This window comes from Paenibacillus sp. VCA1, assembly GCF_031583795.1.
Lineage (GTDB): Bacteria > Bacillota > Bacilli > Paenibacillales > Paenibacillaceae > Paenibacillus_AQ > Paenibacillus_AQ albilobatus.
Genome location: NZ_JAVLSX010000015.1, coordinates 57,672 through 115,342 on the forward strand (window position 1 = coordinate 57,672; position 57,671 = coordinate 115,342).

The 57,671-nt window shown below is 48.8% G+C and carries 46 protein-coding genes (2 of these 46 cut by a window edge); 42 read left to right on the forward strand and 4 right to left on the reverse strand.

The genetic code is table 11. The features are described from left to right. The 8 genes from RJP21_RS26570 to RJP21_RS26605 all read left to right on the forward strand — a co-directional run. A protein-coding gene (locus tag RJP21_RS26570; RefSeq protein WP_310861962.1) for a cache domain-containing sensor histidine kinase crosses the window boundary here: on the forward strand, positions 1 to 66 show its 3' portion. Its footprint begins 1,686 nt before the window's first position; only the last 66 of its 1,752 coding nucleotides appear in the window; the start codon falls outside the window, past its left edge; it ends in the stop codon at positions 64 to 66. A gap of 15 nt (positions 67 to 81) precedes the next feature. Beyond that, positions 82 to 1,689, forward strand: coding sequence for a response regulator transcription factor (locus RJP21_RS26575; RefSeq protein ID WP_310861963.1), 1,608 nt, complete (start codon positions 82 to 84; stop codon positions 1,687 to 1,689). A 31-nt stretch (positions 1,690 to 1,720) separates the two neighbouring features. Then, a complete protein-coding gene (locus RJP21_RS26580) occupies positions 1,721 to 3,019 on the forward strand; it encodes an ABC transporter substrate-binding protein (RefSeq protein ID WP_310861964.1) in 1,299 nt (432 codons plus the stop codon). Between the two features lie 226 nt (positions 3,020 to 3,245). After that, the gene (locus tag RJP21_RS26585) at positions 3,246 to 5,045 is read left to right on the forward strand and encodes a cache domain-containing sensor histidine kinase (protein WP_236575779.1); all 1,800 of its coding nucleotides are present in this window, start codon (positions 3,246 to 3,248) and stop codon (positions 5,043 to 5,045) included. A gap of 16 nt (positions 5,046 to 5,061) precedes the next feature. Continuing rightward, entirely contained in the window at positions 5,062 to 6,390 is a 1,329-nt protein-coding gene (locus RJP21_RS26590; protein ID WP_310861965.1) for a response regulator, read from the forward strand. A 169-nt stretch (positions 6,391 to 6,559) separates the two neighbouring features. Continuing rightward, complete coding sequence (locus tag RJP21_RS26595) at positions 6,560 to 7,420, forward strand: carbohydrate ABC transporter permease (RefSeq protein ID WP_397386290.1); 861 nt, start codon at positions 6,560 to 6,562, stop codon at positions 7,418 to 7,420. Next, positions 7,417 to 8,292, forward strand: coding sequence for a carbohydrate ABC transporter permease (locus RJP21_RS26600; protein ID WP_310861967.1), 876 nt, complete (start codon positions 7,417 to 7,419; stop codon positions 8,290 to 8,292). Before RJP21_RS26595 ends, RJP21_RS26600 begins: the two co-directional genes overlap by 4 nt. Before the next feature lie 123 nt (positions 8,293 to 8,415). After that, entirely contained in the window at positions 8,416 to 9,867 is a 1,452-nt protein-coding gene (locus RJP21_RS26605; RefSeq protein WP_310861968.1) for an ABC transporter substrate-binding protein, read from the forward strand. Between the two features lie 115 nt (positions 9,868 to 9,982). On the opposite strand, the gene RJP21_RS26610 is transcribed toward RJP21_RS26605, so the two are convergent. Continuing rightward, positions 9,983 to 12,880, reverse strand: a complete 2,898-nt coding sequence (locus RJP21_RS26610) for a carbohydrate-binding protein (RefSeq protein ID WP_310861969.1) — start codon at positions 12,878 to 12,880, stop codon at positions 9,983 to 9,985. Between the two features lie 316 nt (positions 12,881 to 13,196). Continuing rightward, positions 13,197 to 14,045: an AhlS family quorum-quenching N-acyl homoserine lactonase gene (ahlS, locus tag RJP21_RS26615; RefSeq protein WP_310861970.1), complete on the reverse strand. Its 849-nt coding sequence runs from the start codon at positions 14,043 to 14,045 to the stop codon at positions 13,197 to 13,199. 230 nt (positions 14,046 to 14,275) lie between these two features. Between ahlS and RJP21_RS26620 the strand changes: the two genes are divergently transcribed. The 12 genes from RJP21_RS26620 (at position 14,276) to RJP21_RS26675 (ending at position 26,459) form a co-directional block, all read left to right on the forward strand. Beyond that, the gene (locus RJP21_RS26620) at positions 14,276 to 14,665 is read left to right on the forward strand and encodes a winged helix-turn-helix transcriptional regulator (protein WP_310861971.1); all 390 of its coding nucleotides are present in this window, start codon (positions 14,276 to 14,278) and stop codon (positions 14,663 to 14,665) included. Between the two features lie 54 nt (positions 14,666 to 14,719). Next, positions 14,720 to 16,246, forward strand: a complete 1,527-nt coding sequence (locus RJP21_RS26625) for a cardiolipin synthase (RefSeq protein WP_310861972.1) — start codon at positions 14,720 to 14,722, stop codon at positions 16,244 to 16,246. A 223-nt stretch (positions 16,247 to 16,469) separates the two neighbouring features. Next, the gene (locus RJP21_RS26630) at positions 16,470 to 17,435 is read left to right on the forward strand and encodes an iron-hydroxamate ABC transporter substrate-binding protein (RefSeq protein WP_310861973.1); all 966 of its coding nucleotides are present in this window, start codon (positions 16,470 to 16,472) and stop codon (positions 17,433 to 17,435) included. 202 nt (positions 17,436 to 17,637) lie between these two features. Further along, complete coding sequence (locus tag RJP21_RS26635; RefSeq protein ID WP_310861974.1) at positions 17,638 to 18,126, forward strand: hypothetical protein; 489 nt, start codon at positions 17,638 to 17,640, stop codon at positions 18,124 to 18,126. Between the two features lie 274 nt (positions 18,127 to 18,400). Beyond that, positions 18,401 to 20,434 (forward strand): methyl-accepting chemotaxis protein, encoded by a 2,034-nt coding sequence (locus RJP21_RS26640; RefSeq protein ID WP_310861975.1) that lies wholly within the window; start codon positions 18,401 to 18,403, stop codon positions 20,432 to 20,434. Between the two features lie 38 nt (positions 20,435 to 20,472). Beyond that, positions 20,473 to 21,333, forward strand: a complete 861-nt coding sequence (budA, locus tag RJP21_RS26645; protein WP_310861976.1) for an acetolactate decarboxylase — start codon at positions 20,473 to 20,475, stop codon at positions 21,331 to 21,333. Between the two features lie 235 nt (positions 21,334 to 21,568). Then, positions 21,569 to 22,123: a GNAT family N-acetyltransferase gene (locus RJP21_RS26650; protein WP_310861977.1), complete on the forward strand. Its 555-nt coding sequence runs from the start codon at positions 21,569 to 21,571 to the stop codon at positions 22,121 to 22,123. Positions 22,124 to 22,358: 235 nt separating this feature from the next. Continuing rightward, complete coding sequence (locus tag RJP21_RS26655; protein ID WP_310861978.1) at positions 22,359 to 23,618, forward strand: cytochrome P450; 1,260 nt, start codon at positions 22,359 to 22,361, stop codon at positions 23,616 to 23,618. Positions 23,619 to 23,711: 93 nt separating this feature from the next. Beyond that, on the forward strand, positions 23,712 to 23,813 hold the full coding sequence (locus RJP21_RS26660; protein WP_160043972.1) for a sporulation protein YjcZ: 102 nt from the start codon (positions 23,712 to 23,714) through the stop codon (positions 23,811 to 23,813). Positions 23,814 to 23,971: 158 nt separating this feature from the next. Continuing rightward, positions 23,972 to 24,409, forward strand: coding sequence for a hypothetical protein (locus RJP21_RS26665; protein ID WP_310861979.1), 438 nt, complete (start codon positions 23,972 to 23,974; stop codon positions 24,407 to 24,409). Positions 24,410 to 24,511: 102 nt separating this feature from the next. Next, complete coding sequence (locus RJP21_RS26670) at positions 24,512 to 25,978, forward strand: S8 family serine peptidase (RefSeq protein ID WP_310861980.1); 1,467 nt, start codon at positions 24,512 to 24,514, stop codon at positions 25,976 to 25,978. Positions 25,979 to 26,099: 121 nt separating this feature from the next. Beyond that, a complete protein-coding gene (locus tag RJP21_RS26675; RefSeq protein ID WP_160043971.1) occupies positions 26,100 to 26,459 on the forward strand; it encodes an MmcQ/YjbR family DNA-binding protein in 360 nt (119 codons plus the stop codon). A gap of 138 nt (positions 26,460 to 26,597) precedes the next feature. Here RJP21_RS26675 and RJP21_RS26680 read toward each other — a convergent pair whose 3' ends face one another. Further along, positions 26,598 to 27,062: a DinB family protein gene (locus RJP21_RS26680; RefSeq protein WP_310861981.1), complete on the reverse strand. Its 465-nt coding sequence runs from the start codon at positions 27,060 to 27,062 to the stop codon at positions 26,598 to 26,600. Between the two features lie 137 nt (positions 27,063 to 27,199). On the opposite strand from RJP21_RS26680, the gene RJP21_RS26685 reads away from it, so the two are divergent. The 3 genes from RJP21_RS26685 (at position 27,200) to RJP21_RS26695 (ending at position 28,955) form a co-directional block, all read left to right on the forward strand. Further along, positions 27,200 to 28,111 carry a LysR family transcriptional regulator gene (locus RJP21_RS26685; RefSeq protein WP_310861982.1) on the forward strand — a complete coding sequence of 304 codons (912 nt, stop codon included), beginning with the start codon at positions 27,200 to 27,202 and terminating at the stop codon, positions 28,109 to 28,111. A 100-nt stretch (positions 28,112 to 28,211) separates the two neighbouring features. After that, on the forward strand, positions 28,212 to 28,316 hold the full coding sequence (locus tag RJP21_RS26690) for a DUF6254 family protein (protein ID WP_015735743.1): 105 nt from the start codon (positions 28,212 to 28,214) through the stop codon (positions 28,314 to 28,316). Positions 28,317 to 28,511: 195 nt separating this feature from the next. Further along, a complete protein-coding gene (locus RJP21_RS26695) occupies positions 28,512 to 28,955 on the forward strand; it encodes an AAA family ATPase (protein ID WP_310862007.1) in 444 nt (147 codons plus the stop codon). 139 nt (positions 28,956 to 29,094) lie between these two features. Here the strand turns inward: RJP21_RS26695 and RJP21_RS26700 are convergent, their stop codons facing one another. After that, complete coding sequence (locus RJP21_RS26700) at positions 29,095 to 29,463, reverse strand: hypothetical protein (RefSeq protein ID WP_310861983.1); 369 nt, start codon at positions 29,461 to 29,463, stop codon at positions 29,095 to 29,097. Positions 29,464 to 30,073: 610 nt separating this feature from the next. On the opposite strand from RJP21_RS26700, the gene RJP21_RS26705 reads away from it, so the two are divergent. The 19 genes from RJP21_RS26705 to RJP21_RS26795 form a co-directional block, all read left to right on the forward strand. After that, positions 30,074 to 30,613: a hypothetical protein gene (locus RJP21_RS26705; RefSeq protein WP_310861984.1), complete on the forward strand. Its 540-nt coding sequence runs from the start codon at positions 30,074 to 30,076 to the stop codon at positions 30,611 to 30,613. Positions 30,614 to 30,632: 19 nt separating this feature from the next. Beyond that, the gene (locus tag RJP21_RS26710; RefSeq protein ID WP_310861985.1) at positions 30,633 to 33,413 is read left to right on the forward strand and encodes a DUF6603 domain-containing protein; all 2,781 of its coding nucleotides are present in this window, start codon (positions 30,633 to 30,635) and stop codon (positions 33,411 to 33,413) included. Positions 33,414 to 33,438: 25 nt separating this feature from the next. Continuing rightward, positions 33,439 to 34,797 (forward strand): hypothetical protein, encoded by a 1,359-nt coding sequence (locus RJP21_RS26715; RefSeq protein WP_310861986.1) that lies wholly within the window; start codon positions 33,439 to 33,441, stop codon positions 34,795 to 34,797. Continuing rightward, on the forward strand, positions 34,781 to 35,647 hold the full coding sequence (locus RJP21_RS26720; RefSeq protein ID WP_310861987.1) for a hypothetical protein: 867 nt from the start codon (positions 34,781 to 34,783) through the stop codon (positions 35,645 to 35,647). Before RJP21_RS26715 ends, RJP21_RS26720 begins: the two co-directional genes overlap by 17 nt. A 35-nt stretch (positions 35,648 to 35,682) precedes the next feature. Then, positions 35,683 to 37,305, forward strand: coding sequence for a Hint domain-containing protein (locus tag RJP21_RS26725; protein WP_310861988.1), 1,623 nt, complete (start codon positions 35,683 to 35,685; stop codon positions 37,303 to 37,305). Further along, on the forward strand, positions 37,295 to 39,211 hold the full coding sequence (locus tag RJP21_RS26730) for a DUF6765 family protein (protein WP_310861989.1): 1,917 nt from the start codon (positions 37,295 to 37,297) through the stop codon (positions 39,209 to 39,211). Before RJP21_RS26725 ends, RJP21_RS26730 begins: the two co-directional genes overlap by 11 nt. Positions 39,212 to 39,225: 14 nt before the next feature. Beyond that, complete coding sequence (locus RJP21_RS26735) at positions 39,226 to 42,780, forward strand: hypothetical protein (protein WP_310861990.1); 3,555 nt, start codon at positions 39,226 to 39,228, stop codon at positions 42,778 to 42,780. Continuing rightward, entirely contained in the window at positions 42,758 to 44,047 is a 1,290-nt protein-coding gene (locus RJP21_RS26740) for a hypothetical protein (RefSeq protein ID WP_310861991.1), read from the forward strand. Before RJP21_RS26735 ends, RJP21_RS26740 begins: the two co-directional genes overlap by 23 nt. After that, entirely contained in the window at positions 44,047 to 45,336 is a 1,290-nt protein-coding gene (locus RJP21_RS26745) for a hypothetical protein (protein WP_310861992.1), read from the forward strand. The genes RJP21_RS26740 and RJP21_RS26745 overlap by 1 nt, the downstream gene beginning before the upstream one ends. Positions 45,337 to 45,948: 612 nt before the next feature. After that, the gene (locus RJP21_RS26750) at positions 45,949 to 46,899 is read left to right on the forward strand and encodes an ABC transporter permease (protein WP_310861993.1); all 951 of its coding nucleotides are present in this window, start codon (positions 45,949 to 45,951) and stop codon (positions 46,897 to 46,899) included. An 18-nt stretch (positions 46,900 to 46,917) separates the two neighbouring features. Beyond that, positions 46,918 to 47,793, forward strand: coding sequence for a carbohydrate ABC transporter permease (locus tag RJP21_RS26755; RefSeq protein ID WP_310861994.1), 876 nt, complete (start codon positions 46,918 to 46,920; stop codon positions 47,791 to 47,793). A gap of 38 nt (positions 47,794 to 47,831) precedes the next feature. Further along, positions 47,832 to 49,472, forward strand: a complete 1,641-nt coding sequence (locus RJP21_RS26760) for an extracellular solute-binding protein (RefSeq protein ID WP_310861995.1) — start codon at positions 47,832 to 47,834, stop codon at positions 49,470 to 49,472. Between the two features lie 260 nt (positions 49,473 to 49,732). Then, positions 49,733 to 51,586 carry a cache domain-containing sensor histidine kinase gene (locus tag RJP21_RS26765; RefSeq protein WP_310861996.1) on the forward strand — a complete coding sequence of 618 codons (1,854 nt, stop codon included), beginning with the start codon at positions 49,733 to 49,735 and terminating at the stop codon, positions 51,584 to 51,586. Beyond that, on the forward strand, positions 51,579 to 52,385 hold the full coding sequence (locus RJP21_RS26770; protein ID WP_310861997.1) for a response regulator transcription factor: 807 nt from the start codon (positions 51,579 to 51,581) through the stop codon (positions 52,383 to 52,385). The genes RJP21_RS26765 and RJP21_RS26770 overlap by 8 nt, the downstream gene beginning before the upstream one ends. A 15-nt stretch (positions 52,386 to 52,400) precedes the next feature. Continuing rightward, on the forward strand, positions 52,401 to 53,489 hold the full coding sequence (locus RJP21_RS26775) for a glycoside hydrolase family 88/105 protein (RefSeq protein ID WP_310861998.1): 1,089 nt from the start codon (positions 52,401 to 52,403) through the stop codon (positions 53,487 to 53,489). 257 nt (positions 53,490 to 53,746) lie between these two features. Continuing rightward, a complete protein-coding gene (locus RJP21_RS26780) occupies positions 53,747 to 54,955 on the forward strand; it encodes a macrolide family glycosyltransferase (protein WP_310861999.1) in 1,209 nt (402 codons plus the stop codon). Between the two features lie 276 nt (positions 54,956 to 55,231). After that, positions 55,232 to 56,131, forward strand: coding sequence for a 23S ribosomal RNA methyltransferase Erm (erm, locus tag RJP21_RS26785; RefSeq protein ID WP_310862000.1), 900 nt, complete (start codon positions 55,232 to 55,234; stop codon positions 56,129 to 56,131). Between the two features lie 18 nt (positions 56,132 to 56,149). Beyond that, positions 56,150 to 56,914, forward strand: a complete 765-nt coding sequence (locus tag RJP21_RS26790) for a class I SAM-dependent methyltransferase (protein WP_310862001.1) — start codon at positions 56,150 to 56,152, stop codon at positions 56,912 to 56,914. A 504-nt stretch (positions 56,915 to 57,418) separates the two neighbouring features. Then, positions 57,419 to 57,671 carry the 5' portion of an ATP-binding cassette domain-containing protein gene (locus RJP21_RS26795; RefSeq protein WP_310862002.1) on the forward strand. The gene runs 2,021 nt beyond the window's last position, so only the first 253 of its 2,274 coding nucleotides appear in the window; its start codon is at positions 57,419 to 57,421; its stop codon lies beyond the right edge, outside the window.

A 57,671-nucleotide genomic window follows, 5' to 3' on the forward strand; every position in this document is an offset into this window, starting at 1 on the left:
ATCGAAATCCGGAGCGAGCCCGGAATCGGAACCGTCATCCGGATCCGGCTTCCGCTGATGACATAGAGGGAGGGATGCTGCGTGTATCGCGTCATGATTGTCGAAGATGAATTTATCGTCAGATATGGGATTCGTTCCATGATCGATTGGGAGAAAATCGGACTGCAGCTGGCGGGCGAAGCCGCCAACGGCAAGGAAGCCCTGGAGCTGATGGAAGCGGGGATGCCCGACATCCTGATCACGGACATTAAAATGCCTGTCATGGATGGGATCGAGTTGATCGCCAAGGTGCGCACCGCATCTCCGGATATCAAGATCATCATTTTAAGCAACCTTGAAGATTTTCAATATGCCAAAGAAGCGATCAAGCATGGGGTGTCCGAATATTTGATCAAATCGGATATGATGCCCCGGGATTTTGAGCAGTCGCTGCTCGCATTAAAAGAAAACCTGGATGCGGCTCAAAAGGGGCGGGTTGCAGAAGGAGCATCGGCTTCGCCTGAGCCGGTATACAAGGAAAAATTCCTGCTCGACATGATCGAGGGGCATATGTGCCAAGAAAATGGAGAAGAACAAGCCGAAACTTTGGGCATGGCACGGCTTCATTCCGCATATTTGATGCACGTCAGCCTGAATGCTGCGGAGCATGGATACACGGAAAGGCAATCCTCGATCCGGCGCGCGGCGGAGCAATTACGGCGTGAAGATCATTGGAAGTACGAGCTTTTCCCGGATAAACAGGGCGACATGAATATGTTATGGACACTCGCTTCAAAAGAAGGGGAACCAAGCGCTTGCGGCATGGCACCGCTGTTGGACCTGGCAAACGACTTGATTCTCCGGCTATCGGAGGCGTACGGGCTTCGGGCAACCATCGGGATCAGCGGCCGGTTCTCGGATTGGGCCGGCATGAAGGAAGCCTACGCGCAAGCCGTTCATGCCGCCAAACAAAAGATGTTTCTCGGGAGCGGACGCGTGATCGTGCACGGAAGCGACGACATGCGGGAGCCTGATCTGCAGGCGGAGCATTTCAAAATCAGCACGCATCAGCTCCAATCCATGGTATATGCGTTTCAAACCAAAGAATTAATGGATGATTTGGAGAATGTGTTCGAACAGCTCGCGGCCCGCCGGGACGTGGAGCTGGTGCAGATCGTCTCGCTTGAGCTGCTTATGGTTCTGACGACGTTGTGGCAGGAGGTGTCCAATGATCCCCAGCAGGTGCTGCAGCTGAAAAAGCAATATTTCGACGAACTGTCGAAGCTGGAAACGTTGGAACAGAGCAGAACCTGGTTCATCCAGTCGTTTGAGGCGCTGATGCGGCACATGAACGGGATGTATCACAACGACCGCAACAGCATTATCAAGGCGACCCAGTACATCCAGCAGTTTTACCATCAGGAGATTTCGCTTCAATCGATCAGCAGCATGGTCCATTTAAGCAAAAATTATTTTGCCAATTTGTTCAGGAAGGAGGTCGGCGAAAGCTTTCTGGAATACCTGACGCGAATCCGGATCGAAAAAGCCAAGTCGCTGCTGACGGGTGAACTGAAAGCCGGAGACGTTGGCAGCCTGGTGGGGATCCATGACCCGAAATATTTTTCGAAGGTATTCAAAAAAATCACCGGAGTGTCGCCGTCGGAATATCGCCAATGGATACGTGAGCACGGAGGAAATCTGTCGGTGTGAGTCCTGCAAACGCTTACGGAGTATATTGAAAATGGTGTGGAAAAGGGGGAAAGCGGCTTTGGGAATCAGGGGCTCGATTGTGCCGATGGTCATGCTGTGTGCGCTTCTGCTGTCAGGCTGCGCATCTGCTTCCGATGGCCAGGCTGATATAAATCGGAATGCGGCGCCGGTGGAAGTGTCATTTTGGAATCCCTTCGGCGGCGGGGAAGGCGAATACGTGGAGCGGATCATCAAGGATTATAACGCTTCGCAAAGCAAGGTGTTCGTGAAGCAGCTGCGGCTCGAATCCAACGAATATTACGTCAGGCTCAGCACCGCGCTTTCGTTAGGCAAGGGACCGGACGTGGCCGTAGCCCATGCGGATCGCTTGTCCCCGTTCATTAAGGCCAAACAGATCATGCCGCTTGACGATTTGGCGGACCGGGCCGGATTCGATTTTAACGGGATCGAGGAAACGAACCGCCAGAGCGTAAGCTATGATGGGAAACGCTTTGCCGTGCCGCTGGATACTCATTTTCATATGCTTTATTACAATAAAGATATTTTAGCCGAAGCCGGATTGTTGGATCAGGACGGCACGCCTTTGCTGGGCGAAGCCACGCCGGAGGGCTTTATGAGATTTTTGGAACAGATTAAGGAGCGGGTTCCCGGCGTGCAGCCGATGGCGGTCAATACGCCCTATTTCCAGGAGTCGTTTCTGGATATGTATTATGAAGCGGGCGGGGAACTGCTGCGCCCCGATTTGAGCAAAGCAGCTATACATAACGAAAAAGCGGTACGTGTCCTGACTTTTTACCGGCAATTATTCGACAGGCAGCTAAGCGATTTGAATGATCAGACGCCCTGGGATTCTTTTGATCTTGGACGGGCGGGTTTGTGGTTTGGAGGCATATGGGAAGCGGGACACCATCTGGGCAACCCTTCATTGCATGTCGGAATCATGCCGCTGCCCCCGATCTTTGGCAGCAGCGTCCATTGGGGAAGCTCGCATACCTTGATCATACCGGCGTACGTCACGGAGCAGAAGCAACGTGCAGCTATGGACTTCATCAAGTATTTTTCGGAGGTTGGCGGAGCGATCTGGGGCCAGGCGGGACATGTACCCGCAAACCAAGCCATCGTGCAAAGCGCGGCCTATCAGGCGCTTCCTTACCGCAAGCTGTTCGTCGTATCGCGGGATCACGTGAAATTTGCGCCCAAAACGGATAAATACGCGGCGCTGTACACCACTCTTTCCGAGGATCTGCAGAACATCGTGCAAAACGGCATCGACCCCGGAAAAGGGCTGGCCGAACTCGAGAAAAAGCTGAATCTCATTTTGGCGAATTAATCATCAAGCTCTACCTGTTCGTAAAAGTGGCCGCACGGCCGCTTTTATTCTTTGGGGATGAACGCTGTTGGTTGCTGCCAAGCAAAATCGTCAATCATGGCCTGCGCCGGAGCCGCATTTTCCGTCCCGTGCCGTGAATGTTGAAATGCTCATGATATTCGTAGAAATGCACATGCTGGCCCCATTTTGGAACTGCTATATTGAAAGAAGCCGGAGGTGTTGGCCGATGAAGCTGCAGAACCCGTTAACGAAAATGAACGTCAAGCAGCAGATGATTTTGCTGTTTCTAGTGCTTGTGATTCCGCTTTTCATCCTGAACAGCTACGGCAACGGCAAGGCAGGACAAGTTTTGAAGCGGCATGTCACCAACGCGTACATAGAACTGAACAAACAAAACTTCAAGCTGATCAGCAGGGATATCGAAACGATCAACAAAGTGACGTCCACCGTTTTGCAAAATTCCATGATCCAGCAGCTCAGCATGGCAGGCGACGAGGCGATCCTTGCCAGGGTGAAAAATTACGAAAAAATCGGAACGATGCTCAACACCTATTCACAGGAGACCGACGAGCGGGAGCCGTTGTATTATTCGCTTTACGTGTACGATCCGGACAACGCTTATTTTTTTGCCCCGTATTACCCGGAGTCGAAAAAGTCGGGCGTATATTTTTTCTCGAACGAGAAGGAAAAGCCGGAATGGTTCGATGAAGCCGTCTCCCGCAAGGGGAACGGTTATTTGAGGCTGACGGACCATCTCTCGCCGCCCGCCAAGGGGCAGAAAGATCAGGAAACGCTAATGTATGTGCGGGCGATCAACAACATCTACAAAGGCGGAACGATTGGCGTGCTCGCGGTAACGAACGTGGATGCCCGCATCGGCGAATCCTTGAAAACGGTGTCGCTCCCGGAGGGCGAGATCTATTTTACGGATTGGAAAAACCATATTTTGACGTCGACGGAAAACGGGAAAACGGGCGTGCTTGATCTTCCGCCGGAGCTCGATCCCGGCAATTCCGCCATCGGCGTCAAAGACGTGATTACAAAGGATTTTATTTATGTGGCGGATTACAATTACGTGCTGCAGCAGAAGCTGATCTACAAAGTGCCCGTCAAAGCGCTGCTTCAGCAGCAAAACGAGATCAAGCGCGTCATTTTGCTGATTTCGATCGCGTATTTTATCGTCGGTCTGATCATTATTTTGTATTTCTGGCGATCGCTGATGACGCCGCTGCAAAAACTGGTGTTTTTCGTCCGCAGGTACGAACCCGGCCATATCGTGCCGCAAACCCCGCTGCGGAAACGAAACGACGAGGTCAGCGTGCTGATCTCGACGATCTACGACATGGCACGAAGACTGAACGATCTCATTCATTATCAATACACGATGGACCTGAAGCAGAAGGAAGCGCAGCTTTCGCTTCTATATCAGCAGATCAATCCGCATTTGCTGTACAATACGCTGGAAAGCATTTATTGGAAAAGCACGATGGAAGGGAATACGACTTCCGCCGAAATGATCAAGGACCTGTCCAAGCTGATGAAAATCAGCCTGAGCCGCGGACGCGAGCTGATTACGCTGGAGGAGGAGCTGGAGCATGCCACGGCTTACATCAAGCTGCAGCAGAACCGTTACGATTACGTCTTCCGCGTGAAAATAGACGTGCCGGAGCATTTGTATTCGGTCAACATTCCGAAAATCACGCTCCAGCCCTTGATCGAAAACGCAATCATTCATGGCATTAAAAATATGGGCGAGGATGGAGAAATCCGCATTGTGGCCGAAGAGAATCAAGGCGTATTGCACATCCGCATCTCGGATAACGGCTTCAAGCCCGTGGATTACGAAGCAATCCGCAAGGTGCTTAGCGACGAATCGCCGAATCCGGCGAAAGGATACGGCATCCGCAATATCCATCAGCGCCTGCAGCTGCATTTCGGACCCGCCTACGGACTGGCTTACGAGGCACGGGATGGCGGAGGCACGACGGTAACGGTATCGCTGCTGATTACGCGCCGGGACGATTAAAGGAGGAACAAAAGGAATGTACAACATTTTAGTCGTTGATGACGAACCCCTTATTTGCAAAGGGCTCGCCGGGCTTTTAAACGCATCGGGCCTCGGCATCGGCAAAATCATGACGGCGGAGAGCGGAGAAGAAGCGCTGGACTACATCCGCATGGAGGAAATCGACCTGCTCATCACGGATATCCAAATGGGGGAGATGAGCGGCATCGAGCTGATGCATCAGGCCAAAATCGTCAAGCCATGGGTGCAGACGATCATCATATCGGCGCACGAGACGTTTCAATACGCGCAGATGGCCATCCGCCTGGGCGCCCGCGATTATTTGATCAAACCGCTGAACAGCGATCAGTTTCTCGACTCGGTGCGCAGCGTGCTGCTCAAGATGGATAAGCCGCTGCCGCGCACGGAAGAGGCGCTTGCGGGCGGTCACGGGGATTTTCGCATGGAGGAGCCGCTGCCGGAATCCGTCGATTCGCTGAACCGTTTGCTGGAGGAACCGGTCGACCATCCCGATGAACCGCATCGGGAGCAGTCTTTTTACGAAAGCATCGGCATTGCGGGACCTTATTTCGCCGTTATCAAGGTAAGGCTTGCTCTAGCGAGGGCTGCCGGAGAAATGGCCTTCCCCGAAAAGGATATTCCGCTCATGCAATATGCTTCGCTTAACATCATCAAGGAGCTCCTGGATCACGAGCTGAACGCCCAGGTGTTTTATGCGACCGATCGCAGCATCAACATCCTGGCGCAGTGGAGCGAGGAGGCGTATGCAGAGCAAACGAACCGGATCAATCAGCTGGAGATGATCGGCCGAAGCATGCATCACCATATCGGCAAGTATTTGAAAATCGGCTGCACGGTCGGCATCAGCCAGATCCTGAAAGGGCTGCAGTTCGTTAACGTGCTCAGCCGTCAGGCCGACAAGGCGATGTTGTGGGCGCGCGAGCACGGCGATTACCATGTTTTTTATTACGGCGATTTCAGCTGGCATAACTACGCCCGCGACCCGAACGCCGATGAGCTGTCCAGCCAGAGCAACCGCATCGTGGAGCAGGCCAAGGCCTACATCGAGGAAAACTACAGCCAAAAAGGGCTCACGATTCAAGAGGTTGCGAGGCGCAACCATGTCAGTCCGAATTATTTGAGCTACCTGTTCAAGAAAATAACCGGCTTCAACCTGTGGGAATATGTAGTCAAGCTGCGGATGGAAGAAAGCCGGAATCTGCTGCTGCATACCGATCTGCGCCGCTACGAAATCGCCGACCGGGTCGGCTACGAATCTCCGGAGCACTTCAGCAAAATTTTCAAAAAATACTATGGCGTCAGCCCGAGCGACCTGAAAAAATAGAGGCCGTAAGATCGGCCATAATTCACATAGAACTAGACATGTTACCGGGCTTCCCCCTTTCCTACAATGAAATAAGTTAGAAATCAACAAGGAATGAGGGAGAACAATGGGGGAGCCAGGAGCAGTGCTGCAGCCGGCGCTCAAGAACAAATCGCCCAAAAGAAGAGGGATGTTTAAAAAGCACTTTTGGGGATACATGTTTCTGCTGCCGGCTGTCGTGATTTTCATTTTGTTTTTATGGGTGCCGATTGCCAAGGGCGCCTTATACAGCTTTTTCGAGATCGATTTCGTGAAGGGGAACACCTTTGTCGGCTTGGACAACTATATCCGGGTGTTTCATGATCCCGACGTGTGGACGGCGGTCAAAAATACGCTGTATTACATGCTGCTGACGGTCATCATCGGCTTTTGGGTGCCGATCGTCGCTTCCATCGCGATTTCGGAGCTGCGCAGATTCCAAGGGTTCGCGCGCATCGCCGCGTATTTGCCGTTCGTCGTCCCCGGTGTAGTACTGTACGGCATGTGGAGATGGATGTACGATCCGGTCGGTCCGATCAACGGGCTTTTGAGCTCGTTTGGCGTCGATCCGGTGTCGTTCATTTCGGACAGCCGCTGGTCGATGATCGCAATCGTTTTTATGGAAACCTGGCAGCAGTTCGGTTCGGCGATGCTGATTTACCTGGCCGGCGTGCTCAGCATTCCGCGGGATTGGTATGAGGCGGCCGAGATCGACGGGGCGGGGGTGTGGAACCGCATCCGTTATATTACGCTTCCATCTTTGCGCAGCCTGATCATCCTGATGTTTATTTTGCAGGTCATCGGCACGTCGCAGGCATACCAGTCACAGCTCGCCCTGCTGGACGGCGGACCGAACAACGCGACCTTGACGTACGCGCTTCTCATCGTCAAATACGCCTTCACGCGGCTGGATTACGGTACGGCCACGGCGCTCGGCATGCTGATGTTCATCGTGCTCAGCTTTGTAGGACTGCTTCAATATAAGCTGAACAAGGAGGAGTATGAAAGATGAGCAAGCATCTAGAACGCGGTATCCTGTCGGACTCCGATTTGAAAAAGCCATGGAACCGGGTCGTGTACGGCATCATGATTTTATGCATCCTCGTCATGATCGTCACCATGTTGTACCCGATTTTGATGACGATGTTTAACGGTCTGAAAACGAATCAGGAAGTCAACACGTTTCCGCCGCATTTTTTTCCGGAGACGTGGAACTGGAGCAACTTTAAAGAGGGCTGGGAATACATCGACCTGCCGATGTTCCTGAAGAACACGCTGCTGGTATTCGTCGGCAACCTGTTCATGACGATTTTTGTGCTTGGCCTCGCATCCTTCAGCATTTCGCGTTTGAAGGTGCCGTATCACCGGGCGATCTACTTCTTTATTTTGATGACTTTGTTTATCCCGGCTTCGAGCTACATGATTCCGAACTTCGTCAACCTGAAGGACCTCGGGCTGCTCAACACCTTCTGGGCGTTCTGGCTTCCGGCGGGAGCGAGCGCGTATTACTTTTTGCTGATGAAAAATTTTTTCGACGGCATCCATCCGGAAATCTTCGAAGCGGCACGCATCGACGGAGCCTCCGAGATCAACAGCTACATCCGCATCGCGGTGCCGCTGTCGGTGCCGATTTTCGCGACGCTGGCCATCTTTATCTTTTCGGGCGCCTGGAACGACTGGTTCTGGCCATCCCTGGTTCTGCACAGCGAAGAGAAATACACCTTGGCGACAGCGATCTACAAATATGTCATCAGCGCGCGCAGCATGGACAACAACATCAAATTCACGATTCTGTTCATGGTCATGGTGCCCCCGATCCTCGTCTTCCTGGTGTTCCAGCGTTTCATTATGCGGAGCGTCAGCCTTTCTGCGGTGAAAGGATAGTCGATTCATGGCAACATCGTAGGCTTGCACACGAAGGGCATATGATTGCACATCGTTCCATGGGATCATCTCTTTTATGATGAAAGAGCAAGAATAAATTTTGAAACGAAAAGGGGAGTTTCGATGCGTAAGTTCTCAATGCTGCTGCTCAGCCTGATGCTGTCGGCGGCCATGCTCGCTGCGTGCAGCGGCAATAAAACGGCGGAGGAAAACAAAACCGGAACCGATTCCCAAGGCACCACGGGCGGAACGGGAAGCAAAACCGAAGAACCGGCCAAAACGGACGACATCTCACAGAAAAAGATCACGATCAAAATCCATTATCCGCTGCCGGACCAAAAGGAAGCCAGAGCACAGGAAGACGATAAGATCAAACGTTTTACGGAAAAATATCCGAACGTGACGATCGTCAAGGACGACTGGCAGTACAGCGTCAACGAAATCGGCATCAAAATGGCTTCGAACGAAGCGCCGACGTTCTACAACACCTTCGCGACGGAAGCCCAAATGCTCATCGAGCACGGTTGGGTTGCCGACATCAGCGACCTCTACAACAGCTGGGAATACAAGGACGAGATGAACCCGCTCTTGCAAAACCAGTTTATCGTCGACGGCAAAGTGTACGGCATCACGCAAAACGGTTACGTCACGTCCACAGTGATCAACAAAGCGCTGCTGGATGCCAAGCAGGTTCCGCTGCCGGACATGGATTGGTCGTGGGATGACATGTACAACGTCGCCAAAGGCGCCGCGGATGCGAAAAAGGGCATATCCGGCATCGCTCCGATGGGCAAAGGAAACGAATCCGGCTGGAACTGGACGAACTTCCTGTTTGAAGCAGGCGGCGAAATCCAGAAAAACGAAGACGGAAAATATACGGCGACCTTCAACTCCGATGCCGGCGTCAAAGCGCTCGACTTTTATAAAAAGCTGAGATGGGAAGCGAACGCGATCCCTCAGGATTGGGCGCTCGGATGGAGCGACGCGATTAACGCGTTCCAACAGGGACGGACGGCCATGGTCATTGCCGGCGCATCCGATATTATCGATTCCGCTTTGAACCAAGGCGGCCTGAAGCCGGAAAACGTGATCGCCTACCCGATGCCGGCAGCGGAAAAAGGCGGCAAACATATCGGTATTCTCGGCGGCAACTATTTGGTCATCAATCCGAACGCAACGAAAGAAGAGCAGGAAATGGCTTTCCGTTACATCACGTTCGATTACTTCACGGATAAGGGCTTGGAAGCTCTCGATGCCAACATTCAGGAGCGCAAGGGCAAAAACAAATATTACGTGCCTGCTCCGCTGAACTACTTCAGCGATAATTCGGAATACGCGAAAAAAATCAATGCCATCTATGATAAATACGACAATGTATACCGTTACGACGAGAAAATGCTGAGCCTGATCGACGGCAAGCCGGAAGCACAGTACGGAACGCAGGATTTTTACGGTGCCATGTCCAATGTCGTACAGGAGTCCTTCTCGAAAAAAGGGACGGATTCCAAAACGCAGCTGGACGCAACGGCCAAACTGGTGCAAACGAAGTTTTTTGACAAAATCAAAGCGCAATAACGATAGGGTGAATGAAGAAAAGAGGTTCCACGGGTCGCGTTTGACCCGGCGGAACCTCTTTTGCTTAAAAAATATCAGGGGTTAAAACTGAATTGTCCATCATCCGTTCGTTTGATCACCAGTTGTTTCCGGACACTCTGATCACCTTAAAATTCGGGCTTTTGTCTTCGCCGTATATGGCCTTGATTCCGGGGTTGTTCACTTTAACATTGGTAAAGCTCGCAGAACCGATCACGGGTCCTTGCCCATCCTCAGCCTTGGCTACAAGCTTGATGCCGTAGCGGGTCGGATCATTGATATTGATGTTCTCTAGACGAACATTCGTCATCGGAAGATTTTCAGGAGATTTGGATTGGAACATGAGCCCAAAGTACACCGGATTGTTGATATCGACGTTTTTCACCAGTACATTTTTGAAGCTGCGGTCACCGCCGAAAAACCAAATGGCTCCGAAGTTCTGATAATCGTTGATTTTATCGTCGGCTCCGACGCTGGTCCAGAAATCCCCGCCGGTGCGGTCTAACGTGACGCCGTCAAAAACGGTGTCCTTATCGCCAAAACCTAACGTGTTATATCCGAAGCTTAAGCTGCTGATCGTTACGCCAGGGTAGGTTAATGTATCCGCACCGTATAAATTCTGGAACACGTTGTCCTGACCGCCATAGACGGCAAAAGCGGCTGCGCGTCTGACGTTGGTCGCGGTAAGGTTGGTGTATTTGTTGCCCACATTGTAAGATCCGCCCGCATCGATGGCGCTGAATAACGCAAACGAATCGTCGCCAGTTCCGCGGGCATAGTTGTTGTCGATCACGTTGTAGGACGAACCGTTGGTCATGTTGATCCCGTCCGCAAACATGTTCTTGATCCGGTTGTTTTTGAATGTATTATAGGAAGAGTTTACTCCCCAATAAAGGCAGACAAAGTGTTCGGCCCAGACGTTATCGATAGTTACGTTCCGCATGCCGTTCCCGTCAATGAATTTTCCGGGGCCGTCCTGCCTGTATACATAATTGCCCCAAGCGGATAGGTTCTTGATGGTCGAACCGTTTGCTTCAGATCCGATATTAAATCCGACATCGGTGTTCGTTTGGTTTTGGGGAGCCATCAGTTTTGTGTGCCATGGTCCGGCGCCGATAATTTCGGTAGCCCGGCCGTACAAATAGATTTTGGAGGGAATCGTCCATTCGCCGGCAGGAATAAAGATGCCTTTCTTCGTTGGATCCTGCCTGAACTCGGCCAGGGCTTGCTCGATCGATTTGGTGCCAGACACTTGTACGTATTTGTTTGGATCCGGGTTTGAAGCCGCCGGCGCGACATTTTCCGTTTCGATCATGTCCACATAAATCCAAGGAACGTCGCCCGCGTCTTTTTGGATTTTAATCTTGGTTCCTTTCGGATAAACTTGATCGAGCATTAACTGGGAATCCTCGTACAGCCAATAAGCTTTGGAACCCGAGTTGTCGTATCCCAGCCGTCCGAGAGTGGAAGGCGTGGCGTACACGTACGAGTACTTGGATGTAACGGTAAAGTTGCCTTTATCCACGCCGTCTACATAAACGCTGATCGTTCCGGTGGTGTTCTCCGCCACCGCGTTGCGAAGCACAAAGGCGTTGGCCGGCGAGGTAAGGGTAAACTCTACATATTCTCCGTTGGCGTCCAGATAAACGGCTGACCGTCCGGAAGCTTCGCCCGCAAAATCGCCCGGCGTAAAGTTGGGAGCCAATTTCGTCCCGTTCGTCTTGTTGGAGGAAGACTCGGCTTCAAGGATGGTGAAAGGCATGTTGGCGCCTCGGCCGGTGTGGTTGTCTCCCGAACCGAACCTGGTTACGGTATTGCTTGGCGCGGAGGAATTGCCTGCGGCGTCTTTGGCGATGACGTAATAGGACACGGTTGCGTTCGAAGGCTGATTGTCCGTAAACGTTAGCGTCGATCCGTTTACGCTGCCGCGGAGCTGGCCGTTTGCGTAGATATCGTATCCTGCGACGCCTGCATTATCGGTTGCCGCATTCCAGGTGAGCTTGATCGTATCCGGAGTCGGCTGCGTGAAGGCTAAATTTGTCGGTGCGGTAGGAGGTTCATGGTCTCCGTTGTCCTGCACGAACCGGATCCAATTGATATTAAAGTCATAGCCGCTGGCATAGATGCGAAGCGTTTGCGGCCCTGCGTTTAACGTTACGTATGCGATGACGGTTTGCCAATTTTGCCATCCGCCGGTGTTTGGCACCTTCGTGGTGGCAAGCGTTGCCGGGCCGGATTGAAGCTGAAGTTCGCCGGTGGAGGCATTGCTGGCCACACGGTACTCGACGGCGTACGTGCCGGCGTTCTGCACGTTGACGTCGTAATCCAGCCAGTCGCCAACATGAATCCACCCTACGTTAAGGCCGCCGCCGGTATCCGTCGTCGGTTCGGTTTGGATGCCGTTCATGGCGCTATAGTTTTCGGCCTCAATTTTGCCCGGGATCGATACGGGTCCGGTTCCGCCGTCGGAAGTGCCGTAAATCTCGATTTCCGAAAACTGCGCGGCCGGCCAGCCCGTATTGGCCGTGACGTTGATCCGGACGTAACGCGCGTTTACGGTGGGGAAGTCAATCGCCACCGTGTTCGAGGTATTCGGATCGAACGTGTAACCGGCGGCTCCTTTGATGCTTGAGAAATTGGTGCCGTCCATGCTTCCTTGAATGGACAGGGTTTGAGACCGGCTCTCCCATCCGGGCGGAAGCTTCAGCACAGCCTGGTTGATCGCGGATTCTTTGCCGAGGTCGACCTGAATCCATTGCGGGAAGGCATTGTTGATGCTTTCCCAATAGGTGCCCTGATTACCGTCCGTTACGTTGGACGCAACATAAACGTCGGCGTGGCCGGATGCCGTCGCAGGTTTGCCTGCCGCCAAATTTTGGACAGCGGCTGCCTGAACAGGGCCGGGGAATCCCGCCGAACTAAGGAACATGACCAATATCATGGTTAGGATACAAACGGAGGCCAAGATTCGTTTTTTGCTTCTCACGTTTTTCATTCTCCCTTTTAGATACTGTTTTTTGACTTACACTTCGTCCTTGTCATGCAAATTTGATGCGGCGTCCCTCTTAGACTGTATTTCTTTCTCCTTCAAATGTAAGCGCTAACCAAATATGAGAAACACCTCCTTAATTGTTATTGAATTTCATGTGTTGCCTTTTGATCATAAGGCAAGTATTATGCCCGTATGAAGTCGCAATTCTATCGATATTGTGTGCAGTATTATGAAATGAACCCGAAGTTTGGACAAAATGAAGAAAACCGCCAAATTGGCGGTTTCCTGCTTTCATGAACATTAACTTGAATGGCTTCCGTTACTCATAGTATCCTTCAGTGGATTTTCTTAATCGGCCGAATTGGTCCGCATCATGCCCGAACCACACTTGGGAATTCGTGCGGGCAGCCAAAGCCCGGATTTTCTCCACCGTGTTCCGGTAGCCGATTGTATCATAAATAATACCAGGAGGCTTAACTGGAGGACCGTAACTCTCCGCAGTATATATGGCATCGGAAGCGAGAATGATCCCGCCCGTTTCCGGCATTTCAATATGGAGGCCTAACATGCCCCAAGCATGGCCGCTTCCAAAATTCAATATTTTGATGCCATCCGCCAGATCCAGATGATCTTCGCCCGGTTTGACCGTTTTCCACTGCAGACCGCTCTTGATCCATGCATCGATGTCTGCCCAAACATAGCCGCCTTCTTTTTCATGACGGGCGTAGGATTGCAGTGTTCCGTTAAATTCATCCTCATGGACGATAATGGTGGCGTTCGTGAACATTTCAAGGCATCCTGCATGGTCCAGATGCAAGTGGGAGGCAACGACGTATTTAATATCCTCCGGTCTTACATGCAGCTGTTCAAGCCGGTTATGCAGGTAGCATTCTTCACTTGCCACCCATGGAGACGAAAGTTGAGTCGATTGGGCCCAGCGTCCTTGAGCGCCCATGGAATTCGGATTGCAGGCTGTATCGAACAATATTTTCCCTTCGGGATGATCGATCAATACTGTATAGATCGGAAATTCGACGAATTGCGCCGGGACGTTCGGATTGTTGATCGTTGCCGGATTATGCATGGAGATTATAGCGTTTTTATCCATGCTCATGCGGCCGTTATCCAACACAAACAGCTTGGGACGCTTTTTAATGATATTCGACATGTTCAATACCTTCCCATTAAAGTATTCCAGTACACGATGACCCCTTTCGGGCTCGCGTCTTCCCGCTTAAAGACGTCCGGATTCGCCGTTCGGCGGTGCCTTTGCCATGGCAGATCTTGCGCAAGCTGCTGCATTGCTGGTATAGACATACCATAATACAAAAATTAGAATGATATAAGTAGGCACTTTAGGGTGTCCTGGATACTTCGGGGTGTATAGGAGGGAAGCCATTGCCATCTTCATCGAAAACAAGAAAATCCGATATTTCGTTATCCAATTGCGGTTATAGCAAAGTTCTGGACATCATCTCCAACAAGTGGACGGCGCTTGTGATTTATGCGATGGAAGACGGAGTGATCCGATATGGAGAAATGCTTCGGAGGGTTGAGGGAATCTCCAAAAAAATGCTGACGCAGACGGTACGCAAACTGGAGCGCGATGGATTGGTCGCGCGGAATATTATACCCACGGTGCCGCCCAGCGTCGAATATTCGCTAACCCCCTTAGGGGAAACGCTTCTTCAGCCGATGAAAGAGCTAAGACAGTGGGGGAGGGGGCATTACCAGGAAGTTGAAGAGGCGAGGGCCAGCTATGACATGGCAAATGCCTCCGATCCCTGAAGGGCGGTCAGCATGCATGAGACAAATCATGGAGAATAGGTGAATGGATTACATATGAAAAATCGCGTCGTACAAATCGTGGCCGTCATCGTCATCGTACTGCTCGGTCTTTTTGTCATGGATCGATCCGTAATACGCTTGTCCACGCTTATCGGCATATTATGGCCGCTGTCCATTATTGGCATCGGCTTCATCATTTTTATGGAGAATCGGTCGCCGCAAAGCACATTGGCATGGTTTCTGATCTTGGCGTTTCTGCCCGCGATCGGGGTTTTGTTATACCTGATTTTTGGACGGAGCCGCTGGAGACGGAAAAAGCATCTTCAACGGGCGGAGGAACAAAGGAAGCTGTTCCGGGAAATTTTGGCGGAAAGGCGTTTGAATGTGACCCTTTCTTCCCTATTAAGCGAGAGATCGGACCGTTTAACGAAGGTGATCCAACGATTCGGCGGCGGTCCTGTGGCGACGGATACGAAAACCAGGCTTTTGACCAACGGCGACGAGACGTTTTCGGAAATCTTGCAAGCCATCCAGCTTGCAAAGCATCATATCCATATACAGTATTATATTTATCGTCCGGACCAGGTCGGGACGGCCGTCCGTGACGCGTTGATCGAAAAAGCGAAAGCCGGCGTCACGGTGCGGTTTCTTTTTGATGGGCTTGGAAGCCACTCGCTTCGGAAACGGTTTTTGCAGCCGATGAAAGATGCCGGCATCGAAGTCGCCGAATTTGATCCCATTTTTTCGCCTTGGCTGCTTGAAACGGTCAATTACCGTAACCACCGCAAAATCGTCGTCGTCGATGGGGTGGTTGGTTTTACGGGCGGGCTAAACGTTGGGGACGAATATCTCGGCCGTTCCAAAAAATTTCCCGTATGGCGCGACAGCCACCTGAAAATCGAAGGAAAGGCGCTATACAAACTGCAGGCCGTTTTCCTCGAAGATTGGCTTTACGCGACAAGCGGCAATACCAATTATTCGTGGGATGCTTATATGAACAGATCCTATTTTCCGAATCAAAGAGCGGAAGCGGACGGTGCGGTTCAAATCGTAGCCAGCGGCCCCAGTTCGGAAGATACGAGCATCCGCAACGCCTTATTGGCCATCATGATATCCGCTAAAAAATCCATTTGGGTCGCTACGCCATATTTCGTACCCGATCAGGAAACGTTGACGCTGCTGCGGTTATCTGCGGCGGCCGGTATCGATGTCCGCATTTTATATCCGGGCAAAAGCGACAGCGTCATCAGCGACCAAGCGTCCCAATCCTATTTTACGCCGCTTCTTAAGGCAGGGGCTTCCATTTATCACTATAAAGACGGGTTTATGCACGCCAAAATCGTGCTGGTCGATGATGAAATCGCCGCGATCGGCACGGCCAACATGGATATCCGCAGCTTTGAGCTGAATTACGAACTTGCGGCGGTAATTTACGAATCGCAAACGGTTTTGGATATCAAACGCGATTTTGAACGGGATTTTGATGATTCCATCCGAGTTACATGGGATTCATTCCGGAAACGGGGCATGCTCAAACGGATCGTGGAATCCCTGATGCGGCTGATTTCCCCGCTGCTGTAAAATGATACAGAAAAAGAAAGATGACGCGGGTCCCCAAAGGGGGGCCGGCGTTTTTTGAGCTGCTTTGGAAGGGACGATCAAACCAAGATTTTTTCGTGTGAAGAAATATGACAGAACATATCCGAGATTGCAAGCGTAAACGATATTCGTTGACAAGACTAGAAAATGTTGATATTGTTTCATATGATAATGATAATCAATATCAATTAGGAGTGGCCTACATATGAAAAAGTTATTTTTGCCATTTATGCTTATGTTGTGTGTGATCTTCATGAGCGCCTGCGGAAACGATTCGTCAAACAGCGAAACTTCGTCCGCAAATGCTAATCCGGGTAAGAACGAGCCGACGTCATCCGCATCCGAGCCTCCTTCCAAGAACGGTACCGTCACGTATCAATCCGAACTCGGTCCGATCGAAGTGCCGGCTGAACCGCAGCGGATCATCGCCCTAACGAACGCGCCGAACGTGCTGTCCCTCGAAGGAACGCTCGTAGGTGTAGACGAGTGGACGTACAAGAACCCGCTTTTCGCCGAAAAGCTGAAAGGAGTAGAGGTGGTATCCGATAGCAGCCTGGAGAGGATCGTCGAGTTAGATCCGGATCTGATTATTACCGATGCCACCAGCAAAAATATCGACAAGCTGAAGAAGATCGCGCCTACCGTCCCCTACACGTGGGGGAAGAGGGATTATTTGGCGCAGCAGATCGAAATCGGGAAGCTGCTGAACAAGGAGCAGGAAGCGAAAGCTTGGGTGGACGACTTTTCGAAACGGGCGAAAGATATCGGCGACGAAATCAAAAAGAAGATCGGCGAAAATGCGACGGTATCGGTTTTCGAAACCGATTCGAAAAATTTCTACGTATTCGGCAACGCCTGGGCACGGGGAACCGAGCTGCTGTATCAGGCGATGGGCATGAACATGCCGGAAAAGGTTAAAGCGGACGCCCTTGGACCCGGATATTACGCGCTTTCCCCGGAAGTCCTCCGCAGCTATGCCGGAGATTATATCGTTCTAAGCAGAAGCACGACGGGAGACAACTCTTTTATGAAGACGGACACATGGAAAAACATCCCGGCGGTCAAAAACAATCACGTGATCGAGATTGACACGGAAGCCTCGTCTTACAGCGATCCGACAACACTCGAACACTTGCTTAAGATCTTTAAGGAAGGTTTCTTGAATAAATAAGCGCTGGACATTTTCAATTTCAGGCGTCCTCAAACGGGTATTGGTGTCCCTGGGGAGGAAGGTTCTGTCAAGCAGACTGTTTTCATAGGAACGAAGAATATCAGCAGGGTCAGGCATAGGATGTGACATGCCATTAATCATTCGAGACAATCTGCACGCAGACCTTAGAACGCATCGAACGATCCTTTGAAAGGGGGATTAGATGATAAAAACGATGCCCGCGTTTTTGCTGCTCTTATTTTTCTTGTCCGGCTGCATGACCCATAAGACGCTGGAAACGGATCAATTGAGCGATTTTAGAAAAAATATCCGTTCGGAGCATAAGGAAATTACGAATCTGAAATTCCAAATGGCGCCTACCCAAGTCGAATTCAACTATTATCTTGAACGCAAACCGGAAGTCGGGCATGACAAAGAGATTTTCACGAAGACCAAAGAACTCGCTCTTTCGTCCGACTTTCAAAAGACCGTGATTGAAGAGCAGTACTTCAAACATTACTCCAAGGATGACCGAAAGTATCCCGATATGATCATTCGTTTCTTCGGCACGGACAAAGATATGATCGAATACGAGTATTTCGCCTCATATTATGGCCCCGGTTTTGAGGGAGAAAAAGATCGTCCGATCGACGATTACAAGACGTGGTACTTTAACGACTTCAAATCCAAAAGCGTACCGGTAGCGCCGTGAGGAAACATAAGGCACGCCATCGGCTCCAATGGGGCCAAGGCGTGTTTTTTGTTGTTCGCAAAAGAGAACTTAAAATTATGACTAAAAAAGGACAGAAGTATGACCGATAAGAAATATAGCAGGCAAATTGTTATATTTTAATAGTTAAATAGACCTATTATATTATCGTGTTTATGTAAGAGGTGGCCACCTCCCATTTACAATATATTCATTTGCTTAAAAGAGAAAATTTGATTTGGTTAGGTACTATTTGAAGGTGGAGGCGTGTTCATTCATGTTTAAAAAGCTAGGCTTAACGATTGCCAAACGCGGCATCGGCAGAAAAATGTTTTTAACCTTCATGGTGATGGTATTATTGCCGAGCCTGCTGATCGGAGGTTTTTCGTATTCGTCATCAAGGAGCTCGTTATCGTCGCAGTTGAAAGAGTCGGCCAAGACGCAAGTCGACAATCTGAATTTCTTGGTTGACCGCGTCGTGCAGCCCATCATGCGCGACACCGATATTCTTACTCGGTCGATCCGTCCCGATATGTATCAAGATTTGGTCTTCAACTCGGAATTCAACATTTCGTCGAAGCCGGAAATCCAAGCATTATTCAAGCAATTTAAATCCGTCCATACGGATGATACCGAGGTCATTGGTCTTGAAACCGCCGACGGCCAGTTCGTGATGGAACCGCAAAGCAAGCTGGCGAAGGATTTTGATGGCCGCAAACGCGAGTGGTACACCAAAGCGATGGAAAATAAAGGAAAAGTCGTTTTGTCTGCGCCTTACGTTTCCTTGGCTTCGCAAAATGTCGTCGTTTCGGTTTCCAAAACAACCGATGACGGCAAGGCGGTAATGTGTGTCAACCTTTCGCTTAACAAGTATTTAACCAGCGTCGCCAATGAAATGAAAATAGGAAAGGCCGGCTATACATACATCCTGGACGATCATAACAAAATTTTGACTCACCCCAGCATCAAGGCGGGAGAAGAATTAACGGGCGAAAATTTCAAGCAATTGTACGAACAAGCTAGCGGTACCATTGAGACGCAAGTGGATGGCAAGGATGCAACGTTGTATTTTGAGACGAATCCATTGACCGGATGGAAAATTGTGGGCGTCCTCTATGACGCGGAATTGTCTGCCGTGACCCGCAGCAACGTAACGATTACTTTGGTGATGATCGCATTGACGATCTTTCTTGCATTGATTATTTCTTTGCGGATGCAAATCAGCGTTGCCGCTCCTCTGCAGCAAATCACATCGAAGCTGGGAAGCTTGGCTTCCGGGGATCTTACGGTTTCGCCGGTAAAGGTGAGTTCCAAGGATGAAGTCGGCGAAATATCGGCGGCTTATAATGAACTGCTGACGCGTCTGCGTTCTTTGGTGAACGAGATCTCTTCGAGTGTCGGCAGCCTTAATGAGGTAACCGGCGTTTTGGAAAATGCAACGGATGTCGTCAATGAGTCCTCCAATCAGATCGCCGAGTCCAGCCATCATGTTGCGCAATCGTCCAAAACCCAAAGAGACAGCGCTTCTGAAGTTTCCCGGGCATTGCAGGAAAGCGCGACAGGCATATCTACCGTTGCGTCCAGCGCATCCGAAATCGGCGATATTTCCGACGTGACGTATAGAAAAGCGGAGTCCGGCGTAGAAACCGTTTCGCGTACGGTCACGCAAATGGGAGGTATTTCGAACTCCCTTACGAATCTGACCGAAGTCATCGGAGCGCTAGTCGATCGTACGGCAAGCATCAATCAGTTAGTTACATCGATATCCGAAATTTCGACCCAGACATCCCTGCTTTCCCTCAACGCCAATATAGAGGCCGCCCGTGCCGGCGAACATGGAAAGGGATTTGCGGTTGTGGCCAATGAGGTCAAGAAGTTGGCGGAGCAAACGCAAGAAGCGGCCAAGGAAATTTCCCTTGTCCTTTCCAATATTACAAACGACGTTGAAACATCGTCTCTTTCCGTTTCCAACGTACAATCGGAAGTGAATAGCGGCGTTGCCCTGATCCATGACGTTCAGCATTTGTTCACAGGCATCATGGAGGATATGTCCAAGTTAAACGATGAAATCCAGCAACTTAGCAGCGTATCCGAAGAATTGGCCGCAAGCTCGGAAGAAATCAGCGCGTCCGTGGACAATCTGGCGAATACTTCAAAGGTTTCGGCCGACGAAGCCAATTCGATGATGATGGCAACCGGCAACCAGAAGGATTCTTTAACCAAGTTGGTGGCTACCGTATCTTCGGTGTCGCAAACCGCAAATGCGCTACGATCCAATATCAAGCAATTTAATCTTGGTAGTAAGGACTAAATCCTTATCTATAAATTTCATCCTGGAGGTTATACAAAATGAAGAAAAAACGCATCATGATCACATCCACTTTGGTAGCGGCAGCTTTGTCTTTGTCCGCTTTGACCGCATTCGCGGCTCAGGACAATAGCGGCAATCAAACGCCACAAGCTCCCGTGGCGACAACGACTTACAAGGCGCAAGAGAACAAGAATACGCTTTTCCAGTATTCGACGATCAATGCCTTGATGAAAGGCCAATTTGACGGGGAAATGACCCTTGGCGAGCTCAACAAGCATGGGGATACCGGTCTCGGCACTTTCAACGGCGTGGATGGCGAACTTACGCAGCTTGACGGCAAATTCTATCGTTATACATATGACGGCCGGATGGTAGAAGTAGACAAAAAAGAATTGACTCCTTTTGCGGTGACGACCAAATTCCAGGTCACAAAGACGGCCCGGATTAATCCCGTAAAAGACATGACGGCTCTCAATGAACAGCTGACGAAACTTATCGACCATAAAAATAATTTCTATGCCTTCAAAATTCATGGAACGTTCAAAACGTTGAAGACCCGCTCCGAGGAGAAGCAACAAAAGCCGTATCCGACCCTGCCGGAAGTTCTGGCCAATCAATCCGTGTTCGAAACCGAAAATGTGACGGGAACGCTGATCGGCTTCTATACGCCAAACTATGCGGCCACTCTTAACGTTCCCGGTTTCCACTACCATGTGATCAGCGACGACAAAACGAAGGGCGGGCACGTGCTAAATATTTCTTTTGATGCAGCAACCGTTCAGATTGACGAAATCGCCAACCTGGAAGTCAATCTCCCGCAAACGCAAGAGTTCCATGATGCTGACCTGACGACCGTCGATCCGGAAGATGTTCATAAAGTAGAAACGGATCAAAAATAATCTTTCCGTGAATAACCGAATCCGCGCCATCATAGGCGCATGTTCATCCAGCGCAGCATAGGCAAAAATCGTTTTTTGCCCGTTGCGCGCTGAATATACGAATCACGCATCTATCCTAGGATAGGTGCGTTTTTTGTAGGAAAAGGAGAGTCACTACCAAACAATATGTTATCGATCATATATCTTATACAGTATGTGGTAAAATTGTCGTAATCATGATCAAGGGGGAAAACAGATGAAGACATTGCCGACGATTGCATTGGAAAGGCTCCTATTACGACCTTTTGGCATGGATGACGCAAAAGAAGTTCAAAAATTGGCGGGCGATAAATATATTGCCGAAATGACTTTATATATCCCGCATCCATATGAAGATGGAGTGGCAGAGACGTGGATCAAAACGCATGCCGAGAATTTCAATGAAGATAGATCCCTGGAATTAGCCATTGTACATAAAGAAAAAAACGATTTAATCGGGGCAATATGTATCGCCATTCATAAGGAGTTTCGCCATGGGGAGTTAGCCTATTGGATTGGGAAAAAGTATAACAATAACGGATATTGCACCGAAGCGGCCAAAGGAATCGTAAGGTATGCATTTGAAGAAATGAAGTTAAACCGGGTGTTTGGCCGTCATCTGGGGAAAAATCCGGCATCGGGCAAGGTTATGCAAAAATTAGGCATGACTTATGAAGGAACGTTAAGGCAGCATGTCAGAAAATGGGGCGAATATGAAGACCTGGTGCATTATGGCCTTTTAAAGGATGAATATCTTTCGGGAAATTGCTGATGTCCTCGTAAAAAATATGATTCTTCCGGCCCCTTTTTTATTCGTTCATCCGATCCCGTGTGCCCGGTTCGAAGTGTTCAGATCCAGGTTTTCGAATTGTGTGACGCTCATATAATGCTTTAGTACCCCAGAAAACACAACTGCGGCAAGTCGAGACGCGCCATTGATCCATGATATGATTTTTTAAGACCGATACGCGTTTGCATCAATCACAGACAGAAAGGACTGAAGCTTAATGATGCAAGAAAAATACGCAAACATGCTGAACATGACCGAGCTGGCGACGCCGGAAAAGATGTTATTTCCGTTCGACACGCTGCGCCGGCTGCGACACGAAACGCCGGTGCGATATGACAGCAACCGGAATTGCTGGGATGTTTTCCGTTACGATGACGTGCAGCGCATATTGAAGGATTCGAAAACCTTTTCTTCCGAAAGGGGAGCAGGAGCCGGCAGCACGATTCTGTTTATGGATCCTCCAAAACACAAGCAAATGCGCGATCTGGTAAGCAGAGCGTTTACGCCAAAAGCCATCCAGGAGCTGACGCCTCGCATCCAGTCCATCGCCGAGCAATTGCTTGACGCGGTAACGGAAGATGCAATGGATATAACCAGCGATTTTGCGACGCCGCTTCCCGTCATCGTCATTGCGGAGCTGCTGGGTGCGCCGAAGGAAGATCGCGAGCAGTTCAAGCGCTGGTCCGATATTTTGGTGGAAAGCGCCGACGATTTGTCCGATGAGGCGTTCCGACGGATCACCGACAAGCGGATGAAAGCGATGGAAGAGCTGTACGGGTACTTCCGGAACATTATGGGGCAGCGGGCGGCAGAGCCGCAGGACGACTTGATCACTGCGCTGATGAACGCGGAGATTGAAGGGGAGAAGCTGACGGAAAAAGAAATCGTAAGCTTCTGCGTGCTGCTGCTGGCTGCCGGAAATGAGACGACGACCGATCTGATAACGAACGGCGTCCGCATCCTGACTGAAATGCCGGAGCTACAGGAGCGGCTGTTTCAGTCGCCGGATCTTATTCCGGCTTTTATAGAAGAAGTGCTGCGTTATTATCCGCCTATCGTGGCAATCGGCCGGAAAGCGACGGATCAGGTTCAGATCGGCGATCAGACGATAGAAAAGGGCGCTCAGGTCATCTCCTGGGTGGGTGCGGCCAACCGCGATGAATCGAGGTTCGTTGAACCGGACGCCTTTCGTCTGGACCGCAAGCCGAATCCCCATATGACCTTTGGGTTCGGCATTCATTTTTGCCTGGGAGCGCCGCTCGCCAGATTGGAGGGCAAGATTGCCTTCCAAGCGCTGCTCAACCGGTATCAAAATCTCGCCAGAGCATCAAGCGGAAGCATCCAGCCGATCCAGAGCTCGTTTGTATTCGGCGTTAAAAACTATCCAATCACCATGCATATCAGGCAAGATGATGACATGCTCCCATTTGTCGTCCCAGAGAACTCTCCTCTGATAGATCTTGCGGAAAAACCGTAAAAAATATATCTTTTGACTGCTTCATTTATCCAAGCGGATTTTCCGAATGTTCATAAGATATATAGATTCTATTTTGAAAGGGGAATGGACAGAATGAGCGAAGTTGCAGGAGCATATGGTGGCGGAAACAAGGTTTTAACGATTTTGGTTCTCTTTATTCTGCTTGTTATTGTTGCCAAAACTTGGGGTTGCTAAAAAAGATCTAGATTTAAAGACCCTGCAGATGCGGGGTCTTTATGTTTCCGCCCCATATTCCATCATACCCATGGCTTATGCCAACTCCTCCTGCGACTTCACTCATCGCACACTACCTTCTTGGGTTGAAAACAAAATACAATATGCGGAGAACAAGAATGACTTCGCATCGTTACGAATTGCATTTGCTAACGTTTATTAATAGAGAGGGAGGGGGGATTCCAATAATACGGACTTTAGTTTGCTTATTCATGATGGTTTTACTGGCCGGATGTTTGAATGGCTCCACGATCGTATTCACCGGCGAAAGCAACAACTGGTTGGCTCGTTACGAAGTGATAAACGCCAATCTCGAATACCACCAAGAAAAGTTGAAAATAACGTACACTGGGGATGAACCATCCAAAGTGGGCGTCGTCAAATACAAATATGAAGCAACCGGCAGTGGAGGAAGCGGGGAAACGGAATTATCCGGATACAAGGAGATTGTTGCCGGTTCCGATGGAAATGGCGCCATTCCGCAAAAAGACTCTGTTATTCATGTGACCGTCGAGTGGAACGGGAATAAAGAAGAAATGGAGCTTACTACGAAATGAAGGTAAGAAATGAAACAATAAAGAAAATTCCGCCTTTTTTTATGGGATAATTCGCTGAAGCCGTTTTTTCTTTTAATAATAAGATTTTGGCGAGGTATTGATATGTCTATACATTTTCCCGATCCGACATGGGCGCGGCTAGCATTTCCGGAACCTCCGGATTATTTTACTTCAGGTCAAAATATTGGAATTGTTATTATCGATAAACTTAAGCCTCATGAAACGATCAAACATTTAGGCTCTCGACTGAAGTATGTTACCGTAAATGACGACTTATCTATTATTAGCAAAAATATAGCGCATGTTTTGCCATCCGATTGCGATGGCGATCGTGGGGAGCATGGCTTGATGACTTTACTTGCGTTATCGCATAAACCGTTTAGGTTGCAAGGGAAAAGCCATGTAGGTATTGCTCCGGCGGCTAATTTTATCGTTCTAGACCATGGTGCTTTTAGGGAGGGTGAGGGAGACCGTTTAAAAAAGGGTATTGATTGGATTTTGGCCAACATGAATGATTGGAATATTAGAATCATCCTGAACATGGGATGGCATGCCCAGGATCATTTGGCACTCCTCAAGAATACGGACGAAAACTCTACTGTCCAAGCGCTTCATTCAGCGGTAGAGAAAGGTATACTCGTAATTTGTTCCAATGGGAATACTCGACTCATTAATATTTTACCGCCGGTTTCATTTTTAGCAGTGGGAGGATACAATGACCGTGGAAGTCAAAATGTTGCATTGCATGTACCTTACCCGGATGAACCATATGGACGAAACGGCGACGGACATTTTAGACCTGATGTATTAGCCCCGAGGGTGCGCCTAACTATTCCATATTGTGAAACCAAAGATCAATCAGAGGAAGTAACTTATTTTTGGGGAACTTCTGGTGCTGCTGCACTTGTCGCTGGTGTTGCCGGATACCTTTTTTCAAAATATCCCCATTTAGACTCGACCACGCTGCGCAATTTTTTGACGGAACATGGTGACCCGTTATTGGGTTACGACAATCCTGCACCTAGGATTAATGTTACTAAAGTCATTCATGCCATAAGAAAAGGGCTGCAACCAAAGGGTATTAAAGAGCATCAATCATCATCTCAAATAAATGAATCTTACATAGCAATTCACTCTGCTGATGACATCGAGAGAGGGTTAGCATTATCAAATCTCATTCAGCGACAGTTATGCTCTCGAGATCATTTGTTGCAGTTTGCCCTTGACGAATCGGCTGTCGTTAGGAAGATTGCTGTTTCAAGCCTTTATAAACCGTTAAACATTGATGAGAGAATGGTATTCTGGAATCGATTATTTGTAGAAAAAGAAGGAGGGGTTCGGGGATGGTATGCTTACGGGCTACTGCAGGATGCCGGGAAGGAAGAGGCCGCAAAGTGGATTCGACTGTCTACTGACACAAACTGGACAGTGCGATGGTGCGTGAGTGAATATTTGGCGAAGTTTCCCGACTGCTTCCCGCAACTTGAAAAAACGCATGATCCTGACTTCATAGAAGCAAAGGCTTTACCGGTTAAACAATGGTTAGCTAACGAGCATCGCGGTATATGAAGGATCCCCTGCCGGTTACGGTAGCAACTTCAACGAAGGTGCATTAATTGTAATGCCGCTTTCAGCTATAATAATATAAAGCCATGAAGTATGCTTGAATCGGTAAAGGAGATGTACATATTTGAAAAATAGCTTGATCGAATATTGTTTAAATAAGAACGGTGCGTTTCTCGATTATCCGTTCGGCCCCGATCCAATGGTATTCAAAGTCGCAGGTAAAATGTTCGCGTTTATTTTTGAAAAAGACGAGAATGTTGTCTGCATCAATTTAAAATGCGACCCGGCGATTGCGGAAAACTTGAGAGAACAGCACGAGGCCGTCCGACCAGGTTACCACATGAACAAAGAACATTGGAATACGGTGATGATCGACGGTTCCTTGGAAGAGTCGGATGTCTTTGATATGATTGACCACTCTTATGATTTGGTCGTCAAAAAACTTCCAAAGCGGCTTCGTGAATCCATACCGCAATTAAACTAAGTGAACATAGGTTTTGCAGATAAAAAAAGCAGGTTCCAGGGCGATTTCCCCATAACCTGCTTTACATGCTTTTTGCCAACAGCTCGAAAACGTACATTTTGTTTATCGCAATTTATTCTCTTGGAAAAGTCGGGATGTTCATTGCAGAGCTTTAAGCTGACTCGATATCGTTCCGAGATGAATGGCTTCGTGCATCAGCGCGAAGTTGAACAATTCGCCGGAGGTACCGAATTGAAACGGTCCCATGGCATACGGCGTTTTCAGCTCTTCGTCAAGCATTGCAGGGGTCAGCTCGGATAGGCGGGAAAGCTGATCCGATAACATTTGCAGGAGTTCATCCTTAGATAGAGGGGCGATCGTCCAATCCGAAGGTTTGGTTCCGGAATTGAAAAGTTTCTCGTAATGTTCGGGAATGCCGGACAGGGAACCAAAGCTTAGCGTGGCGTATTTATCCATCCAATAGATGATATGACCGACATTCCAGCGGATCGTATTGTTGAAGCCTGCGGGCTGAATGTCGAATTTCTCCTCCGAAATTCCCTGAACCTGCCCGATGACCACTTGACGCAGAACTTTGCTTGTGTGAATAATCGATTGAGTCATAACTAAAATCCTCCTCCATTTGCGTTGTATTTGTTTCGTTCTCACAACCAAAGTGTACCTCTTTCATTCCTAACGCAACAATCACGTAATTCCGATGAAATTGATCATTATAACTAATAACGAAGGAGTGCGGTTGAATGGAATTCAGGCAGCTTCAATATTTTACCGCCATTTGCAAGGAGATGCATTTTTCCAAGGCGGCCGAGTCCCTTTGCACCACCCAATCGAATCTCAGCCAGCAGATCAAGTTTTTGGAGAACGAGTTGGGGCTTCCTTTGTTCGACCGCATCGGCAAACGAATAGCATTAACCGAAGCGGGCAAGATCCTTTTGGAGCAGAGCCAGCTTATTTTTGAACGGATGGATTACATACAGAAGGCGATCTTGGATCTTAAAAAAATGGAAGGCGGCAAGCTGGATATCGGCATTCTTCCAGGCGACGGAGATTTGCTGTTTGACGCTTTGCTGCTCGATTTCCATCGGTCATATCCCAAACTCTCGATCACCGTTACGGAAACGACGGAGGTATATAAAGAAGTTGTGGACGGAACGCGGGATCTTGGCGTCACGACGGTACCCGAAAATCCCGATGACCGCATCGCAATCGTCCCGCTTTTCCATGAGGAATTTGTTTTGGCCGTCCGGTCGGACCACCCCGTCGCAAAATCGAAGGCGATTCCGTTCGAGCATATCCAGCAATTAAAGATGGTGACGTTTGGACCCGAACACCAGATTACGAAATTAGTTCATTTTTATTCTCAGGAAAAAGGGATAGCGATCGACAATCCGGTCGTGACCTCAACGTTATCGACGCTGCTGTTATTGGTCGAACAAGGGGTTGGAGCGTGCATTTTGCCTCGAATGCTCTTGGATTACTTGAATCGCGAGAACCTTACGGCGATCACCCTGCTGCATCCTACTCCAAGCCAAGATATCTGTATGCTGTACCGCAAGGATAAATACTTGGGGCACGCAGCCAAAAAGTTCATGGAAACACTGCAATCATTCATTCAAAGCGTATCGGATCGCGACAGCCGGTCTCTAGGATAACGTTTCGATTGAACGCCGAATTTCATGAATGAACCGTGTCTTGGAATGGCAACATAAGGAAGTGGTATGCACATCTCGATTCCAAAGGAGGATTTCTGTCATGGCTCACCAGAAAAGAAGGAAAGAAGCTGCCTGGAAGTCGCGAAAGCAAGAACAGCATCCCCATGGTAAAATCAAATCGCTCAAGGAATTGTCCAGCGAATAAGGTGAGGTATACTACATGAAGAAAAGGCTGTCGGCGATTTTCCGGCAGTCTTTTTTCTTGTCATCGTATTTCAAAAGAAAGGAACGGTAGGGCTTAAGCAGCCTGAAGCATAAAAAAGTCTGAAGGCTTGCGCCTCGACGAACTATATTCGGCCTAATGAAACCAATACTGTATTTATCAAAGGATGAATGAATGATGGAATGCATACTTTTCGTGGGAATCCAAGCATCCGGGAAATCCACATTTTATAAAGAGAAATTTTTTAAAACCCATGTAAGAATAAACCTGGATATGTTAAAAACGAGGCATCGCGAACATATTTTCGTTGAAGCATCGATCAAAGCCAAACAACCGTTTGTTATTGACAATACGAATCCAACCATCATCGACAGACAAAAATATATCGAAGTTGCAAAGAAAAATAAATTTAAGGTTATTGGTTACTGCTTCGTGCCGGATTATGAGTTATCGCTCGAAAGAAATAACGCAAGGCAAGGGAAGGAACGGATTGCTGAAATAGGGATCAAAAGCACGCTGAGGAAATTACAGACGCCTTCATATAACGAAGGGTTTGATGAGCTGTACCTTGTCAGATCGCTTCATGGAAGATTTGAAGTAGAAGAAGTATCCATGAAGTAGAAGAACTACCTAACATGTAAGCAAGGGAAGTGGGGCAGAGGCTGTTTGCCGAAACAATAGTCCCTGCCATCCTTCCGCAATTGAATATCCCGATGGTACCGGAAATACAAGTGACGCAAAGGCTGCATCGGGTTTGGCGCTATTTGTTAAAGGGGGAATCATCGTATCCCTCATTGTTATAATCCGTGTGCTGCATTTTACCCAAAATGTTCATACCTTCGATCGTACGCTTCGTATGTTCGTCCCCGATTTCGTGCAGATAGGCATATACGTCGATCAACTTATCGTTATATTCCTGGGGCGCCTCGTCATGATCGGCCGATTTAAAGGGAATGAACGCGCGCTTGAACGTATTTTCATCCTCCTGATTCAAATCCTCCAGCTTATCCTTTAGCTTGGACATTTCTGCTTCGGTCATCATTACCTCGAATTCGGCAGAGTCGTGCGGCACATCCTGAATCAAATGATGGCTGACGGAAATATAGTAACGTTTCTTCTCTGTATCCATAAGACGGATTCCTCCCTCGTTTATGGCATCCGTGCTTCCAGGCTTTTCTGTGCTCGGCGGACGCATCGGACAGGCATGAGTGCTTTTATTGATTTTTACACGGAGACGGCCGTTGTGAATCAGAAAAACAATCAACTGTCAAATGGGGTACCGCCTGCGAATCTTGTCTAAACCGTTAATAGAAACCGACAAAAAGATTAAAAATATTACATCGTTTTTAATATTCACCCCATTCCCTCTATTTACCAGAGGATTACGATATTGTATGATCAAGAAGCAAATAAAACTTGATTGGGATGCGCGATGTTCCGAGGATCATGCCGTTCTCCGCGCCGCATTGATCGAGCTTCGTTTTTTGCCTGCCTATTAGAACGTATCAACCATCCACCCGGGAATCTTAGAATTTGCCTGCCGAATAGCAATCGAAACTTATCAGAATTCACCGCCTTCGTCTTCGCATACCTTTGTTTGGAAAACCGTCTACTATTCATTTTATATGAGCCCAATCGTAACCCGCTTTCTTTCGGATGCTTGGCTTTACTTTAGCGATTCAGCATCGCAGCTTTCATATACATCGAATCAAATCCATTTTATTGAGAGGATGAATGAGATGAGTCAAGATCTCGAAATCGTAGGGGCGGCTCCAGGCAACAACATTCAAGCATTTATTGATTTGACGTTGTTGAATTGCAATTTGAAAGGCGTGTATCAGTATCAGGTGATCAAGAATGGGGACGCGGAGGAAAAGAAAACGAAGATTCTCGTGATGCCAACGGATCCTGAACCTCAAAGCATGTCTCTGACGGAGCTCATTACCGAGATTAATAACATTATCCAATCCTTTGGCGGCGGTCAGAAGGTCACCGAAGAACGCATGAAGGCAACGCTTGACTCCATGGGGCTGAAAACGATTGCGGATATTAGCGTACAGATTAGGCAGCTCTTTATTTACGTTGATACGTCCAGCATTAAGGAAAATTCCAAGCCTTGCGAATATGCGTTCAACTTTGTCATTTTAAATCCGGTCAATCCGGATGAGAGTTTGAAGCTCTTTAATATCAAATCCTTGGGACTTGCTGTCTATAACACCGATCGCAAAAAAATCATTGAGCGCATGCAGCTTGAAAACATAGACGAGCTCTTAGCTTGATCCAAGGAGACGTCGAACGATGAAAGCATACGATGCTGAATCCGCAAAACCGGTAACCGTCGTGCTCCACAGCGAGTTTTACATAAAGGACGCTCTGTTTCAAATTGTTTTTCGTAAAGATGAAAATGGGATTACAGTATCCGGCGAATGGATCAATCGGGATTTCGCTTTGAAAATGAACGAAGTGGCCGCTCACTTTGATATTGAATTCCCGGATTGGTTGAATTTTGAATTGTTTATCGAGAAAGTAGGACTGAAATACGTATCGTCTAACAGCCAATTGAAATTCTGTGCCGACATACGCCATTTTGGCAAATTAACGCTGGACAGCCGTGAAAATCCAAACAAACGGGAGCGGAGTTATCAATTGGCACTGGACTTTGACCAAAAGCTGGAATTCTCAAGTCTGCCCGTAATCGGCCGATTTTGCGACCCCGGGGATGGATTTCACTTTAAAGGTATTGAATTGCGCTATACACCGGAGGTTGAATTTCTATTCACCCTTCTTTCGCAGCTCGTCATAAAAAAGCATGCTATAGAAGTCGATGTGGACTATATCAAATCTTTAAAATCCAAACCCCAAAACAATCTCTCCAAACTTCCGATTATCGCGGATTCTTCTGAACGTCCGAGAAACACCATCTACTGGCTGGATATCAATAAAAGTTTCAGCGTGTTGTATTTTTCCAAAATAGGAGTCAGCTTAGTAGAGTCCAGGGTCACATTTTACCTGGATGCAAGCTTTACGATCGCCTTATTAAGAATGGATTTTTATGAGCTTTACGTCTCGACTTCATTGAAGAAGCTGACCGATATCGGTTTTGGGTTAGGCGGCTTGATGGTCACGTTGGAGAAGCCGGGTTTCAGCCTGACGGGCGGGTTATATAAATCCCAGGAAGAAGAGATGCTTTACAACGGAATTTTAGGCTTAAAAATCAACCAGTATAGCTTTCAAGCTTTAGGTTCATACGGTGAGATGCCCGGCAGCGGAGAGAAGACGTTTTTTGCTTACTTGATGTTGGGTTGGCCGCTAGGTGGACCGCCTTATTTTTTCGTCAATGGCCTGGCGTTTGGGTTTGGAGTGAATCGCTCATTAAAATTGCCTGATCTAAACGGAGTGAGGACATTCCCGCTGGTGGCCGCGGCCATGGGAGACGACGGAGATCTTAAGCCCAATACGCCGCCTAAGCAGGCCTTGAGCGCACTGAGCAAATCCATTCTTCCGGATTCAGGTCAATATTTTATATCCGCTGGCATTCGTTTTTTGACGTATGGCGTGCTGGAAAGTTTCGTTCTGCTCAATATTGAAATGGGGAACCGGCTAGTTATTTCATTGCTCGGATTATCCAATGCATCCATCCCTCCCAAGGTATCAGGTGTAAGTCCTATTGTGCGGGCCGAACTGGCTTTAAAAGCGGTTGTGGACACAAGCCAGGGAGAAGTCATGCTGATGGCCGCATTGACGGACCGTTCGTTTTTATTTGACCCCTCCTGTAAACTCACGGGCGGATTTGCGATCGGATTCTGGTTCAAGGGAACATATAGCGGAGACTTCATTGTGACTTTGGGCGGATGTCACCATCCGGCTTTTCACAATATTCATTATCCTACCATCCAGCCTCTGGGTGTTACCTGGATTATCAATAACAATATTTCGATCAAAGGCGAATCCTATTTTGCCTTGACTCCATCTTGTATGATGGCGGGTGCCAGTTTAAAGCTGCTGTTTGAATTGGGAGGGCTCAAAGCTTGGTTTTTTGCGGCAGCGGATTTCATTTTGAAATGGAAACCGTTTTTTTATCAGGCAAGGGTTCAAATCAGCGTCGGCGTATCTTACCGGATCAGCATATTGGGCATCGGAAAAACGTTCAAGGTTGAAATCGGAGCAGGTTTGTCGCTTTGGGGACCTGAATTTTCCGGCAAAGTCAGAGTCAATTGGTATATCATCTCTTTCACGATCGGTTTTGGGGCAAACAGCCCGAATGAGCCTAAGCCCATTGAATGGGGCGAATTCGCGGACAGCTTTATCCCCGGCGCATTTGAAGATCGTACCGCCAAGCATCCGCTTGGGCATTCCGCGCCAAAGAGTGAAGCGAGACTCAGCAGCGTAAGCGTTACCGATGGTCTTCTGGCACAATATCAGGATGCTGATGGCAGGGAGGCTTACGTCGTGGATGGATTCAGGGCGAGTTTTATGATTGAGCAGAAGACGCCCTGTACCGCTCTCTTTTTTAACGGCCAAAAACTTCTGGAGAATCAAGCAACATTCGGTATTGTACCTATGGGACTCCGTGATGTACGGATGGAGCAGCATGTCACGATCAAAAGATTGGATGATGAGCAGCCTTTGTCCGGCCTTCATGTTGTTCCTGAACGGAAAAATGTTCCGTCTGCGCTTTGGGGGAATACCGGGTCAGATCTGAATACTCCAATGATCAAGGATGCACCCATGGGGATGTCAGTTTCCGCAAAAGATTCGGATTCCCAAGTCCATATTCTTCCCGAGCAAGGTGCTTACGAAGAGTCGGTACTGAGTGCGAGAGAACCGATCACGAGAATAGCTGTTTATCGCCAACCCGTATTTGAACCCGCTAAAGATTACCCGAAAGAACCCGAGAGCGTGTTGAAAGCTGTAAGGACCACGATCGGCCGCAACGAAAATCGGGAACGTCTTCTGATGGATATGGCTTCTGCTTTTGGGACATGGGATCACGCGAAAATGCGTACTCTAGCGGATGATCCACAGGCCGTACTTTTTGCAGTTCCTGAACTCCGAACAACAGGCAGCGCAGGAAACTAAACAAACTAAAAAAAGGTGTGAGGTCATGGGAGAAGCCATCCGTTTTTCACAAAGAAACGAACCGCATTTGAAAACCGGAACCTACCGGATTCAGGTTGAAACCGTCACGAATATCGATTGCCAGCTGGCAAGTGAAGCGGTCGACATTACGGTTTCAACGGAAAGGTTCCGCCTGCCGCCGGATCAAATCTATTCCGTGTATCCGCCCAGAGAGGCGGTCGGCGATTATACGGAATGTCTGCCTCATATCGTACTGAATCGAAGGTCTTTGCCTTGGGAGAAAACGCTGCTGAATAGCAATTCGAATATGCCCTGGTTGGCTTTGCTCGTGTTTGACGAGACGGAAGGCATCCAAATGGTCGAAAGTACCTGCGAAGAAGCCCTTAAGCCCGAACCCGGAATATTTGTGCCTTCTATCGTTCTGGCGGTATATGAGAAACCTGAAGATCCATGTACCTGCGTGCATATTCCTGTTGATTTACTGGCCGACATTCTTCCTTATGCCGAAGCGCTGTCGTTGTTAGCCCACGGGAAGGGAGTGAGTCTGGATCATAAAGTCACCGACGCTTCCGTCAAGGATGACTGGTTTGCGGCCGTCGTAGCGAACAGGTTTTGCCTGGAGCCCGAAGGCGATCGGCATGCCATTCGCCATACCGCCTGCCTGGTATCTCTGGAAGGATACGAAGCTTGTCTTGGGGATGAGCAAAACCGGCGAGAAGCTTTAGCTCATTGCCATTCGGCTAGAATGATCGTACTTGCGAATTGGAGCTTTTCTATGGCAAAAGCTGCTTTCGATTTTGCCTCATCGATGGCGTCGCTGGATGCAGCGATGATTTCAACCCCTTACCAAGGAAACAACGAACAAGTTCAGCAATTATGCCGCCTGGGATACTTTCCGATGAACCACCACGTGAGGGACGGAAGCCAGACTGTTTCGTGGTATCAGCCTCCTTTGGTTCCTTATGATGAATCGAAGGAAAAGACCCGATGCGTACGGTTTGCCGACCAGCTGCTTGAGTATGACCCGGATATCGGCATGATGGATATTCGCTATTCCAGCGCATGGCAGATCGGCAAGTCGATGGCACTAGCGGATCAATCCTTTGTGCAAAAGTTGTATGCGTGGCGCCAAAGCAATGAAATGCTGGCCCGGACTTCCGTTTATCACGGATTGCTAGAAATGCATCTTTCCTCCCAACATGCCGATGAGAGCATTCGACATCGTCAGGACGATCATTCCATGGGTCATCGTTTTGTACAAGCCGCTCGGAAATACGATGAGATGGACCACCAAAACAGCGGCAAACAAACCGTTTTACGGCAGCTGAATGACCGCTATAGATCGCTTTTAAGTGAGGTGAAAGCCGATGCAAGCACGGAATGATTGGGAAAACTCGTCTCCAGTGCTTCGGGGGCATATACATCGCATTTTTGGAGAACTTGCTGCACTTGCCCACGATAAGCCCGTAAATCCGGACAATCACGAGGATGAACTGATCGCCTGGCTAAGCGAGTTGTGCTTGTTGAGCAATGTGCCTTTTCACTACTTGATTCCTTCGGAAAATATCTTGCCAAACGATTCAATCCGTTTATTTTATGTCAATCCAAACTGGCAGCAGGCGCTTGTGGATGGAGCTTGCAGCCTGGGGAGAAACGCATCCCTGGATTTATCCCATGACCAAGCATTGATCGATGCGGTATTTATACAAATCGGTAAACGAATAAAAGCCGTGCGGCCCATGCTGCAGAAGAAACCCGTAGCGGCTGCGGACCTTCAGGAAGGTGTCCAGACGATCGGCGGGTTTGTTCTTCGTTCGCCATTGGTGCGCGGCTGGAGGGGACTGGAGTTTCAAGCCATGTCATCCGAAGGGAACCCTCTGCGGGCGCTGCGAATTGAGCTTTTATCCGATGAAGTGCTGATCGGCTTGTTTGACGGGGTTCCTTATACGCTGGAAATTGCACAGCCGCCGGAAGGATTTTATTTTGGATTCAATCATATAAACGGCCGATTTTTTAAGCGATTAAGAAGTTTTGAAACCGGTGCGCTGCTCAATGAAGCGGATACGATTGAAGTTGCCGTTCAAAATGAAAAGCGGCGCACCATCGATGTATGCCAAACGGCAAAAAATATGGAAGCTTTTTTTAAAAAAGAGATTACCTCTGCCGAGTTTGCGCTTCAAATGATCAAAACTCCGTATATAGGCAAAGTGATTCGAACAGACGCTGAACAATAAATATGAGTTTCACTCATGGAAAGGGGAATATGAGCATGTATCATTTTTTATCGGATTATCATAACAAAGTCCTGAATCAGATTGATCCCGTAACAGGCGTGCTGGAACTTGATTTTGCCGACGAAGATCATTACCGCTTTTTTCTGAGCCAAGTGGGGGGGCTGGAAAATTTCAAACAGAAGCATCCTCATCTGGTGTCTGCGCTTCATGAGCTTAGAACCAAACCTCTATCCCGTTCCGTGAATGCGCAGAAGGATGGTTATCATGAGGGGCCGGAAGATAAAATGGCGATCGAAAACCTGATCTTTCATACGGATCAGTCTCTTAAAGGGGAGGCATCTTCAGCGGCATCTTCGGAAGGGAAGACGATGGCGGCCGTTATGGCGGATTATGTGGAAAAGAAGAACCATATCGGCGTCGTTTCCCAGCTCTATGACGTAACCCATCAAATGCTGTTACATACGACAGCGGACGAAGTTGTCGATTCTCATCAGTACAATGGCGCTATTCAAGCCGATTACCCGCAATATTTCGAAGATACCCCTCGTGAATTTATGATCCACAGCACATTCTATTGTTCGAAAAACGCCACAAACGATCTCGAGTCCGCCTCCTTGAAAGGATACGTGACAAAATCCGTCGGATTTACGCTGCAAGGCAATAAGGAAATTATCAAATCTTTTACTCTGAACGCCCCTGTTATTCAAGAATCCCATCGCCAAGACCCTTCACATACCGAAGTCAAAATATCCTACACCCGCGAAGGGGCGATCCCCGACTACGATTATACCAATGACGATCAACCGTTTCTGGACGGAAACCGTGAAAAAATTCTGGTCCGGGTTCCTTTTTCCGTTACCGTGGAGGCTGCGGGCAAATGGTGGATCACCGGTTTTGACGAAAACTACGGCTACCGGATGTGGTTAAAAAATATGGTGAACGGCACGATCAATCATTATTGCAATTACGAGGACATCATTCAGCGCAAAGATGCCTTCGATGACCAAAATCGCTGTACCAAGATGACCTTCATTTTTCCGGAATCGTGGAATAATATTCTAGACTTCGAGGGTCTTGGTTACACACCTTATACGAACGTGGATCTCTATTCCGGTTTTGGCGTCGTGATGTCTTACGCAGATCTTGACATGACCGTTGGCGTTTCCGTGAAAAGCGACGGCAAGGACTATGACAAACTCAACATTCAATGCGCGAAAATCCTTATTCAATGGGGGTGCATCGCCAGGGATACGGAAATCATGATGGCAGACGGCACGTTTAAACGCGCGGATCAAATTCAAATCGGAGAATGGGTTCGAAATGCTGAAGGAGGCTCTACTCAAGTCAAGAAGGTGCTGACCGGTTATGAAGCCAAACTCTACGAAATTTCAACTGCCGAGCGCAGCGTGCGCATGACGCCCGATCATATTGTGTGTACGGAACAGGGTCTTCTGCCTGCGATTGATTTACAGGTAGGTATGCGGATTCGTACCGCATCCGGGTTGGAGCCTGTGACTCATGTTGGGTGGGTGAGCTATGGGGATCAAGTGTTTAATTTTGAATTTGAACAAGAAACGGTTCTAATCGGCAACGGATTATTGATTGGCGATTCCATGCTTCAAAACCGCGTAAAGGAGCTGGTTGCATATGAAGCTTGATTTTCATTATTTTACGGTAAAAACCATCGCCTCCAGATTAGGATTTCGAGAACAAGAAGCCCAGTTGATCGCTACCGCCTGCCAATTTATCAATGACAATCATCAGGATGCGGTACAGTATTTATCGAAAGACAAAGTCTCCGAGGCCATCATCAAGCGCGGTCTCTGTCAGGACGATCCTTCAAGAGGAGCTCAGATGTACAGGATTCCCTTGCTTTTGACTGCCTTTGAAAAAGATAAAATTCCGGAAGCGATAAAATCCAAAAAAAATCAGAAAGATATTCTGATCCCGTTCTATTACTACCCCGATTCCGTCGTTGAGGATGAACCGGACTATCGGGTTACTCCCATTCAAACGCTCCAGAGCAACAAACCGTTTAGCCTGCTGTTCCAGCGGGCAAAAGACCGGTATCGTTCAAATTCGGACGATGAAGTACTGGCGCCTGCCGCGATTCAGGCCTTGAGGCGTCTAGGGATATTGCTGCATATTGCCTCGGACAGCTTTGCATACGTACCTTTCAACGGTTATTTGAGCGATGTGAACCTTTGGACCATATCGGAAGTGAAAGATACGAGAACATTTAAAAATATTACGGATCGCTACGAGCCGCAAAAATATGCAGCCTACCCCAAAGTGGGCAAATATAGAACAGGAGAGGTCTGCGACGATTACAACGTACAGTTTATTCTGACCGTAGATAAATCTCCGGTAAGCTATACTCGGATCAATAATGATTGCTTTGCCAAAGCAGCCAGGGCAGTTTATGGGTTTCTGAGCTATTTTCGCGGAAAGGAGCCGTCGGAGCAGGAGTGGAGGGATAATATTTTGCCTACGTTGATCAAGGGCTGGAATACTGATGATCACTCCTATGAAGATTTGAAACAACATTGGAGCAGCCTGACCGGCTTGAACTATGATTATGACGAAGATGCCGTACGGCAGTCCATCATAGATTTTGATATAAACCTGAAACCGGACCAGCAAGGCTATTTTGATTTTTTGTTGATGATTCAAGATGTCAGGGACGCCGTTATGGGGAAATTGGAGAAGGAGGGCCATATGTTGAATGCCGAGGAGCGGAGTACGGATCCGGTAGCCTGCGAAGTTTCTGATCCTGATTTTTGCGGAGATCGCTACGAACTAACCATTACCGCTTCTATGCCAACCAAACTCGCCTCACTCGGTATGCTGGTCAGCATTTTTGATGCAGATACTCTGGAGCAGATCGCTTCTTTTCCCTACACCTACAAAAATATTAAAACCATCATGGAAAAGGTTTCGTTAAATATTCCGGAACAAAATCAAAACTTGCTTGCCCAAATTGATTTTACTTGGAGAGACGATAAAAGTTCAAAGAAAAAGCAATTTAAGAAAGAGTATTCGATCACCGGCAATGCAGCCATCATTGAGAAGCAACAACTTGAGGAACCGCGCAGTAAAACCGGAAGACCGGTCATCCAAATCGTAAACGGCTCGGAAAGCGAAAGCGTCGACTATAATTACCCGTTAAACGCGATGTACATTTCGCAAGAGGGAAACGCCCAGCTTGATTTGTACGCTCCGATTGATCTGCAATGGAAGCTGGCGGATGGTTTCAACATGCTGGATTATGAAGATCTAAGCATCTCCATGACCCTCCCGTCCGGACAAACATTCAAATACTGCAACAACTCCAAGTTCATAAGCTTAAAAACGGATCAGGCAACCGGCATTATTCATCTTAAAGCGATTGAGGAGTGGAAAAACAGGATTTCTGTGAAAGAATTCAGCGCCAGCATCGCCAGGATGAAGCTCGAAATCAGCGTAACGCTGGAAGTCAGCTCCGAGAAAGAAAGCGGCTATCGGAATATCGTGGTGGATTCCGGCAATGACGATATTTCCATTGAGTATTTATGGAACTTGTAAAGAGGTGGAAGTTCATGGCGAAAACCGGACTTGATCCGAATATACTGTGCGTTCCGATACAAGTTCAAGCGATGATGATTGGGAAGAGCCCCGTACCCACGGTTTTTGCCAATATACCGGATGATTTTTCCCGAATCGTGATGAATCCATTGGGAGATCAGGTCCCTTCCGGCATCATGAGCGAAAAAACGCAGGAAAGGCCGGGCGTTCATCTGAGCTGGATTCTGCCCGAAGGATTGAGGCAAGGTTTCCAAAAAAACGAGAACCAAGAGCCTGAATATCCGAGGGTTCCCAATCGGTGGATTGTTTCTCGTTTATGGTCACCCGATGACTCTTCCGATGTTTTGTTATGCAAGCATTGGATCGTGGAAAGCGATGCCCTGGAAAATGCAAGCGGCCCTGAATACGGTAATGAAGGCAGCTTGACTTACCCGAAACTCGATGATCCCAAAAGACCCTTTCGGATACTGGGACGATCCTATCCCTATGAATCGATCCTTCCTGAACCCGAGGAAAGATTGGACACGCTTAACGCTTTGGGCCCCGGAAATCCCGCTTTTTCCGCCATGTATCCGTATCATATCAATGTTTTCGGCTTCTACGATGATTTGATGGATGCAGCAGGTAAGCGTTTTGAAAACATATCCATAAGCTATGTGGTAAGAGGTTTTTACCAGAACGGGTTGACGCTCGTGGAATCTGCTGATATTTGCCGGGAACGGTATGGTTGGGAACCGCCGGATGGTTTGATGTATCCTGCATCCCTGGCCTTGCATGGATTGGTAACCGGTTTGAATTGGACAAATGATCAGCATGATTATAACGGTCCTGTCATTCGGAATCTTCCGATGCCCAAACTGGCCGTGGGCAATACGTCCGCGGAAGCGGTCTCGGCTTTGCACGGTGGGAGTGATGGTTCGAACGAGCATTTGATGCGTGTGTTATTGAATGATCAAAGCCACAAACTACTGAACTTAAACGGCATCTACCAGGCAGACTACGCAGACCATGATAGGCGTTTTCAAATGGTTGCCGAACAGAATACGTACAAGCTGCAGAGTAAGATTAATGATAAGGGATACAAAGACTTGCCGGATTTGTTACCGATGGAACAGATTTTATTCCGCAATTTGCAGCAAGGGACCGGTGAGCTTTATAAGCGGCTGTTTGATACGGATGCCAAGAGGTCGAAAATTTATGATCTGTGGTGTAAATACATGATTAAAGCGCAAGTCACGGATCCTTTTGAAATCAAAGAAGCAAAAAAATGGATGGAACAGTATCAGATGGAAATTGAGAAAGAAATCCAGGCATTGGAACTTGCAGATATCGAAATTGAAGAGATGCGGGAACGCCTCAAGATCCTGGAACAACAATTAACCGATTCCATTCAAGCGTTCTATGAAGTGCAGCAGACCGCGGGTAGCCGATTTTATGAGCCGAATTCGCCTGTTCTGCTTCTGTCGGGCGCAAACCGAGGCACCCTCTTTGATACGAAGCTGTCAACGGATGAGAGAAATCTTCTAAAATGCAGACTCCTGCAAGAAACGGTGCAGGCTTTGCAGTTTGATTTTACATTGAGGGGAAGCTCCTATTCTGCTGTGATTCGAACAGATCAACTGCTACCTGAGATGCAAGTGAAGGGAAACTATCCGGAATTGCTTCTCGAGGGTGCGCTTTTTTGCAGGAACAGCGATGAGCTGGTAACGACATTAATCGGACAACAGCTGGGTTTATTGCCTTTTTCTCAGGAAGAACGTATTCAACTGGTAGAAGTTGTTCGTCAGACGCAGCGTGAGATGACGACAGGACTGGTGGAAATAGGAGAGGTGTTTCCGGACCGTTTGTTTTTAAACCTTTGGAAATCGCCCTGGAATCCTGTACTGCTCTGCTGGCGTGGTCTTTATTATCCGGACAAAGAGCTTGTCGGCAGTCATCCGAAACTAAGCAATTGGACTTATCAAAGGACGGATTATGTATTTGACGGCCCCATGCCGGATACCAAGGAAGCTGTTGTGATTGAGGGCAAAATCTTTTTAACGCCACATATCGCGAAGCAGCTTCATGCGATGGCCATAAAACAGCTGGGAACGGAGCTGGCCCAAACATTCGGGGCACTGGATCAAATGGATTACCTTTCGCAAGCGTTAAACGGTTTTAATGAAAGATTTTTGATGAGCCAGCTGGCGCTGCGTTTTCCTGTCATGGTATTTCAAAAGGGAAGCGCCGAGTTGGCGGAACAAGTGAGCAAGGCTTTGACGGGATTTGCGATCGAAAAGCCGTTGTTCAACACGTTTTTTTCCCCCTTAAGGGGAGGTTTCTTCAAATTCGACCAGCTTAGGCTGATTGACACCTTTGGACAATTTCAGAACATTGACTGCAATCAATATGCGATCGCCGAGGATTTGAGGATGACGGACAAGCTAATCGGACAATTGGTCATGCTTCCTCCCCGGTTTATGCAGCCAACCCGGCTTGGATTCAACTGGATACGGGCAAGAAGTCATGAGTTCTGTGATTTTAACCTTCCGGACTCGCCGATCTGCGGCTGGATGATTCCGAATCATGCGGATCAGAGCTTGTTGATCTATGACGAGGAGGGCGTGATGCTCGGAAGTTTGGTTACGACGGCGTTTGATGGGGACCGGGTTCAGTGGCGAAATGCGCCAGGCATGCCGTTTCCGGACAGTGAGCCATTTTCTGATGACGCTTCACGCTCAGAGGAGCTTCCTGCTGCGATGAACGCGGATATGAAAGCTTTTTTAAGCGAGATTTTACGCCGCAGCCATGAACAGCAAGAGGACGTACTAACGCCATTTCTTCATTTGATCGACTCTGCATTGTGGGATATTCATCAGCCCGAGTCTGCAAGTGCAAGCGGGTTAAGCCTTTTTGTGGGAAAACCGCTCGTGTTGGCCAAAGCAAACGTTAAGCTGATCCAAGCCGGGCCGCCAGAAGGGTATAAATTGCTGGAAAGCAACAATAAAAAGCCTGTTCCAGTGCCGGATATATCCATTAAGCGGTTTGAGATGCCTCTATGGGTCGGAGAAACCCATCATACAGGGGACGGGACGATTGGTTTTTTCATTCAGGACGGTCAATCTGACTATAAGCAGTTCAACAGCGCTTTTGCCGAACCTGATTCAGCGTCCGATTATTTGAAACGGAGTAACCAAATTTACGTGTCCGCAGATGATCAAGCTGCAGGAACAACCTTGTCGCTGATTTTGGACCCGCTTGCAAGTATACATCTCATCAGCGGCATGCTGCCTGTGTCGGAACAGCGTATCCCGATCGATCGAATCGAAGACGCCCTGGATCAGCTATATTTGACTTTGTATGCGGGACCGATGCTCGTAGGAGAAGAAAGTTATGTGATGCCGCTGACCAAACTGCCTAATCGGGATTGGGAGTTTGTTACACCTGGCGAGGCCGAAGAATGGATCGAAACCCAAAATCTGCAGCCATCCAATGGTAATGCGTTTCTTGCCAAACCTCCATTTCGTGCGGTGGAAGGATGGCTTAAGTTGAAAGTGGGGGGAACAAATGGATCAGAAACTTCAAAGTGAGCCGGAGCAGTTGAATAACTGCCGTTACTTGCTGGACATTGACGACAATCATATTGCGGTGAACGATAATGCGATTCTGGACCGGGATAATCCCGTGAGTAGCGAGCTTACTTTTCAGCTCCTTAATCCGGATCGTGTGCATCAAATGGTATTCAACAACCCCCAGATGCTTACAGCTGAAACCATTCTGAAAAGACTACAAAACCGCGAACCGGTGACGGATACATCGTATATTCGGTTTTTCTTTCCTTTTGGATCGGATATAGGAGACTTTATTGATGCGGAGCGCGGGAAGCTGATCACTTTCGAAACCGAATCCGGCGATTGGTCGGTTGCGGAAGGAATTGTAGAAGACAGGCATATTAGCTTTGTCATCAGTTGCTATAATCAAAGAATCATTCAAACGTTGTTCAGCGTTTATTTTAGGTGCCGTAACATCCAGTCCTATGCACCGGTTGGATTGACATATGTCTATGCGGAGATTAAAAATGTGGTGGGCATTGATGATGTCATCAAGGTGTTTCCTATTCAGAAAAAGCCTGCCGTTCCCCAGATCCATCGTTTTTTCAGCGATAAAACAACATCTGGAAGGAGCGGAAAGTTGCGGTTGGACTGGCGGATCAGCGGGGCAAAAGAGGGACAGATGACGCCGGGAGAAATCGATATCTTTCGTTTGCCGGCTCCCGGAGTGGACGTTGATGTGAATCGGAATATGGAATATCGGTTGTCCATCAAGGGAAACGCTGTGGAGAGAGATGCTTTTGTTAATTTGTACGTGCAGCCTCCGAACATCTTACAGCTGGATTATGACTCGGCAACAAGGCAAGTGATATGGCAAACACAGTATAGCGAGGCACTGCGGCTAACAGTGGGCACGGCATCTTCATCCGTTCATGAGAACGGTGCGATGGAAATTCAGATGCCTGCCAAACCTCAGATCGTCATGCGCGCCCAAGGACTTATTTATACCGAGTTTGCCGCACTTAATTTGCTGGGACTCACTTTAGATAAGGAGCAATCGTTTAGAAGCCGTATTCGTATCTATCCTCAATATATTCATAGCAAATGGATCTGGAAAACGGAAGATACCAAGGAAGTGGAATTTCTGTTTACGGAAGACGGTTCTGTGTGGTATAGAGCTTCAACGGTCAGTTCGGGAGCGTTTGAATATGTATCCGAAAAACCTCTGCTTGGTGCAAAACTGGTTTGCACCAGAAGTGATGGCAGTACCTATCCCGTGCTGCTGCTCGAAGGGGAGGTGATGTGATGGATCGTTTGATCCAAGCAAACGCCTTTGGGGAGAAGCAGATTCTGCTAAGCGAACACAAACAGGGGAAGGCGTTGGTGTTTCCCAACTCGCTGGATGTTGAAGTAGTAAATGTCAGTTGTGTTGAGACAGTCTCTTTTATTAATCATCTGCCGGAAGGGGCGCCGATCCCTGATATTAAAACGGTGCAAGATCAAGTTTCGGTCATGTACGTTTATTTTCCCATCGGCAGCGGAGAGGCATATTTGACAACGGAGGAATGGGCGGAAAAAATGATCTGTCATGCTCCGTATAACTGGGGTGTGGAACAGGCTTACGATCAAGATTATGGTGTGTATTTCAAGTTATTTCCGCTCGATGATTATGATCTGGCTCCAAGAGAAAAGTTCTATTTTAGCATCAGTAATCTCGTTTCCTTTGGGGAACTGGAGAAAATGGTTTACGTCGCTGTTTGTTTTACCAACGTTTTGATGAGCGGCGGGGAAACGTTGCAATTTCGGACGACCGGGTTTGAAGCGGATTTAAGAGGAACCGATTTTCTGGCCTATTTTAAGAAAAGATCCCTTCTTAAAATATCGAACTTTGATTGCAGCCGATCCCGTGTGGCCGTTGGCGATACGGTAAGGCTGGAGTGGGCTGTAGCCGGGGACGCCGTAAAATGCGTGCTTACGCCGGGTGACATTTTGGTCGAAAGCGTGGGCAGTCTTGAGCTAGAGATTTTTAAGGATACCACGTTTCGATTGTATGCTTTGGGAGCGAATGAGCAAATTTCCCGAACCGCCATGGTTTATGTGGAACGCCCCGTCATAACCAAATTTACGTCCAATTGCCCGGGTCAAAAAACGACGTACGGTCAACCTGTGCTTCTATCCTATGAAGTAAAAGATGGCTATGGGATTTACTTAAACCAGGGGATCGGGCGATTATCGGGAAACTCCATATCCGTGGTGCCTACGAGTGCGACGACAGAGTACATTTTAAGTTGTATGGGACCGGATAACCTTGTCCGGGAGCGACTGACAATCACCGTTACCGATTTCTTGGAAGTAGAGCAGGTTTTATACCGCAGAACTCATCAGAAGGATGGCAGTTACATGTACTATTTGAAATGGGATGTCGTGAACTGTATTACGATCCGGTTTACAACTTCGGATGGGCAGGTTCGAAGTTCAGGGCAGGCAAGCGGCAATATCCAATTCTCGGATTCTTCGGAGACAGCACTTACGGTTACTCTTCACTGTACAGGTACGTCGGGCCAGGTCGTTGACCGTGTTTTTTACACCGAATGAATCAGTAGAGGGGAAATCGGTTCTTGTTATCATGTGTAGCGAAACTTTGCGGATGCTAGAACACCGCGGGTTTCGCTATTTTTCTATAAAAACCAATCGTTTATATCCAGTTCATAAAGTTATTGCATTCTATACATTGTAATCAATATATTGAGGCTTATAAACATTCTTCCGCAACCTGGCGTGATCATTGAACAATGACGTGTCAGGATGGGGTTATATTGTTGATTACAGATGTATTTTAGAATAAGTCAACCGGCGGTCGAACCGCGGAATGGAATGCCATACTTGTATCTTATTCATATGGTGCTGGCCCTATGGTCAGGCTGCTATTACTATAATCTTAGAATAACATTGCCGGATTTTCGGACTTTTCCCCGGTATTATCATCCTTCGCTCCGGTTTTCGACGATCAAGGATGCCGGTATCCTTAAAGATGTAAGCACTTCCATTCCGGAGGGCAGCGGCGGAACAAAAATCGGTGTTCAGCCTTCGAACCGCCGTTCCTGCTACGAATGGATTGCCGCAACCCGGCTATCCTGCATGCGGCAGGTATAATATCGTACAGGTAATGTGGTTGGCCGGGATCGAAAGAAGGATGGAGGAGGGACGATGGAAATCGTTACGGCGGGAATTCCCGTTAGAACGGAAAAGCCGCGAAGGCGGCTGCTGAGGACGATATGGAAATACAAATGGCTGTACGCCTTGCTGCTTCCGGCACTGGCCTGGGTCATTGTGTTCGATTACTTGCCATTGTACGGCATCAGCATCGCGTTCATGGACTACAACGTCATCCAAGGATTCGGGGCCAGCAAGTGGGTGGGTTTCGCCCATTTCCGGGAGCTGTTTGCATCGGAGATGTTCCTGAACGCTTTTCGCAACACACTGCTCATCAGCCTGTATAAGATGATTAGCGGATTTATCTGTCCCATTTTGTTAGCGCTGTCTTTAAACGAAATTCGGACCAAGTGGTTCAAGAAGACGCTGCAGACTGCCGTTTATCTGCCGCGTTTCGTGTCCTGGGTTGTCTACGGCGGCATCATTACGCTGCTGCTTTCGCCGGAGACCGGCGTGATTAACAAAATCGTCGAATGGTTTGGCGGCAAACCCGTATATCTGCTCGTCGAGCCCGCGTATTTTCGGATCATTCTCGTCGTCACCGATGCCATGAAAGAGATGGGCTGGGCAGCGATTATTTATTTGGCAGCCATCGCCGGGCTTAATCCCGAAGTGTACGAAGCTGCGGTCATGGATGGAGCGACGCGGTTCCGACGCATCATCCACATCACGCTCCCGGGCATATCCGGCACGATTATCGTCATTTTCATCCTAAGGGTCGGCTATCTGATGAGTGCCGGTTTGGACCAGGTGCTCAACCTGTACAACCCGATGGTGTTCGAAGTCGGCGACATTCTCGACACCTACATCTATCGGGTAGGCATCGAGCAGTTCAGCCTCAGTCTCGCGGCGGCGGCAGACGTCATCAAGGGAATCATCGGCTTCGTCATGGTGCTTATCGCCAATCAGATCGCGAAGCGGATCAATGATTCCGGCATTTTCTGACAAAGGAGAATCCGAATCGTGAAGCTCACTCGAGGCGAATCCATTTTTATCGCTACCAACTATTTCGTTTTGTCGCTCATCACTCTCATCATCATGATTCCGTTCTGGTATGTATTATGCGTGTCTGTAACGCCCTACTCGATCTTCAGCGAAAAGAACGGTTTGGTGCTGTTTCCGACATCGCTCAGCTTCGATTATTTCGCCTACTTGCTCAAGAAGGGATCTCTCATCTACAACGCTTATGGGGTGACGATCCGCAATACAGCCGCCGGTGTTCTGTTTGCGCTTCTGCTCACGGCTGCGGCTGCTTACTCCCTAGCCGAGAAAAAGCTGCCCGGCCGGCGGATCATCATGCTGATCTTCGTGTTCACGATGTTGTTCAAGGGCGGATTAATTCCGACGTATATCACGATCAAAAATTTAGGACTGCTGAATACCGATTACGTGCTGATCTTGGTCATGGCCTTTAGTGCCTTTAATATGATCATTATGAAATCTTTCTTCGAAGGTATTCCGGACAGCCTGAAGGAATCCGCTGCAATCGACGGGGCATCCGAGATTAGGACGCTGCGTTCGATCGTTCTCCCGATGTCGATGCCGGTTATCGCCTCGATCGGCTTGCTCTACATGGTGACGTACTGGAACGATTTCTTCAATGCGCTTCTGTATGTCACGGACTGGCACAAAGCACCGGTGCAGCTCGTATTGCGCACGATCATCTCGAGTTCCAGCCTTCCGCCCGAATTGCTCGAAGCGGCAGGAAAAACGCCGCCGCCCACGATCGGAATCCAGATGGCGGCCATTGTCATCGTAGCGCTGCCGATGATGGTTTTGTATCCGTTCATTCAGAAGTATTTTGAACAGGGCATGCTGATCGGTTCAGTTAAAGGGTAACAATCCATTTTTGTAAGATTACAGGGGGTTGTCTGTATATGTCAAAGACAGTGAAACACTGGGGTTACGGCGTACTCGCCGCTGTGTTATTGGGAACGCTTACGCTGTCGGGATGCGGCAGCAAAAGCGATGAAGGCGGGAGTGCTAGCCCTGAGCCGGGAAACCCGTCAGGAACGCCTGAAGCGACTGCGGATCATTCGCCTTACGAACTGAAGTGGCTGAAGGCACAGGATATTTCGCTGCCGTATGACCCGTCGAAGGACGCGGTGAAACAAGCGATCGAGGCCAAGCTGAACATTAAGATCGTTCCGGAAATGGTCGACGTTCAGCAATACAAAACAAAGCTGAATCTGAAGATGGCGAGCAGCGACATTCCGGACGTGACGAGGATCGATTTTGCCGATGATTTTCAGAAATACGCGCAGCAAGGCGCTTTCGTTGATCTGACCGACCTGATTAACGAAAAGGACACGCCGAACATCATGAAGGAAGTACCGGCGGACGTGTTCGAGCAGGCGAAGGTAAACGGCCGCATCTACGGGATTCCGTATCAGGGCGGGCCGGGGGCGGGGTACCGCTGGGACTTGGTCATGCGCAAGGACTATATGGAGCAGGCAGGCGTTTCCGTACCAAAGACGCTGGACGAATATTATAACCTGCTGAAAAAGGTCAAGGAGCAGCATCCGGAGGTCATTCCGCTCGGTGGTTATACGTCCCAGATCGGACAGGTAAAATTCGCGAACAATTCCTTCGACAACGTGTTTGGCGCGTTTGGCGTCACACCCGGTTTTTTCACGGAGAAGGATGGAAAATTCAGCAACTATGACATCGATCCCCGGATGCGGGACGCGCTGCTGTTTTTACAGAAGATGTACAAGGAAGGGCTTATCGACAAGGAGTTTTCGACGATTAAGGAAGAGCAGCTGCGGGCAAAAATTTTCAGCGGCAAGGTGTTCTCCTGGATGGGCTGGTGGTCGACGGCCAGCGATTACGATACGCAGATCGAGACCAATGAGCTGATCAAGAGCGGCAAACTGGCGAAGGACGGATCGCTCCCGAACCAGGCTGAGCAGCCCTTCAAATACTTAACTTTGACCGGGTCTCTTCTGGGGACGGACGGCACGGCTGTTGCGCCTATGGGTGCGCCCTTCTCGCAGATGAACGCCATTAGCGCAAAAACGAAGGATCCGAAGCGCGTACTGTCGATCATTGAGGATTCACTATCCGAGGAGAACCAAATGTTGACCGTCTGGGGAATTGAAGGCGAGGACTATTCCCTCGTAGACGGGAAGCTTAAGACGAACACGACCCTCGTCGATCCGAAGACACAGCAGGACCCGAGCGGCAACTTCAGAGGCACGCAGAGCTATCTATTCGCTCCAGGACTGAAGGGCTGGCCGCATTACCTTGAATCGCTGCCGCTGCGGTTCTCCGAAGCGCTCGGCGTAGCGATCAACAATGAGCATCAAATCACCGACGCTTCCAATTACCTCGAATCGCCGACGAAAATCGCCAAGCTGACAGAGCTGGATACGATGCGTGATTCGGTATTCACTCAAATCATTATGGGCGCCGACATCAAGAAGTTCGACGAATTCGTGGAGAAGTGGAAGTCGCAAGGAGGCGATCAAATTCTAAGTGAACTTGAAGCTTCCTATCAGAAAAAAGCAGGCAAGTAAACCTCTGAACGTAGGTAACCTTCCTGGTGCATTCCGGCCATGCCGGAAGCATTGGGGAGGTGCTTTGCCGTTCGATGAGGGAACGTTTCGGTTTCAAAGGAACACTGGGTGGTCAAAGCCGCCAGCATCACGCCGACCATGCAGGAGATTTAGGCGGTAAGAGGGAAGAAGCTAAATAAAGAGTACGCCTCCACGCTTATTATACATTTTGATTCACTTGGAGGTATAAGGAAAGCAATTTGGCAAGGGAGGGCTTGGCGATGATAACCCATAAGCGTCATACCAGCTTGCTGGCTCGGATCAGTCTGCCGGTTTTTGCGCTGGTCGTGACGGTCATCGCTCTGTTCGCCGCCTCGGCAAGCTACATTCTTATCCGGGTACAAAATGATCATACGCGTCAGATGGCGGAACAATCGATGAAGTTCGTGCACCGCAATCTGGAGTATCAGCTTGACACCATGAACAATATGGCTGCGTTTTTGCTGTCTAACCAATCGATCGAAAATTTGCTTGAAACGGAGCATTCAGCGCCGTACGAAGCGGTCAACGATTTCTTCACCCTGCAGACGAATTTGCAGAACCTGTCGCTTTTGTCGCTGCTGAATGATGATAATTCCGGCAGCATCGTTCAACAGACGTATGTCGTTGCCGTCGCGTTGGAGCCGGAGAGCGGCCTGTATTCCCTCGCGACCGACCACTTCGACCCGGTGACCGGCATTTTTAAATCGACGGACCTGAAGAACGAGAGCTGGTACCGTGCTCTGATCGGCGGCGGGCGCCGCAACGTCTGGTGGGGCCAGAAGACTGGACGCTCCGGGGCTGCGATGATCTATTCGGCGACGAAGAAAATAAGCACAAAAGACGGCCGCGTGATCGGAACCGTCTTGATCGGGGCGGATACCGGAAGCATCCGCAGCCTGTTCGAGAACGCCGCAATGACATCAGGCTTCCACCTTTTGGTGGACGAAGAAGACCGTGTCATTTTCAGCGAACGGTATGCATTTCTCGAACCGGCCGGGGAGCTTCCGTTCGTGCGGTCAGCCGCCTGCGACGGAAGTTCGGCCGACGCAAAAGTCGAAGGGACGCTGCATCGCGTCACGTGCGTAAAAATGGACAATGGCTGGAAGCTGCTGACCGCCGTTCCAAAGAGCCACTTCGGACGATACACGTTTGCCATCTCGGCGATCGGCGCCTTGGCTGCCATCGCAGCCGTGCTGATCGCGGGACTGTGGCTGCGGCGAATCGTCATCCGGGTGACCGTTCCGATCACCCGGCTCGTTAGCGCTGTTCAGCGTCCCGAAGTGCTTGCATTCCGTGAGCAGCTGCCCAAATTGAAGTCAGGCATCCACGAGGTTGAAACGCTGAACGAGAAATTCGCGTCCATGCTGGTTACGCTTCACAGCCTGATTGAGAAGAGCTTTGAGGAGGAGATTGAGCGCCGCCAGCTTCAGTTGGAACTGCTGAATGCCCAGATCAACCCTCATTTTCTATACAATACGCTCGATCTGATCAATTGCCGTGCCATTTTGGCCGGTGACCGGGAGACGAGCTCGATTGTGCGCTCCCTGGCCAATGTGTTCCGATTCGGTTTGAACCGGGGCCGAACGTGGATCTCGCTGGACAATGAGTTCAAGCAAGTGGAAGCCTATCTGCACATCCAGCAAATGATGCACGACGATCTGCTCGCCGAGTTTCATATCGCTTCCGATCTGCAAGATATCGTCATTCCTCACTTTATTCTGCAGCCGCTTGCGGAAAATGCCATCGTTCACGGCTTTGCCGGGCGAACGGACCATTGCCGGATCGCGATTTCCGCACACGCGGATGGAAATAGGCTTATTCTCCGCGTTGAAGACAACGGAAAGGGCTGCAACGTAGAGGAGCGCAACCGCGTGCTGCGGGAGCAGGAGTCGGGGGAACACGGTTTAACGTCAAACTCATCTGCCGAGAACGGTTACGGAACGCTGAACGTGCATCGGCGGATACAACTGCACTGCGGGTCTGGATATGGGCTGCGCTACGTGCACGTGGTTGAAGGAACATGCGTTGAAGTTGTACTCCCGCTGCGTTCCCATGTTCAAATCGATCCTGAGGAGGAATCGCCCGATGTATAAACTGCTGATCGCCGAGGACGTCAAACTCGTCCGGGAGACGCTGTCGCGCTCCATCGATTGGGAGCGGCTCGGCATTGAACTCGTCGGAGCCGCCAGGAACGGAGAGGAAGCGCTCGAATGGCTGAAGCGCGATCCTCCGGACCTGCTGCTCACCGATATCGGCATGCCGAAGGGAAACGGCCTGGAGCTGATTGAGGCGTTCCGGGCCGGCAAGCCTGGCATAAGGTGCATCATCCTGTCGGGTCTGAACGAATTCGAGTACGCGCGGCAGGCGATCAAGCTGCAGGTGCAGGAATACATTATGAAGCCGATCGATCCGGAGGAGATCGAGCAAGTATTCGCGAGAATCGTTGCGGAGCTGCACAAGGAGCGGGAGGAGCAGCGTGGCGTCGAGCTCATGGAACAAAGGCTTCGGGATCGCCTGCCCAATTTGGCCCAGACGCTGCCGATGGCTGAGTGGACCGGCAGCCTCAAGAAGAAGAAGCTCGTCGAACAAGCGGTCCGGGCCATTCGTGAAAACTATTCGCGGAAGGATCTGGCGCTTTGGGACGTTGCCAATGAGGTTGGCCTTAGCGAGAAGTATGTAAACGCGCTGGTCAAGGAAGTGACCGGCATGACGATCAACCATTGGATCGTCAAGCTGCGCATGGAAGAGGCGGCCCGGCTGCTGAAGGACCCCGCGAATCGGATTTACGAGATATGCGACCGGGTCGGATATGCGGATCAGGACCATTTTCGCGAAACGTTTAAGAAACAGTTCGGACTGACCCCTACAGACTACCGAAACAATTACATATAAAGGAGCGATTAGGGAATGCAAATAAAGCAAACGGATCTGAAAGCTGCGGCGGACCGCGTCTACCGCTATCTGATGTTCAGCGGTCCGGAGAGCTGGGGCGGACACGAATGGGCCGAGTGGGCGATGGACCGGAACCGCTGGGATTGGAATCCGGGCGTCGGATTAATCGCCGCAGCAGACTACGGAGCCCTCTGCGGAGCGAGAGGGATGATACAGGCGGTGGAAGTCTGGACGGAGCGCAATCTTGGCGGGTCCGAGAACATAAAGGTCATTAACTCACTCGCACCCTACGCGATATTCCCGTTACTCTACCGGCAGACCGGTAACCGCTTCTACAAGGACAAGGCAGAGGAGATGGCACTTTGGTTAATCAAGGAGGCGCCGCGAACAAGGAATGGTGCGTTTGAGCATACCGTCACCGAAAGCGCCTCGTTTAGCGAGCAAGTATGGGCGGACACCGTCTTCATGGGCATCCTCTTCTTGGCCCGGACGGCTCGTTTAACAGGGAGCAAAGTGCTTGCGGAAGAAGCGATGAGCCAGACGCTACTGCACCTTCAGATGCTGCAGGACGAGGAGACGGGGCTGCTCTTTCACGGTTGGAACGAGAAGACGGGCGATTGGATGTCGGCCGCACGGTGGAACCGGGCTAACGCCTGGATCGCCGTTGGCGTGCCTATGATCGCAGAGGAGGCGAGTGAACTGTGCGGTGACATGAAGCTCATCGGCGAGTTCCGCGAACGCTATTCGCGATTGGCGGAAGCGCTCGTCCGCTGTCAAAATGCGAGCGGCATGTGGCCGACGGTCTTGGATCGTCCTCACTTTTATGAGGAGACGTCGGGTTCCGCCGGCATCGCCTGCGGATTGTACAAAGCGGCACGCGCCGGATGGATTCCTGCGGAATTGGCTTTGGCCAGCGCCGATCGCGCCGTCGCAGCCGTTCTCACGCAAGTTCGTGAGGATGGCGCTGTCCTTGGCGTCTCGGGAGGTACGCCAGTGCTGGCTAGCGTCGAGGCTTACGATCATGTCCCGACTTTTCCAACGCTTTACGGCCAGGGGCTCGTTTTGCTGCTGTTTTTGGAGAAGCTGCGGATGACCGGTAGATAAGAGACAGATCCCTTTTTTCACTTATATGTTAAAAGATATGTATGCGTCTTAAAATCGAAGGGGTACAGCTTGAACCAAGTCATCTCAGGCATGACGATGTCGCTTGATGGATACATTAATGACGCAAACGGAGACTGGCGTACTGAAAATCTGCTGTACCGAATGATCAACTTGATTCCACGGTTTGAATTCGAGAGAGGGTTTGAAAGATCATGCCTCTTGCTTAAAAGACGGGAATACATAAAGGAGTGTTGAAGATGGCAAGAGTTCTATTTATTAATGCGGGATCAGAAGGGCATATCAATCCAACGATTGGTGTCGTGCAGGAGCTGATTTCGCGTGGAGAAGAGGTCGTTTACTTTTGTATCGAAGCATTTCGGGATCGTATAGAGAAGACGGGGGCTACGGTACGGACATTTGACGATCAAAAATTTATAAAAGCATTTATATCAGGTGGAAGACATTATTTGCTTGAACGAGTCAACGGTCTTTTGCATACTGCGGATATCGTCATACCCAGCGTTCTTGAACAGATCCAAGGGGAGCATTTTGACTATATCATTCATGATTCCATGTTCGGCTGCGGTCGTTTGCTGGCTCAAATTCTTAAGCTTCCTGCGATCAGCTCTTGCAGTACTTTTGCGCAGTCCAAACAAACTTTCGACCGCATGATAGAGCAATTTTTCAACGATGTTCCTGATGAAACAACTAAACCCATCAACGATATATACCAAAGCCTGACGTCAATGATTCAGCAAAAATACGGTGCAGAGATCCATTCTCCCTATGAAGCGTTTTGTAATCCCGCTCCGCTTACGATCGTTTATACGACAAGGGAATTTCAACCTGATGGGGAAACATTCGACCAAACGTATTCTTTTGTAGGCCCATCCATCTCCTCGCGATCCATGCAAGAAAACTTCGACTTTGCGGCAATCCGGAACAAAAAAACGATCTATATTTCACTGGGTACCGTGCTTAACCAAGCCATGGATTTCTACAAGCTTTGTTTTGAAGCGTTCAGGAACACGGACCACACAATCGTCATGTCAGTCGGGAATAAAACCGCCATTTCCGATCTAGGCGAAATTCCTGCAAACTTCATCGTCAAAAATTATGTTCCGCAAACGGATGTACTCCAATACGCGAAACTATTCATTACGCATGGTGGCATGAACAGCGCCCACGAAGGTCTCTATTTCGGTGTTCCGCTTATCGTCATCCCGCTCAGCGCGGATCAGCCGATCATTGCGGACCAAGTTGCCAAAATCGGAGCAGGCATTGTTTTGCAAATGCAAAGCTTGACGGCAAATCAGCTGCATGAAGCCGCAGATCATGTGTTAAGCTTACCATCTTTCAAGGAAGCTGCTGGACATATAAGCGAGTCCTTTCGAATAGCAGGCGGATATCAGCAAGCAGTTGATGATATTTTCAAATTTATAAGCCAACGTCATATCCGAAAATAGCCTTTTTAAAAGGGGATTGCTTCTACCTCAAGTATTCGAAAAGCTTTAAGTTGATTGCCCCAATTCGCCATGTTAAAATGATTTCGTATTCGCATTTCAAGGCATAGGAGCGTCGCCATTCATGTTTTGCATCTCATTTATTCGTATTCGTTAATGAAAGGTACAGAACATTTATAACCCTTCATTCACAATTTCGTTTTTAAACGATATCTTGTCGGGTTTATTTGTGATGTGCCTTTTTCATTTTCTATTACGAATGAATGAGGTGTTTTTGTTATGCCTAAAAACAATACAAGATATCAAAAAGACAAGCCCAACTTCTCCGGGCAACATTTGCTAATAAATAAATCCTTGGTTCAGGAATTGATTCATCTGGCTAGGGTCCAGCGGGGCGATACGGTGATTGATATCGGTGCAGGGACAGGCGCAATAACCTTTCCTTTGGCTGAGAAGGCGGGGACTGTCATCGCGATTGAAAATGATCCGGCTAGCGTTCAGAAACTAAAAAGAAAAATAAAAGAAGGAGTAAACATCAGGTTAAAAGAAATGGATGTTCTTCGGTTTGAGCTTCCCAAAGGTCCTTTTTGCATCGTGGCGAATATACCATACTCCGTTACCACCCCGATATTCGAAAAGTTTTTGGGGAGTCCTTCACAGCTGCAGCGGGCCGCATTTATGATTGAGAAAGGGGCGGCAAAACGCTTTACTGCCGATCCTGTGACCAATCCGCTTATTTTAATATGGAGAATGTGGTACGATATCCGTCTTGCCCGGACGGTGTCGCCAAGCAATTTTTCGCCGCCTCCGCGCGTTGATTCAGCCGTCGTAACGGTTACGAGAAAGAAGAACCCGGTGGTTCCCCATCACCTTTGGGGAAAGTTCAGCGCTTTTGCTTCCTATGGGCTTCGTTATCCGCAGTTGCCGTTTTTCGAAGCAATGGGAGAGATATTTACGCCACCGCAAATTGCAAAGCTGGTGAAGGAGCTGGGATTGGAACGTTATGAAGCCATTTCTTCTTTAAACGAAGAACGGTGGGGACGACTTTTCTTAGCTATGCTTAAACACGTTGAACCGTATCGATGGCCAAAGTTGCCGAAGAAAATGAAGTCATCAAATATCAAATCCGCTTCCCAAATAAGCCGCAAAAAGGGAAAGGGAAGACCAAATCTCTTATAAAGGAGCGTGTTTACGGACATGAAAAGCGTCGATCACAATAAAAAAATTTGGGAAGAAAAAGTACAGCAGCAAAATCGATGGACGATTCCCGTCACCAGCGAAGACATTCAAAAGGCAAGAGCCGGCGATTGGAGCATCGTCGTCACAAGCGTAAAACCTGTCCCCAAAACATGGTTTCCCGACCTTCAAGGAAAAAAGGTGCTCTGCCTTGCTTCAGGTGGAGGACAACAAGGGCCGATACTCGCTGCTGCCGGCGCAGAGGTCACCGTGTTGGATTTTTCGGAATCGCAGCTGATGCAGGACGCTTTTGTGGCGGAACGCGATGAGCTGCCGATTCGAACGGTCCTCGGTTCGATGACCGATTTGAGCATGTTTGTTTCCGATCAGTTCGATGTAATCGTACATCCCGTATCCAATCTGTATGTACCGGATATTCAACCGGTCTGGCAAGAAGCGTTTCGCGTGTTGAAGCCTGGGGGAATATTCATCAGCGGCTTTATGAATCCGGTTTTTTATTTATTCGACTGGGACCTTCAAGACAAAGGAATCCTTCAAGTGAAACATTCCATCCCCTATTCGGAACTCGATTATTCGTCAGAGGAAGAGATAGCCAAGAATGGCATAGCGCTTGAATACGGACATACGTTGGAGCAACAGTTACAGGGCCAAATAGACGCCGGCTTTGTTATTGTCGGGTTTTATGAAGATACTTTCGGTGGAGAAAAACTCTTGGATCGTTATACAAGCAGCTTTATTGCAACACGTGCCGTAAAACCAGTTTAAAAAGATCAATCAAACGAGTTTGAAGAGCCGGCAATAAAGGCTTATAGCCTTCCGACTACACGCGTTTGGCAGAAATTAACATAAGTCGGCTGTATATAGGTATTACAGCCGGCTTATGTCTAGTTCGGATGATTTTAGAGTGTTAACGACGAATGGATGTATAAAATCCACTTGTAACCCTGTCAGGTTTGAATTCAACATCATGCATAAAAAAAGGGAGAAGGAGAATGCGAAACCGGCGAAGCTTCACTTATTCTACTGCCCGAATGAGAGACAAAGTTGTTGACACGACACTAAGCAGTTACCTATAATCAAGTCGGCACAAAATGGTGCCTGTTAGGGAATGAGTTATTTGAAGCGTTTAAAACATAAATAAAAACTTGCTTGATCCGAATCAACATAAACCGGCCGCATATAGGTTTTGCAGCCGGTTTAAGTCTAGTTCGGACCATTTGTACGGTGTGAATGCGTATCGAAATAAACACGAACGGAAGGATGATAGCCATGAGCGAATCGAATCAGGAATACATCGTAATTTCGGCCGCCAGAGAAAACAATCTCAAGAACGTATCCTTGCGCATTCCCAAACGGAAGATCACGATATTTACCGGGGTATCCGGATCCGGCAAGTCATCGATCGTCTTCGATACGATCGCCGCGGAATCAACGCGATTGCTGAATGAGAATTTCAGCATGTTCGTGCGCACGTTCCTGCCCAAATATCCGCAGCCGGATGCGGACGCGATCGAGAATTTGA

Coding starts and splice junctions, on each gene's coding strand:
- RJP21_RS26580 (WP_310861964.1), top strand. CDS start 1,721: ATGGTGTGGAAAAGGGGGAAAGCGGCTTTGGGAATCAGGGGCTCGATT.
- RJP21_RS26585 (WP_236575779.1), top strand. CDS start 3,246: ATGAAGCTGCAGAACCCGTTAACGAAAATGAACGTCAAGCAGCAGATG.
- RJP21_RS26590 (WP_310861965.1), top strand. CDS start 5,062: ATGTACAACATTTTAGTCGTTGATGACGAACCCCTTATTTGCAAAGGG.
- RJP21_RS26595 (WP_397386290.1), top strand. CDS start 6,560: ATGTTTAAAAAGCACTTTTGGGGATACATGTTTCTGCTGCCGGCTGTC.
- RJP21_RS26600 (WP_310861967.1), top strand. CDS start 7,417: ATGAGCAAGCATCTAGAACGCGGTATCCTGTCGGACTCCGATTTGAAA.
- RJP21_RS26605 (WP_310861968.1), top strand. CDS start 8,416: ATGCGTAAGTTCTCAATGCTGCTGCTCAGCCTGATGCTGTCGGCGGCC.
- RJP21_RS26610 (WP_310861969.1), bottom strand. CDS start 12,880: ATGAAAAACGTGAGAAGCAAAAAACGAATCTTGGCCTCCGTTTGTATC.
- ahlS (WP_310861970.1), bottom strand. CDS start 14,045: ATGTCGAATATCATTAAAAAGCGTCCCAAGCTGTTTGTGTTGGATAAC.
- RJP21_RS26625 (WP_310861972.1), top strand. CDS start 14,720: ATGAAAAATCGCGTCGTACAAATCGTGGCCGTCATCGTCATCGTACTG.
- RJP21_RS26630 (WP_310861973.1), top strand. CDS start 16,470: ATGAAAAAGTTATTTTTGCCATTTATGCTTATGTTGTGTGTGATCTTC.
- RJP21_RS26635 (WP_310861974.1), top strand. CDS start 17,638: ATGATAAAAACGATGCCCGCGTTTTTGCTGCTCTTATTTTTCTTGTCC.
- RJP21_RS26640 (WP_310861975.1), top strand. CDS start 18,401: ATGTTTAAAAAGCTAGGCTTAACGATTGCCAAACGCGGCATCGGCAGA.
- budA (WP_310861976.1), top strand. CDS start 20,473: ATGAAGAAAAAACGCATCATGATCACATCCACTTTGGTAGCGGCAGCT.
- RJP21_RS26650 (WP_310861977.1), top strand. CDS start 21,569: ATGAAGACATTGCCGACGATTGCATTGGAAAGGCTCCTATTACGACCT.
- RJP21_RS26655 (WP_310861978.1), top strand. CDS start 22,359: ATGATGCAAGAAAAATACGCAAACATGCTGAACATGACCGAGCTGGCG.
- RJP21_RS26660 (WP_160043972.1), top strand. CDS start 23,712: ATGAGCGAAGTTGCAGGAGCATATGGTGGCGGAAACAAGGTTTTAACG.
- RJP21_RS26665 (WP_310861979.1), top strand. CDS start 23,972: ATGACTTCGCATCGTTACGAATTGCATTTGCTAACGTTTATTAATAGA.
- RJP21_RS26670 (WP_310861980.1), top strand. CDS start 24,512: ATGTCTATACATTTTCCCGATCCGACATGGGCGCGGCTAGCATTTCCG.
- RJP21_RS26680 (WP_310861981.1), bottom strand. CDS start 27,062: ATGACTCAATCGATTATTCACACAAGCAAAGTTCTGCGTCAAGTGGTC.
- RJP21_RS26685 (WP_310861982.1), top strand. CDS start 27,200: ATGGAATTCAGGCAGCTTCAATATTTTACCGCCATTTGCAAGGAGATG.
- RJP21_RS26690 (WP_015735743.1), top strand. CDS start 28,212: ATGGCTCACCAGAAAAGAAGGAAAGAAGCTGCCTGGAAGTCGCGAAAG.
- RJP21_RS26695 (WP_310862007.1), top strand. CDS start 28,512: ATGGAATGCATACTTTTCGTGGGAATCCAAGCATCCGGGAAATCCACA.
- RJP21_RS26700 (WP_310861983.1), bottom strand. CDS start 29,463: ATGGATACAGAGAAGAAACGTTACTATATTTCCGTCAGCCATCATTTG.
- RJP21_RS26705 (WP_310861984.1), top strand. CDS start 30,074: ATGAGTCAAGATCTCGAAATCGTAGGGGCGGCTCCAGGCAACAACATT.
- RJP21_RS26710 (WP_310861985.1), top strand. CDS start 30,633: ATGAAAGCATACGATGCTGAATCCGCAAAACCGGTAACCGTCGTGCTC.
- RJP21_RS26715 (WP_310861986.1), top strand. CDS start 33,439: ATGGGAGAAGCCATCCGTTTTTCACAAAGAAACGAACCGCATTTGAAA.
- RJP21_RS26720 (WP_310861987.1), top strand. CDS start 34,781: ATGCAAGCACGGAATGATTGGGAAAACTCGTCTCCAGTGCTTCGGGGG.
- RJP21_RS26725 (WP_310861988.1), top strand. CDS start 35,683: ATGTATCATTTTTTATCGGATTATCATAACAAAGTCCTGAATCAGATT.
- RJP21_RS26730 (WP_310861989.1), top strand. CDS start 37,295: ATGAAGCTTGATTTTCATTATTTTACGGTAAAAACCATCGCCTCCAGA.
- RJP21_RS26735 (WP_310861990.1), top strand. CDS start 39,226: ATGGCGAAAACCGGACTTGATCCGAATATACTGTGCGTTCCGATACAA.
- RJP21_RS26740 (WP_310861991.1), top strand. CDS start 42,758: ATGGATCAGAAACTTCAAAGTGAGCCGGAGCAGTTGAATAACTGCCGT.
- RJP21_RS26745 (WP_310861992.1), top strand. CDS start 44,047: ATGGATCGTTTGATCCAAGCAAACGCCTTTGGGGAGAAGCAGATTCTG.
- RJP21_RS26750 (WP_310861993.1), top strand. CDS start 45,949: ATGGAAATCGTTACGGCGGGAATTCCCGTTAGAACGGAAAAGCCGCGA.
- RJP21_RS26760 (WP_310861995.1), top strand. CDS start 47,832: ATGTCAAAGACAGTGAAACACTGGGGTTACGGCGTACTCGCCGCTGTG.
- RJP21_RS26765 (WP_310861996.1), top strand. CDS start 49,733: ATGATAACCCATAAGCGTCATACCAGCTTGCTGGCTCGGATCAGTCTG.
- RJP21_RS26770 (WP_310861997.1), top strand. CDS start 51,579: ATGTATAAACTGCTGATCGCCGAGGACGTCAAACTCGTCCGGGAGACG.
- RJP21_RS26775 (WP_310861998.1), top strand. CDS start 52,401: ATGCAAATAAAGCAAACGGATCTGAAAGCTGCGGCGGACCGCGTCTAC.
- RJP21_RS26780 (WP_310861999.1), top strand. CDS start 53,747: ATGGCAAGAGTTCTATTTATTAATGCGGGATCAGAAGGGCATATCAAT.
- erm (WP_310862000.1), top strand. CDS start 55,232: ATGCCTAAAAACAATACAAGATATCAAAAAGACAAGCCCAACTTCTCC.
- RJP21_RS26790 (WP_310862001.1), top strand. CDS start 56,150: ATGAAAAGCGTCGATCACAATAAAAAAATTTGGGAAGAAAAAGTACAG.